52 protein-coding genes and 2 tRNA genes (2 of these 54 only partly in view) are annotated in these 56,544 nt (G+C 63.9%); 32 read left to right on the top strand and 22 right to left on the bottom strand.

The window, feature by feature from the left end; translation table 11 throughout:
* On the bottom strand, positions 1-131 hold the beginning of the coding sequence (locus JKG68_RS01090) for a GntR family transcriptional regulator (RefSeq protein ID WP_202055235.1). It extends 598 nt beyond the left edge of the window; the window shows 131 of its 729 coding nt (coding positions 1-131); its start codon is at positions 129-131; its stop codon lies beyond the left edge, outside the window.
* Between the two features lie 120 nt (positions 132-251).
* On the opposite strand from JKG68_RS01090, the gene uxaC reads away from it, so the two are divergent.
* The 6 genes from uxaC to JKG68_RS01060 are packed head-to-tail and all read left to right on the top strand — an operon-like array spanning position 252 to position 7,247.
* Positions 252-1,655, top strand: a complete 1,404-nt coding sequence (gene uxaC, locus JKG68_RS01085; RefSeq protein WP_202055234.1) for a glucuronate isomerase — start codon at positions 252-254, stop codon at positions 1,653-1,655.
* Positions 1,656-1,705: 50 nt separating this feature from the next.
* The gene (locus JKG68_RS01080; RefSeq protein ID WP_202055233.1) at positions 1,706-2,893 is read left to right on the top strand and encodes an ABC transporter substrate-binding protein; all 1,188 of its coding nucleotides are present in this window, start codon (positions 1,706-1,708) and stop codon (positions 2,891-2,893) included.
* 23 nt (positions 2,894-2,916) lie between these two features.
* Complete coding sequence (locus JKG68_RS01075; RefSeq protein WP_202055232.1) at positions 2,917-4,002, top strand: ABC transporter ATP-binding protein; 1,086 nt, start codon at positions 2,917-2,919, stop codon at positions 4,000-4,002.
* Positions 4,002-4,913 carry an ABC transporter permease gene (locus JKG68_RS01070; RefSeq protein WP_202055231.1) on the top strand — a complete coding sequence of 304 codons (912 nt, stop codon included), beginning with the start codon at positions 4,002-4,004 and terminating at the stop codon, positions 4,911-4,913. Before JKG68_RS01075 ends, JKG68_RS01070 begins: the two co-directional genes overlap by 1 nt.
* Before the next feature lie 5 nt (positions 4,914-4,918).
* Positions 4,919-5,761, top strand: a complete 843-nt coding sequence (locus JKG68_RS01065) for an ABC transporter permease (RefSeq protein WP_202055230.1) — start codon at positions 4,919-4,921, stop codon at positions 5,759-5,761.
* 7 nt (positions 5,762-5,768) lie between these two features.
* The gene (locus JKG68_RS01060) at positions 5,769-7,247 is read left to right on the top strand and encodes a mannitol dehydrogenase family protein (RefSeq protein ID WP_202055229.1); all 1,479 of its coding nucleotides are present in this window, start codon (positions 5,769-5,771) and stop codon (positions 7,245-7,247) included.
* Between the two features lie 369 nt (positions 7,248-7,616).
* Here JKG68_RS01060 and JKG68_RS01055 read toward each other — a convergent pair whose 3' ends face one another.
* Together JKG68_RS01055 and JKG68_RS01050 are read right to left on the bottom strand one after the other, a co-directional pair.
* Positions 7,617-8,048 (bottom strand): SET domain-containing protein, encoded by a 432-nt coding sequence (locus JKG68_RS01055; RefSeq protein WP_202055228.1) that lies wholly within the window; start codon positions 8,046-8,048, stop codon positions 7,617-7,619.
* Positions 8,049-8,184: 136 nt separating this feature from the next.
* Positions 8,185-8,850, bottom strand: coding sequence for a TetR/AcrR family transcriptional regulator (locus tag JKG68_RS01050; RefSeq protein ID WP_312890716.1), 666 nt, complete (start codon positions 8,848-8,850; stop codon positions 8,185-8,187).
* Between the two features lie 130 nt (positions 8,851-8,980).
* On the opposite strand from JKG68_RS01050, the gene JKG68_RS01045 reads away from it, so the two are divergent.
* On the top strand, positions 8,981-10,357 hold the full coding sequence (locus JKG68_RS01045; RefSeq protein WP_202055226.1) for a cytochrome P450: 1,377 nt from the start codon (positions 8,981-8,983) through the stop codon (positions 10,355-10,357).
* Positions 10,358-10,380: 23 nt separating this feature from the next.
* Here the strand turns inward: JKG68_RS01045 and JKG68_RS01040 are convergent, their stop codons facing one another.
* Positions 10,381-10,767, bottom strand: a complete 387-nt coding sequence (locus JKG68_RS01040) for a response regulator (RefSeq protein WP_202055225.1) — start codon at positions 10,765-10,767, stop codon at positions 10,381-10,383.
* 369 nt (positions 10,768-11,136) lie between these two features.
* Between JKG68_RS01040 and JKG68_RS01035 the strand changes: the two genes are divergently transcribed.
* Positions 11,137-12,300, top strand: a complete 1,164-nt coding sequence (locus JKG68_RS01035; RefSeq protein WP_202055224.1) for a zinc-binding metallopeptidase family protein — start codon at positions 11,137-11,139, stop codon at positions 12,298-12,300.
* 291 nt (positions 12,301-12,591) lie between these two features.
* Positions 12,592-13,125, top strand: a complete 534-nt coding sequence (locus JKG68_RS01030; RefSeq protein ID WP_312890715.1) for a cold-shock protein — start codon at positions 12,592-12,594, stop codon at positions 13,123-13,125.
* Positions 13,126-13,364: 239 nt separating this feature from the next.
* Here the strand turns inward: JKG68_RS01030 and JKG68_RS01025 are convergent, their stop codons facing one another.
* Positions 13,365-14,099 carry a PhoH family protein gene (locus JKG68_RS01025; protein ID WP_210346175.1) on the bottom strand — a complete coding sequence of 245 codons (735 nt, stop codon included), beginning with the start codon at positions 14,097-14,099 and terminating at the stop codon, positions 13,365-13,367.
* Positions 14,100-14,814: 715 nt separating this feature from the next.
* On the opposite strand from JKG68_RS01025, the gene JKG68_RS01020 reads away from it, so the two are divergent.
* Complete coding sequence (locus JKG68_RS01020) at positions 14,815-15,744, top strand: ribokinase (protein WP_202055222.1); 930 nt, start codon at positions 14,815-14,817, stop codon at positions 15,742-15,744.
* A gap of 89 nt (positions 15,745-15,833) precedes the next feature.
* On the opposite strand, the gene JKG68_RS01015 is transcribed toward JKG68_RS01020, so the two are convergent.
* From JKG68_RS01015 to xylB, 8 genes are all read right to left on the bottom strand, one after another.
* Entirely contained in the window at positions 15,834-17,090 is a 1,257-nt protein-coding gene (locus JKG68_RS01015) for an AGE family epimerase/isomerase (protein ID WP_202055221.1), read from the bottom strand.
* Between the two features lie 11 nt (positions 17,091-17,101).
* A complete protein-coding gene (locus JKG68_RS01010; RefSeq protein WP_202055220.1) occupies positions 17,102-18,052 on the bottom strand; it encodes a carbohydrate kinase family protein in 951 nt (316 codons plus the stop codon).
* A gap of 56 nt (positions 18,053-18,108) precedes the next feature.
* Positions 18,109-19,719: a ribulokinase gene (locus JKG68_RS01005; protein ID WP_202055219.1), complete on the bottom strand. Its 1,611-nt coding sequence runs from the start codon at positions 19,717-19,719 to the stop codon at positions 18,109-18,111.
* Positions 19,720-19,767: 48 nt separating this feature from the next.
* Positions 19,768-20,463 carry an L-ribulose-5-phosphate 4-epimerase gene (locus JKG68_RS01000; protein ID WP_281399047.1) on the bottom strand — a complete coding sequence of 232 codons (696 nt, stop codon included), beginning with the start codon at positions 20,461-20,463 and terminating at the stop codon, positions 19,768-19,770.
* Positions 20,464-20,541: 78 nt separating this feature from the next.
* Complete coding sequence (locus JKG68_RS00995) at positions 20,542-21,477, bottom strand: ABC transporter substrate-binding protein (protein WP_202055218.1); 936 nt, start codon at positions 21,475-21,477, stop codon at positions 20,542-20,544.
* Positions 21,478-21,593: 116 nt separating this feature from the next.
* Positions 21,594-22,625 (bottom strand): ABC transporter permease subunit, encoded by a 1,032-nt coding sequence (locus tag JKG68_RS00990; protein ID WP_210346174.1) that lies wholly within the window; start codon positions 22,623-22,625, stop codon positions 21,594-21,596.
* Positions 22,622-24,151 (bottom strand): sugar ABC transporter ATP-binding protein, encoded by a 1,530-nt coding sequence (locus tag JKG68_RS00985; RefSeq protein WP_202055217.1) that lies wholly within the window; start codon positions 24,149-24,151, stop codon positions 22,622-22,624. The genes JKG68_RS00990 and JKG68_RS00985 overlap by 4 nt, the downstream gene beginning before the upstream one ends.
* Before the next feature lie 889 nt (positions 24,152-25,040).
* Positions 25,041-26,510 (bottom strand): xylulokinase, encoded by a 1,470-nt coding sequence (gene xylB, locus JKG68_RS00980; protein ID WP_202055216.1) that lies wholly within the window; start codon positions 26,508-26,510, stop codon positions 25,041-25,043.
* 282 nt (positions 26,511-26,792) lie between these two features.
* Here xylB and JKG68_RS00975 point away from each other — a divergent pair, with 282 nt between their 5' ends.
* From JKG68_RS00975 to JKG68_RS00965, 3 genes are all read left to right on the top strand, one after another.
* On the top strand, positions 26,793-27,407 hold the full coding sequence (locus JKG68_RS00975; protein WP_246514992.1) for a sigma-70 family RNA polymerase sigma factor: 615 nt from the start codon (positions 26,793-26,795) through the stop codon (positions 27,405-27,407).
* Between the two features lie 170 nt (positions 27,408-27,577).
* Positions 27,578-28,339, top strand: coding sequence for a sulfite exporter TauE/SafE family protein (locus tag JKG68_RS00970; RefSeq protein WP_202055214.1), 762 nt, complete (start codon positions 27,578-27,580; stop codon positions 28,337-28,339).
* A 117-nt stretch (positions 28,340-28,456) separates the two neighbouring features.
* Positions 28,457-28,882, top strand: coding sequence for a hypothetical protein (locus JKG68_RS00965; protein ID WP_202055213.1), 426 nt, complete (start codon positions 28,457-28,459; stop codon positions 28,880-28,882).
* A gap of 18 nt (positions 28,883-28,900) precedes the next feature.
* On the opposite strand, the gene JKG68_RS00960 is transcribed toward JKG68_RS00965, so the two are convergent.
* Entirely contained in the window at positions 28,901-30,070 is a 1,170-nt protein-coding gene (locus tag JKG68_RS00960; protein WP_312890714.1) for an RtcB family protein, read from the bottom strand.
* Between the two features lie 15 nt (positions 30,071-30,085).
* Complete coding sequence (locus tag JKG68_RS00955) at positions 30,086-30,379, bottom strand: hypothetical protein (RefSeq protein WP_202055211.1); 294 nt, start codon at positions 30,377-30,379, stop codon at positions 30,086-30,088.
* A 189-nt stretch (positions 30,380-30,568) separates the two neighbouring features.
* Between JKG68_RS00955 and JKG68_RS00950 the strand changes: the two genes are divergently transcribed.
* Genes JKG68_RS00950 through JKG68_RS00940 form a run of 3 tightly spaced genes read left to right on the top strand, consistent with a single transcriptional unit; the run spans position 30,569 to position 33,428 of the window.
* On the top strand, positions 30,569-32,278 hold the full coding sequence (locus tag JKG68_RS00950; protein ID WP_202055210.1) for an ArnT family glycosyltransferase: 1,710 nt from the start codon (positions 30,569-30,571) through the stop codon (positions 32,276-32,278).
* A 47-nt stretch (positions 32,279-32,325) separates the two neighbouring features.
* A complete protein-coding gene (locus JKG68_RS00945) occupies positions 32,326-33,060 on the top strand; it encodes a glycosyltransferase family 2 protein (RefSeq protein ID WP_202055209.1) in 735 nt (244 codons plus the stop codon).
* Positions 33,060-33,428: a lipid-A-disaccharide synthase N-terminal domain-containing protein gene (locus JKG68_RS00940; RefSeq protein ID WP_202055208.1), complete on the top strand. Its 369-nt coding sequence runs from the start codon at positions 33,060-33,062 to the stop codon at positions 33,426-33,428. Before JKG68_RS00945 ends, JKG68_RS00940 begins: the two co-directional genes overlap by 1 nt.
* 25 nt (positions 33,429-33,453) lie before the next feature.
* Here the strand turns inward: JKG68_RS00940 and metC are convergent, their stop codons facing one another.
* On the bottom strand, positions 33,454-34,650 hold the full coding sequence (metC, locus tag JKG68_RS00935; protein ID WP_202055207.1) for a cystathionine beta-lyase: 1,197 nt from the start codon (positions 34,648-34,650) through the stop codon (positions 33,454-33,456).
* Positions 34,651-34,878: 228 nt separating this feature from the next.
* Between metC and JKG68_RS00930 the strand changes: the two genes are divergently transcribed.
* From JKG68_RS00930 to JKG68_RS00915, 4 genes are all read left to right on the top strand, one after another.
* On the top strand, positions 34,879-35,898 hold the full coding sequence (locus JKG68_RS00930; protein ID WP_202055206.1) for an amino acid ABC transporter substrate-binding protein: 1,020 nt from the start codon (positions 34,879-34,881) through the stop codon (positions 35,896-35,898).
* Between the two features lie 127 nt (positions 35,899-36,025).
* Positions 36,026-37,237, top strand: coding sequence for an amino acid ABC transporter permease (locus tag JKG68_RS00925; protein ID WP_202055205.1), 1,212 nt, complete (start codon positions 36,026-36,028; stop codon positions 37,235-37,237).
* Positions 37,238-37,245: 8 nt separating this feature from the next.
* Positions 37,246-38,565: an amino acid ABC transporter permease gene (locus tag JKG68_RS00920; protein ID WP_202055204.1), complete on the top strand. Its 1,320-nt coding sequence runs from the start codon at positions 37,246-37,248 to the stop codon at positions 38,563-38,565.
* Positions 38,566-38,643: 78 nt separating this feature from the next.
* Complete coding sequence (locus JKG68_RS00915; protein ID WP_376773103.1) at positions 38,644-39,360, top strand: amino acid ABC transporter ATP-binding protein; 717 nt, start codon at positions 38,644-38,646, stop codon at positions 39,358-39,360.
* Positions 39,361-39,438: 78 nt separating this feature from the next.
* Here the strand turns inward: JKG68_RS00915 and sseA are convergent, their stop codons facing one another.
* The 3 genes from sseA to JKG68_RS00900 all read right to left on the bottom strand — a co-directional run bounded on the left by sseA (position 39,439) and on the right by JKG68_RS00900 (position 41,525).
* Positions 39,439-40,293, bottom strand: a complete 855-nt coding sequence (sseA, locus tag JKG68_RS00910) for a 3-mercaptopyruvate sulfurtransferase (protein WP_202055202.1) — start codon at positions 40,291-40,293, stop codon at positions 39,439-39,441.
* A gap of 30 nt (positions 40,294-40,323) precedes the next feature.
* Positions 40,324-41,046 (bottom strand): alanyl-tRNA editing protein, encoded by a 723-nt coding sequence (locus tag JKG68_RS00905; RefSeq protein ID WP_202055201.1) that lies wholly within the window; start codon positions 41,044-41,046, stop codon positions 40,324-40,326.
* A gap of 404 nt (positions 41,047-41,450) precedes the next feature.
* Positions 41,451-41,525: transfer RNA gene (locus JKG68_RS00900), tRNA-Asn, on the bottom strand.
* A gap of 207 nt (positions 41,526-41,732) precedes the next feature.
* Between JKG68_RS00900 and JKG68_RS00895 the strand changes: the two genes are divergently transcribed.
* The 5 genes from JKG68_RS00895 (at position 41,733) to JKG68_RS00875 (ending at position 47,545) form a co-directional block, all read left to right on the top strand.
* A tRNA-Cys gene (locus JKG68_RS00895) sits at positions 41,733-41,806 on the top strand.
* Between the two features lie 23 nt (positions 41,807-41,829).
* Positions 41,830-42,492, top strand: coding sequence for a protein-L-isoaspartate O-methyltransferase family protein (locus JKG68_RS00890; RefSeq protein WP_202055200.1), 663 nt, complete (start codon positions 41,830-41,832; stop codon positions 42,490-42,492).
* Between the two features lie 132 nt (positions 42,493-42,624).
* A complete protein-coding gene (locus JKG68_RS00885) occupies positions 42,625-44,079 on the top strand; it encodes a TolC family outer membrane protein (protein ID WP_376773095.1) in 1,455 nt (484 codons plus the stop codon).
* Between the two features lie 120 nt (positions 44,080-44,199).
* Positions 44,200-44,745 (top strand): PopZ family protein, encoded by a 546-nt coding sequence (locus JKG68_RS00880; protein WP_376773094.1) that lies wholly within the window; start codon positions 44,200-44,202, stop codon positions 44,743-44,745.
* 91 nt (positions 44,746-44,836) lie between these two features.
* The gene (locus JKG68_RS00875; protein ID WP_202055198.1) at positions 44,837-47,545 is read left to right on the top strand and encodes a valine--tRNA ligase; all 2,709 of its coding nucleotides are present in this window, start codon (positions 44,837-44,839) and stop codon (positions 47,543-47,545) included.
* 52 nt (positions 47,546-47,597) lie between these two features.
* Here the strand turns inward: JKG68_RS00875 and JKG68_RS00870 are convergent, their stop codons facing one another.
* Entirely contained in the window at positions 47,598-48,035 is a 438-nt protein-coding gene (locus tag JKG68_RS00870; RefSeq protein ID WP_202055197.1) for an acetyltransferase, read from the bottom strand.
* A gap of 54 nt (positions 48,036-48,089) precedes the next feature.
* Positions 48,090-49,442, bottom strand: a complete 1,353-nt coding sequence (locus JKG68_RS00865; protein WP_202055196.1) for an Nramp family divalent metal transporter — start codon at positions 49,440-49,442, stop codon at positions 48,090-48,092.
* 228 nt (positions 49,443-49,670) lie between these two features.
* On the opposite strand from JKG68_RS00865, the gene JKG68_RS00860 reads away from it, so the two are divergent.
* The 6 genes from JKG68_RS00860 to JKG68_RS00835 all read left to right on the top strand — a co-directional run bounded on the left by JKG68_RS00860 (position 49,671) and on the right by JKG68_RS00835 (position 54,484).
* On the top strand, positions 49,671-51,647 hold the full coding sequence (locus JKG68_RS00860) for an acetyl/propionyl/methylcrotonyl-CoA carboxylase subunit alpha (protein ID WP_202055195.1): 1,977 nt from the start codon (positions 49,671-49,673) through the stop codon (positions 51,645-51,647).
* Positions 51,648-51,701: 54 nt separating this feature from the next.
* On the top strand, positions 51,702-52,139 hold the full coding sequence (locus tag JKG68_RS00855) for a DUF1489 family protein (protein WP_202055194.1): 438 nt from the start codon (positions 51,702-51,704) through the stop codon (positions 52,137-52,139).
* Between the two features lie 26 nt (positions 52,140-52,165).
* A complete protein-coding gene (locus JKG68_RS00850; RefSeq protein ID WP_202055193.1) occupies positions 52,166-52,426 on the top strand; it encodes a hypothetical protein in 261 nt (86 codons plus the stop codon).
* A 90-nt stretch (positions 52,427-52,516) separates the two neighbouring features.
* Positions 52,517-52,873, top strand: a complete 357-nt coding sequence (locus JKG68_RS00845) for a hypothetical protein (protein ID WP_202055192.1) — start codon at positions 52,517-52,519, stop codon at positions 52,871-52,873.
* Positions 52,874-52,981: 108 nt separating this feature from the next.
* Positions 52,982-53,689, top strand: a complete 708-nt coding sequence (locus JKG68_RS00840) for a glutathione S-transferase N-terminal domain-containing protein (protein WP_202055191.1) — start codon at positions 52,982-52,984, stop codon at positions 53,687-53,689.
* 84 nt (positions 53,690-53,773) lie between these two features.
* Complete coding sequence (locus JKG68_RS00835; RefSeq protein WP_202055190.1) at positions 53,774-54,484, top strand: DnaJ domain-containing protein; 711 nt, start codon at positions 53,774-53,776, stop codon at positions 54,482-54,484.
* A gap of 77 nt (positions 54,485-54,561) precedes the next feature.
* Here the strand turns inward: JKG68_RS00835 and JKG68_RS00830 are convergent, their stop codons facing one another.
* Entirely contained in the window at positions 54,562-56,151 is a 1,590-nt protein-coding gene (locus tag JKG68_RS00830) for an SPOR domain-containing protein (RefSeq protein WP_202055189.1), read from the bottom strand.
* 255 nt (positions 56,152-56,406) lie between these two features.
* Here JKG68_RS00830 and JKG68_RS00825 point away from each other — a divergent pair, with 255 nt between their 5' ends.
* Positions 56,407-56,544 carry the beginning of a phasin family protein gene (locus tag JKG68_RS00825; protein WP_202055188.1) on the top strand. 198 nt of this gene lie beyond the right edge of the window, so only the first 138 of its 336 coding nucleotides appear in the window; the start codon lies at positions 56,407-56,409; its stop codon lies off the right edge, out of view.

The following is a 56,544-nucleotide window of genomic DNA, read 5'->3' as shown; positions in this document are numbered from 1 at the left end:
TCCTGCTCGGACAGCATCTCCCCGGGAGAGATCTGCATGCTGACGATGGCCTGACGGAGCGCGCGCGTGACCTGCCGGGCCATGGGCTCACGGCCGGCGTCGAGCTTCGCAAGGGCTTTTCCATTAGTCATAAGTGGCACACTACCATACTAGTAGACCGTTGCAAAGGATCGACGTTCGTTTTAAGGTTCGTGGAAAGGGGCGTCCGAGACCAGCCGAGAGGGTGGGTGGCGGCGCCAAGGGAGAACGCCATGCTGATCCATCCGGACCGGCTGTTTCCGGTAGATCCTGCCGCCCGCGATGTGGCCCGCAGGCTCTATGCCGGAATTCAGGACCTGCCCATCATCTCGCCGCACGGTCATACGGATCCCCGCTGGTATGCGGAGAACGAGCCTTTCCCGGATCCTGCCACGCTCTTCGTCATCCCCGACCACTACATCTTCCGCATGCTCTACAGTCAGGGTGTGCGCCTCGAAGATCTCGGCATCCCGACGAAAAATGGAAGCGCCGTCGAGCGCGACCCGCGAGCGATCTGGCGCCGCTTCGCGGCCCACTACCACCTGTTTCGCGGCACCCCCACGCGGGCATGGCTCGACCACACCTTCGCAACCCTCTTCGGTTTCACCGAGCGGCTGTCGCCAGCCAACGCGGATGCCTATTACGACCGGATCGACGCGGCCCTGCGCACGCCCGAGTTCCGCCCGCGGGCCCTCTTCGAGCGTTTTCGCATCGAGGCCATCGCCACCACGGAAAGCCCGCTCGACCCGCTGAAACATCACGAGACCATCCGCCAGTCGGGCTGGAAGGGCCGGGTCGTCACCGCCTATCGCCCAGACCCGGTCGTCGATCCCGATTTCGAAGGCTTCCGGGGGAATCTCGCCCGCTTCGGCGAGATCACCGGCTGCGATACCCTGACCTGGAGCGGCTATCTCGAGGCGCACCGGAAGCGGCGCGCGTTCTTCCGCGAGTATGGGGCGACATCCACGGACCACGGCCATCCCACGGCCCGAACCGCCAACCTGTCCGGATCGGACGCGGAGGCCCTGTTCCGCCGCGTCTCGACAGGGGACGCCGGGCCTGAGGACGCGGAGCTGTTCCGGGCCCAGATGCTGACGGAGATGGCGGCCATGAGCGTCGAGGACGGCATGGTCATGCAGATCCATCCCGGCTCGTTCCGCAACCACAACGATGCGATCTTCAGCCGCTTCGGCCGCGACATGGGGGCCGACATCCCGTCGCAGACCGAATATGTGCGCGCCCTCAAGCCTCTTCTCGACCGCTTCGGCAACGAGCCGAATTTCACGCTCATTCTCTTCACCCTGGACGAGACGAGCTATTCGCGGGAGCTTGCGCCGCTCGCCGGGCACTATCCGGCGCTGAAGCTCGGGCCGGCTTGGTGGTTCTTCGATGCGCCCGAGGGCATGCGGCGTTTCCGCGAGCTCACGACGGAGACGGCCGGTTTCTACAACACGGTCGGCTTCAACGACGACACCCGCGCCTACCTGTCGATTCCGGCGCGGCACGACGTGGCCCGCCGCGTCGACTGCGCGTATCTCGCGGGCCTCGTGACCACGCATCGCCTCGATGAGGACGAGGCGCACGAGGTGGCCCACGACCTTGCTTATCGCCTCGCCAAAGAGGCCTACAAGCTGTGAAAGCTGGCATGGCTCACGAAGGCCATGCCGCACAGAACGGGAGGAAGACAATGACGAATTCAATCAGCAGACGGACTTTCGTCGGCGGTGTCGCCGGCGCTGCGGGCATCGCCGCATTCGGCGGGCCGAGCTTTGCCCAACTGGCGCTGCCAACAAGCCCGGTGACCCTCAACGTCATCGATGTGGCCGGCAATCTGGCGCTCACGCAGAAGGCCATCGAGAACTACCGCAAGGCGAAGCCGAACCTCGTCTCGCGCATCAGCTTCACCAAGGCGACCGCTCCTGAACTTGCCGGCAAGATCAAGGCGCAGCAGGATGCGGGCCGCGTCGACATCGACCTTGTGCTCACCGGCACGGACGCGCTCTCCGCCGGCATCGAGCAGAAGCTCTGGGTCGATCTCATCGGAAGCCATTCCAACGCGCTGCCGAAACTCGACGACATCTACCTTCCGGCGGCCGCCAAGATGCAGGGGCTCGCCAAGGGGCAGGGCGTGGTCGTCACCTATTATCCGTCGGGCCCGCTGCTCGAATACATGCCCGACAAGATCAAGCAGGTGCCCACCACGGCCGAAGAGCTTCTGGCCTGGGCGAAGGCCAATCCGGGACGCTTCATCTATGCCCGCCCGGCGAACTCGGGTCCTGGGCGCACCTTCATCATGGGCCTGCCCTACATCCTCGGCGACAGCACCCCGCAGGATCCGGCCAAGGGCTGGGACAAGACCTGGGCTTTCCTTAAGGAGCTGGGGCAAACGGTCGAGTACTACCCGTCCGGCACCGGCGCGGTAATGAAGGAACTCGGCGAAGGCTCCCGCGACATGACCGTGTCGACCACCGGCTGGGACATCAACCCGCGCGTTCTCGGCGTCGTGCCGAAGGAGGCCAAGGTCGCGGCCCTCAAGGGCTTCCACTGGGTGGCGGACGCTCATTACATGTGCGTGCCCAAGGGGCTGTCGAACGAGAAGATGGCCGTTCTCATCGACCTGATGAACCACCTGCTCACCAAGGAGCAGCAGGCCTACACCTACGACGAAGGTTATTTCTATCCGGGTCCCGCCGTGAAGGGCGTAACCCTCGACATGGCGCCGCCCGAGAGCCAGGCCGCCATCAAGGAATTCGGCCGTCCCGAATACGAGAAGTGGATCGCCGAGAACCCGATCGAACTGCCGCTCCAGCCCGAACAGATGGTCGTCGCCTTCCGCATGTGGGACGAGCAGGTCGGCGGACAGAAGCGCAAGTAAGAACCAAGAACCAAGGACCCGCGATGACCATTGCCCTTTCCCAGTTCGACGAAGTCCGGCTCGACCGTGTCAGCCGCGACTTCGGGGCGCTCAACGCCTTGCGCGACATCTCCCTCACGATCCGGCGGCGCGAGTTCATCGCGCTGCTCGGACCATCGGGATGCGGGAAGTCGACGACGTTGAACTGCATCGCGGGTCTTCTCCCCGTGACCGGCGGAGCGATCTGGCTCGACAAGAGCCGGGTCGACACCCTGCGTCCCGAGGAGCGCGGCTTCGGCATGGTGTTCCAGAACTATGCCCTCTTTCCTCACCTGAACGTGCGCCAGAACATCGGCTTCGGCCTGAAGATGCGCGGCACGCCGAAGGCCGAGATGGACCGCAAGGTGAACGAGGCGCTCGCCCTCGTGCGCCTCCAGGGCCAGGAGAACAAGCTGCCGGGCCAGCTCTCCGGCGGCCAGCAGCAGCGCGTGGCGATTGCCCGCGCCATCGTGATCGAGCCGCCGCTGGTGCTCATGGACGAGCCCTTGTCGAACCTCGACGCCAAGCTGCGCCTCGAAATGCGCGCGGAGATCCGGCGCATTCACAACGAGCTCGGCGCCACGACCATCTACGTGACACACGATCAGGACGAGGCCCTGTCGCTCGCCGACCGCATCGTCGTCCTGCGCGACGGCGTTGTGCGGCAGGTGGGCACGCCGAAGGAGCTTTATGAAGCCCCTGCCCATCTCGATGTGGCGGACTTCATGGGCTTCCGCAACAAGCTGAAAGGCAAGGTCGTCGCGGTCGAGAACGGCCGCGCCGTCCTCGACGTGGAAGGCGCGCGCATCAGCGGCGTCGCCCGCGAGAGGCTGTCGCCCGGCTCATCCGCTTATGCGGCCATCCGGCCGGACGATCTCGAGGTCGGCGAGGCCGGACCGAACGCCATCGCGGTCACCGTCGACACCATCGAGTATCGCGGCCGCGAGTTCGTCGGGACCGCGCATTCGGCAGGCGGGTTCGACTTCGTCTTCCGCTCCCACCAAGCTGTGGAGCCGGGATCGACGGTTTATCTGCGGGCGGACGACGGGCGCGTTCTCGTCTTCGCGGAGCCGACCCAGGGGAGGAACTGATGGACGCTCTTGCCCCGGCCACCACCATCGATCATGGACCCAGCCTGCGCCAGCGGCTGGCGGCGAACGGCTTCGATGCGGTCACCCTGCTCGTCGTCCCTGCGGCGATCCTCAGCCTCCTGCTGTTCATCTATCCCTTCGCCTTCGGCTTCGTCCTGTCCTTCGAGCCGAAGGCCGGCGGCGACTGGCTCGCCAACTACAGGCGCTTCTTCTCCGACGCCTTCCTCTATGAGACGATTGCCAAGACGCTGTGGCTCGCGGTCCCGGTCACGCTCCTGAACCTGCTGCTCGCGGTTCCGGTCGCCTTCCGGGTCCGCCTCATGCGGCGCCAGCGCCTTCTGACCACAATCCTCGTTCTCCCCATCACCTTGGGCACGGTTCTGGTAGCCGAGGGGCTGCTGAACTACCTTGGGCCCCAGGGCTGGTTCAACCGGACGCTGATGACGTTCGGCCTGATCTCGCAGCCCTTGAAGCTCGTTCACAACTACTGGGGCGTTTTCGCGTCCCTCCTGATCACGGGCTTCCCGTTCACGTTTCTTCTGACCCTGTCCTATGTCACCGGCATCGATCCCGCCCTCGAACAGGCGGCGGCGACCCTTGGCGCCAATGCGTGGCAGCGCTTCCGGCACGTCTACCTGCCGCTCTTGATGCCGGGCTTTGCCATCACCTTCTGCCTGTCCTTCGTGCAGGCCTTCTCGGTCTTTCCCTCGGCCGTGCTCCTCGGCGAGCCGGCGGGGCTGACCCGGGTGATCTCGATTGCGGCCGCGCAGGCGGCCTTCGAGGAATACGATTACTCCATGGGATCCGCCATCGCGATGATCATGGGCTTCGTCCAGCTCGGCATCGTCGTCGCGGTGCTCGCCTCGCGCGGGTTGTTCTATCGCGGCCCGGCCTCAGGCGCGAAAGGTTAAAGGCGATGATCCGCGACACGACACTTGGATCCAAGCTCTGGGCCGCAGCCGTCTGGGTGCTGGTGGGCTTCTTCATCCTCAACCTCCTGGCGATGATCGCCACCGTGGTGACGAGCTCCTTCGCCACCCGCTGGCTCGGCACCTGGCTGCCGGTCGGCTTCACCACCCGCTGGTACACATCCGCCTGGAGCGAGTTCCAGCTTTGGGACGTGCTGATCGTCACCTTCCAGGTGGTGGGGGCGGTCGTTCTCATCTCCGGCGCGCTGGGCGTCACCGCCGCCTATGCGCTGGCGCGCCGGGATTTTCCGGGCAAGAAGCTGCTCGTCCTGCTGTTCCTGCTGCCGCTTCTCATCCCGCCGATCACCTTCGGCATCCCGCTCGCCACGGTTCTGTACCAGACCGGGCTTGCCGGAACGTTCTGGGGCGTCGTCGCGGCCAATCTCGTGCCGACGGTTCCTTTCGTGATCCTGGTCATGATCCCGTTCATCGAGCAGATTGATCCCAAGATCGAGGCGGCCGCCCGCGTGTTCGGGGCTAACACCTTCAAGCTCTTCGTGCACGTGCTCCTGCCGCTGCTCCTGCCGGGCATCCTGGCGGCGCTGCTGCTGGTGCTGGTGCGCACCATCGCCATGTTCGAGCTGACCTTCCTGGTGGCAGGTCCCACCAGCCAGACGCTCGTGGTGTCGCTCTACTACGCCGTGTTCGCGGCGGGCGTTCGCTCCGTGCAATCCATCGACGCCATGGCGGTGATCTACATGGTCACGACGCTGGTGTGGCTCATCATCGCGCTGCGCTTCGTCAACCCGACCCAGATCGTCACCCGCGCGAAGCAGCAGCCGGCGCATTGAGGACCAGATGTCAGATCGTTTGAACGAGGCTTCGCTTGCGGGTCTGCCAGCCGGGATCCAGCAGCCCGGTTACGACCGGGGCGCGGTGACGACCGGAATCGTGCATCTCGGCGTCGGGGCCTTCCACCGGGCGCATCAGGCCGTCTACACCGACGACGTGCTGGCGCGCGATCCGAGCTGGGGCATCGTGGCGGCAAGCCTGCGCAGCCCGGATACCTACGACGCTCTTGCTCCGCAGGATGGGCTCTATACCGTCTCGGTGCGCTCTCAGGCCGGCGAGGCACTGCGGGTCGTCGGCGCAATCCGGCAGGTCATCGTCGCGCCCAGGGCCACCGAGGAGCTGCTTCACGCGATGGCCGACCCGCAGACGCGGATCGTCACCCTGACAGTGACCGAGAAGGGCTATTGCCACGACCCGGCAACCGGCGCCCTGAACGAGGCGCATCCCGACATCGTGCACGATCTGGAGTTTCTGAAAGAGCCCAAGTCCGCTCCGGGCTTCATCGTCGAGGCACTGCGCCGCCGCCGCATGGCGGGCGTTCCGCCCTTCACGGTGCTCACCTGCGACAACCTTCCGTCGAACGGACGCACGGTCAAGCGGGTGCTCACCCGTTTCGCCGAGCTGGTCGATCCCGAGCTCGGTCGGTTCGTGGAGGACGAGCTGTCCTGTCCCTCCACCATGGTCGACCGGATCGTGCCCGCCACCAGCGACGAGGACCGGCAGCGCATCGGCGAAGCCCTGGGCGCCGCCGACGCGTGGCCCGTTGTGACCGAGCCCTTCACCCAATGGGTAATCGAGGACCGGTTCCCGCAAGGCCGTCCCGCCTGGGAAATGGCCGGCGCCGAGTTCGTGGCCGATGTCGAGCCCTACGAGCACATGAAGCTCAGGCTGCTCAACGGAAGCCACTCGACCCTGGCCTATCTCGGCTATCTTGCCGGTTACGAGACCGTCGCGGACACCATGGCCGATCCTGCCTTCGTGCGCCTCATTCAGGGGCTCATGGACGAGGAGGTGACGCCGACCCTGCACATGCCGCCCGGAGCCGATCTCGCTTCCTACAAGCGCGCGCTTATCGAGCGGTTCAAGAACCCGGCCCTGAAGCACCGCACGTGGCAGATCGCCATGGACGGATCGCAGAAGCTGCCGCAACGGCTCCTGGGGACATTGCGCGACCGCCTGCGCGACGACGCCCCCATCGGGCGGCTCTCCCTCGGGGTTGCGGCCTGGATGCGCTATGTGACGGGCGTCGATGAGAAAGGCGCTGCCATCGACGTGCGCGATCCCATGGCGACGCGGCTGCGGGAACTGGCGGATCGGGCAGGGGGCTCGGCCGAGCGCCTGGCCGGAGAGCTGTTCGGCGTACGCGAAATCTTCGGCGACGACCTGCCCGCCGATCCTCGGTTCACCGGTGCGGTGACGGCGAACCTGGCTCGCCTGTACGAACATGGCTCCAAGCGCACCGCATCGGAATTCAGGGCCGATTAGAGTGTTTCCATTTACATGGAATCATCTCTCTTCTTGGCTGTGCCGCATTTTCAACGGTGAACCGGATCCACTTCACCTGAAAATGCTCTGGCGTACCGCGCCCTCCACGTCATCACCGGCCTTGTGCCGGTGATCCCGATTGATCGAGGCACTGTTCTCCTGCACGGGATGGCCGGACCGATCGTGGAAGCCATAACCGTTGGCAGCGCAGGCAAAGGCGCAACGCTTCTCGCTGTTTCTTGAAACGTGGTGTTTATGGATTCCTGGCTCTCGCTAGCGCTCGCCCCGGAATGACAGTGGGAGCGTGTCATCCCCAGCGCTTTACATGATCGAAGGGTTATCCATTCGCTCGCAGAACAAGCCTCGTTCTCAAACGCCGGCCTGCTCGGCCTGCTTGGCGCGCTTCTGCTCGCACGAACGGCACTTGCAGCCGATGGGCTTGATGAAGGTCTCGAAGTAGTTCTTGCCGTAATTGTAGGTGATCTCGTCGCCCGGCTTGATCCGCTTGATCGCCTTGATGCGGATCTTGCCGCGGGAGATCGTGGCCTGCGCGTTCGGACGGCAGGAGTGATTGATGTAGCGGGCGGTGTTCCAGCGCGGCGAGCCGTCGATGGTCCAGCGGCTGTTGATCTCGAACAGGTAGCGCGTGTTCCGGCGGCGCTCGACCTCTTCGATCGTGATCTTGGGGCCGACATACTCGATGATGAACGACCCCTTCTCGATCACGTCCGTCGCGAACAGGCCGAGCCCGGTTTCGGATTTCCCGATGCGAAAAGGGCCTTCTGACGGTTTGGCGCTCATGCGGACAAAGTGCTCCGGGCTCTCGGGTGTAGGTTCTGTGTTTCAGCGATGATGTCGCCCGAAGGGTCAAGGTAGGGGTCCGGGCAGGATCTTCGAGATCCTGCCGCGATATTTTGCGCACTCTCGGAAGCGTGCTCTACAGGAGCGCGTCCGGTTGCGTGCCGAGCCAGTCCCGCGCTGCCTTTGTGAGGTAGGGACGGAAGAGGCTTGCCACCTGCTTGAGGCCCCATTCGAGGTGGGACTTCTGCAAGGTTCCGACCCCCTCCTGCACGTCGAGATAGACCACCCAGTAGGTGGAGACGATCCACAGATTGGGGAGCAGCACGTCAAGCTCCTCATCCGACAAGTCCATCAGGCCCGCCATCCGCATATGGCCGATGAGATCCTTGATCGGCGTCCGTATCCGCTCGCTGATCGCGCGGATGCGGCGGCGAAGCTCGGGAGCGGTGGCCAGCAGGCTCATGAAGTCGCGGTAAAGGAAGCGGTAGGTCCAGACGATCTCGAACCACTCGCGCAGGAAAGCCACGTAAGCGGCCGGATCGGCATTCGCAGCGCGGCTCCCATCGAGAAGACGCTCCACCGCCGCTTCGAACTGATCGAAGATCGCCAGGATCAGCGCCTGCTTGGTCTTGAAATAATAGTACAGGTTGCCCTCGTTGACGCCTGCCGCCTCGGCGATCTGGGCCGTGGTCACGCGGTCGGGCCCGCGCTCGTTGAAAAGAGCAAGGGAGACGGCAATCAGCTTGTCGCGCGTGCTCACCGCCGGGCGGCTGCGCTTGGGGGCCGGTCCTGGTTCGCTCACCGGTGTTCCTTTATGTCGCACTTGCGCGTCTAAGGTATGCACCTTAGATCGATATCTTCTAAGGTGCATACCTTAAGGTAATCCCGTGCCGGGCATCAAGGTTGCAGGGCGCTGTTGAAGAGGAAATCGCATGAGCATCGACGCTCTTCCCAGGATCTCGGACAAGAGCCCCGGCGTGACCGTCAGCCGCCGTTCGCCGCTCTCGGTTCTGCCGGCCCTCGTACGCGATCCGCTTCAGGCGCTGCCGCCGGAGGTCTACCATCAGCCCCTGGTCTACTCGAAGATTGCGGGACGCGAGCGCATCCTCGTCACCGAGCCGTCGCTGATCCATGAGGCGCTCGTGCGCAACGCCGACGCCCTGTCCAAGGGCGAGGACGTTCGGCGGGCCCTCGGTCCTGCCCTGGGTCAGGGCCTGCTGACCGCCGATGGGGGGCACTGGCGCTGGCAGCGCCAGTCTGTGGCACCTGCGTTCCGGCACGAGAAGCTCTTAGGGTTGCTGCCGGCGATGATTTCCGCCGCCGAGCGCACCCGCGAGCGCTGGCTGGCATTCGGCTCCGGGGCCGCGATCAATATCGGCCGCGAGATGATGCACACGACCTTCGACATCATCGTCGAGACCATGATGTCCGGGGCCGGCAGCATCGATGTGGCGCGGGTCGAGCAGGGCATCACGGACTACCTCAAGCCGACCGGCTGGGTGTTCGCGCTGAGCATTCTCAATGCGCCCGACTGGCTGCCCTACCCGGGCCGCCGCAAGGCCATGGAGGCCGCCGCCTATCTTCGGTCGGCCATCATCCACATGATCGCGGAGCGCCGCCGCAGCGGAGAAGTCCGCGAGGATCTCGTGGGCCTGCTCCTTGCCGCGGCCGATCCCGAGAGCGGCCGCACCATGACCGACGAGGAGATTGCCGACAATCTCCTGACCTTCGTGACCGGCGGGCACGAGACGACGGCCCTCGGCCTCGCCTGGACCTTCCTCCTCCTGGCCCGTCAACCCGAGCACGAGGCGCGGGTGATCGCTGAAATCGACGAGGTCACCGGAGGCGAGGCGGTTCGGCCCGAGCATGTATCCAGGCTCGCCTACACCCGTCAGGTGTTCTCGGAGGCCATGCGGCTTTATCCGCCGGCGCCGATCATCACGAGAACGGCCGTTCAGCCCTTCCCGCTGAGCGGGCTCACGGTGCCGGAAGGCGCCGTCGTCATCGTGCCGATCCATGCGGTGCATCATCATGCCTCCATCTGGGAGAACCCCGAGCGGTTCGACCCGGAGCGCTTTGCGCCCGACCAGGCGAAGGCCCGCCACCGCTATGCCTACATGCCCTTCGGAGCAGGCCCGCGCATCTGCATCGGCAACGCGTTCGCGACCATGGAGGCCGTGTCCATCCTGGCCGTGCTGCTGCAGGCGGTGAGGCTTCGCAGCCCCTCGGGCGAGATGCCCAAGCCCAGGATGAAGGTGACGCTTAGGCCCAGGCAGGAACCTCGGATGCAGGTCGAGCCGCGCTCGTGAGACCTGTGGCCGGCGAGGTCTGTTCAGACCGCCTCGGAGGCGTTCGATGCGCTGGCTAGAGCCATCCGCAGGGTATCGGCGAAGTTCTCGTAGGAAAACGGCTTCGACAGGGTCGGGCAGCCGTGGAAGCGCTCGGGCAGGGCCCTGAAGTCGTACCCGGTCGAGAAGATGAAGGGAATGCCGCGGAAGCGCAGGACGTCGGCCACGGGGAACACGACCGATCCGTCCACGTTGATGTCGAGAAGGCCGATGTCGATGTCTTCCTGCAGGGCGAAGGTCAGGGCGCGATCCAGCCGTGCGGCCGGACCCACGATCTCGCAGCCGAAATCGAGAACCATATCCTCGATCAGCATCGAGATCATGGCCTCGTCCTCGACGATCAATACGCGCTTTCTCGGACCTTCAAACATAGCCCCTCCAAGTCGCACAGCATCTGCGAAGCGTCGTACGGACGTCGTTCAACGAATCAGTTGCTCCCAGTATAGCCTGGGCTCCGGTTCCGGCTCACTATCTTATGTTACAATGACTTAGCCCAACCGTCGCGTCGGTCTTTCGGTAGAGTAAACACCCAAGACCCAAGCCTGTCCATATGGCCTTTCCGCTCCCGCGTGATCAAATTGATGGCCCCGCGGCGAAAGCCCAAAATATGAGCAGCGGAAAGCCGGCGCGACGTCGAAACGGCCCGAACCAACCGGAATCTCAGCCGTTGCCGTGATGTCTATGCGAGGCCTGGCAAGCCGGCGGCAGGCAAAGCTACCAGCCGGATCGGATGCGGATCGATGAAGCTCTTCGAATGTCAGGCCTGCGGGCAGCCCCTTTATTTCGAGAACAGCCATTGCGAGAGCTGCGGGCGGCGGCTCGGCTGCCTGCCGTCGATCCAGGAGATCAGCGCGCTCGAGCCGGAGGAGGGCGGCTGGAAGGCCCTGGCGCAGCCGGAAGGGCGCTTTCGCTTCTGCGCCAATGCGGAGCACGATGCGTGCAACTGGCTGATCCCGGCCGACGAGCCGGACCCCTATTGCCGGGCTTGCCGGCACAATCGGACGGTGCCCGACCTCTCCAACGAGCGGAATCTCGTCCGCTGGCGCAGCCTGGAGGTCGCCAAGCGGCGTCTTTTCTATACCCTGCTGAGGCTCGGCCTGCCGCTCACGACGCGGGCCGAGGATCCCCAGGGGCTTGCCTTCGACTTCCTGTCCGACCCTTCCGAGAACTCGCCTCACGGCCCTTCCATCCTGACCGGGCACGACAACGGCCTGATCACCATCAACATCGCCGAGGCCGACGACGCGGAGCGGGAGCGGCGTCGCCACAGCATGGGCGAGCCCTATCGGACCCTGCTGGGCCACTTCCGGCATGAGATCGGCCACTATTTCTGGAACGTGCTGGTCCGCAACGATCCGAGCCTCGAGCAATTCCGCCTGATCTTCGGGGACGAGCGGCAGGATTACGGCGAGGCCCTGCAGGCGCACTACGCCAACGGCCCGAAGGAGAACTGGCAGGAAAGCTTCGTCAGCGCCTACGCCGCCTCGCATCCCTGGGAGGATTTCGCAGAGACCTGGGCGCACTACCTGCACATCGTCGACACCCTGGAAACGGCCAACGCCTTCGGCCTGAAGGTGCGGCCCAGGATCAGCCGGGGCCCGGAGCTTGCAACAGAGATCGATTTCGATCCGCACCGCGAGATCGATCTGAACCGCCTGATCACGGCCTGGCTGCCGTTGACGTTCGCGGTCAATTCCCTGAACCGCAGCATGGGGCAGCCCGATCTCTATCCCTTCGTGCTGCCGCCCGGGGTCATCGCCAAATTGAGCTTCATCCATGAGCGCGTTCACGCCTGGAGCGGGCGCCGGCAGGGGGACGAAGAGGATCGCAATATTTTGAAAGCGGTGATCGGAGGGCTGAATTCTCGCGTCGGCGCCCCACAATCCGCACAAGCTCCCCTCTAAGAACGACATGCTTCCCTCTAAGAACTCTTGCATGATGCGTTTAGGTATGAGTAGTAATCTTCTTGCCCTCAGCGGTTGGGGGCGTTACGCGTATAGCGTTTCGGAAACCAGAGACTTTAGAAGGCAGTCCTGATGGGCCGGGGAAATGATCACCGTGATCGCCGACGTCAATTTGGCGGTCAACCCGAAGATCACTGGGGCGATTTCGCCCCGCCAACATCTTTTGAACGGCCCACGCGGCAGCAGACGTCCTATTCGGCTTCGAGCTCGGGACCTGAGACCGAGGCGCGGGTGAAATGGTTCAATCCTGAAAAGGGCTTCGGCTTCGTCGAGATGACCGACGGCTCCGGCGAGGCCTTCCTGCATGTCAGGCAGGTCGAGGCCGCAGGCCATACGGCTCTTGAGTCCGGCACGACGCTGGTCATCAAGGTCGGCGCAGGCCAGAAGGGCCCGCAGGTTCAGGAAATCGTCAGCGTGGACACGAGCACGGCAGAGCCCGAGCCGCCGCGCGGAGCCCGCCCGAAGCCGCCGATGCGCTCGGGTGGACCGGGCCAGTCCGGCGGGTTCTCCCGTCCGGGCGGAGGCGGAGGTGCCGCCTCGCGGCCGGTCAGCGGTCCGCCAGACGTTCCGGCCACCGTGAAGTGGTTCGACAACGTCAAGGGCTACGGCTTCGTGTCCGTCGAGGGCGAGAGCAAGGACCTGTTCCTGCACATCTCCGTCGTGGAGCGGGCCGGCCTCAGCCAGCTCGACCAGGGACAGGCAGTGCGTGTTGCCATCGTCGAGGGTCGCAAGGGCCCCGAAGTGGGCGCCATCGAGCTCGCTTAAAGTTCCAGCCCATCGTGCGGACCTCCGGGTCCGCCGCCTGCGATGCGCTCGTCAAATCGTGAGCATCGGACCGGAAAGTGCAAATCCACTTGCCAGTCCGATGCTCTCTCGCTTTTCGGGCGAAGTGCATCCCGTTCGCCCTCAAGGATGCTGCCACCGGAAGACCGGAGCTGCCTCCAACGATATGGAAGCAACCCCGGATCCCCGGACCGACCATTCAGGGTCGGAAACCTGCTGCGTCAGCAGTGGATCTCTTCGAATGCGCGCACCCACATTTCGCAGACACCCGACCGCACGATGTCGTTGAGCGTGAACTCGACGATCGGAACCGGCAGCATCCGCGACTTGATCAGGTGTATGACCGTGCGCAGGCCGGACGTCTCGCGCAGGTCGCACTGACTCACATCCCCGTTGATCACCACGGTGCAATCCTCCCCGATGCGGGTGAGGAAGGTCTTCATCTCGGCCGGCGTGGCGTTCTGCGCCTCGTCGAGCAGGATGAAGGCGTCGCGCCAGGACCGTCCGCGCATCACCTCGAACGGGACCATCTCGATGTCGCCGTTCTTGACCGCGATCTCGAAAGCGGCCGCGCCGATCCGCTCCTTGATCGCCTCGATCACCGGAGCGGCCCAGGGGCCGAATTTTTCCTCCAGGCTGCCGGGAAAGAAGCCGAGGGAGCGGCCGCTCGGCACGTTGGGACGGGTGAGGATGATCTTGCGGATGCGCCGCTGGCGGAACAGGTCTGCCGCATGGGTGGCTGCGATCCAGGTCTTGCCTGTGCCGGCGGGACCGAGAACGACAACCTGGGGGCTGTTCCTTAAAGCGTCGAGATATTCATCCTGCGTTGCATTGAGTGCCTTGATCGGCGGAGGGCTGCGCTCGGCCTGGAACTTGGATCCGTTGAGGTCGAAGACCTGCGCTGTTTCATGGGAGCGGCGGGTCTTGCGTCTCTGCTTCTCATGATGCTTGCTCAATGACCAACTCCAGTTTTGAAACTGCGCAAGAGCATTTATCCAGGCGCCGCGCAGAGGCGTCTGGGGAAGAGAATTCCAAGAGGAAACGAAATGCGGGAGCGCGTTGCTGCGGGCGGTGGATTTCCGCGATCCGTGGAGTGAGGATCAGCCTGCCTGCCCATCAAAGCCCGTTCTTTTACCTGCGAGAGGTAAACTATCTTCGATTCTGATGACAGTTTACCGCTGCTACGCCTACCTGCGAGTCAAATGTTGGGGCACTCTGCTTGGTTCCAGGGCATACCGCCTCTGCGCCGCAGAGGGGGGAATTAGCTGTGGATGGCTCGAAAGCCCTTGAGCCGGAGGCGTTCCGCACCGGACGGTGACTCGATTTGGGCGATCCCTGCCGGCGGCCTCCGTGTCATTCCCGGCCGGATCGCAGCAGAGGAGAAGGGGATCCATGGCACTGAGGGTCGGGGTTGATCCCCTTCCCTCGCTCCGCTTGGCCTTAGTATGACAGCGTGGTGCTGACCGTGTGGCGCTTCCTTCAGTGTCATTCCCGGCCGGAGCGAAAGCGGAGGGGAAGGGAATCCATGGCGCTGAGGGCGTGAGTTGATCCCAGTCCCAGTCTGCGAGCATGACAGCAAGCGACAAAATCGATCAGGGCCAGCGCCGCCTTCCCTCGCCAAAGCGCCGGTCCGAATGCTATGGACGGCGCCTCGAAATAGGGCAGGGCGGCATGATCGTAATCTTCGGCTCCATCAATATGGACCTCGTCGCAAGGGTGCAGCGCATCGCGCGTCCGGGCGAGACCGTCCTGTCGCGCCGGGCCGAAAGCTTCTTCGGCGGCAAGGGAGCCAATCAGGCGGTTGCCGCCGCCCGCGTGGGCAGAGGCGGCCCGATCCGGGTCGCCATGGTGGCGGCCGTGGGGGACGACCCGTTCGGAAAAGCCTGCCTCGACAACCTGAGCCGAAACGGCGTCGATACGGGCACAATCCGGACCATCGAGGAACCGACCGGCTGCGCCTTCATCACCGTCGACGAAACCGGCGAGAACGCAATCACGGTGGCAAGCGGCGCCAATATGGCGGTGCGGGCGGCCGACCTGCCGGACAGCCTGCTGTCCGGGGCTTCCGTTGTGGTTCTCCAGATGGAGGTGCCCCTTGCCGAGAACCTGGAGGTCGCGGCCCGCGCAAGGCGGGCGGGCGTCAAGGTCGTCTGGAACTTCGCTCCGGTGCCCCAGGTGAGCGGCCGCGAGGCCATGGCCGAGCTCTTGAGCGCCACCGACGTGCTGGTGGTCAACGAGCACGAGGCGCTCTCCATCGCCGAGATCATCGGTGATGCGGCCGGGGACGATTACCTCGCGGCCGGAGCCGCTCTCGCCCGCTCCTTCGGTCCGGCCTGCATCGTCACGGCAGGCTCGCGCGGAGCCTTCGCCATCGCCCCCGACGGCACGCAGGCCCATGCCGCCGCCCGCCCCATCACGCCGGTGGACACCACCGGCGCCGGCGACACCTTTGTGGGCGTGCTCGCCAATGGCCTTGCGGAGGGGCTGGAGATCGGCGCCGCCATGGGCCGGGCCTGCGCCGCCGCGTCCATGTCCTGCCTGACGCCGGGCGCCCAGGCCGGCATGCCCGACAGGGACGCCCTGGAGCGGTATATCGCCTAGGGCCGTCTCAAGGATATGGAACCGACTGCAGTCTTTGCTTCGCCGCCGAAACAGGGGACGAGCCGGATCCACCTCGCCGCATAAAGGATCTAGGGCTGAGACGTATTCTGCGGGATGACCCCGGTCAGGCTGCCGGTGGCCGGGAAGAGCGGGATCAGGCAGGCCTGCAGGGCGTGGTAGAGATCGGGCTTGCCCTGGAACAGGGTGGTGTCCGGCCGCAGGTCTTCCGACAGCTCGGGGCGCCAGCCGCCGTGCCGGTGGTCGATCAGGTGGCGGTCGGCAAAGCCCCAGAGGGTGCGATACCACTCCTCGTGATAGTCGCCGGGGTTGTGCTCGATGAGGAACGCCGCAGCCCCGATGGCCTCGGCGCAGGGCCACCAGAGCTTATGGGGCAGCCTCGGCTTGTCGTCCCAGTCGAGGGCGTAGAAGAACCCGCCCCGCTCCTTGTCCCATCCCAGCTCTATGGATTGGCGGAACAGCTCGCGGGCGGCATCCGGCATCCAGGCATGGCGCTGGCCCCCGAGGGTCCAGAGCTGGAGGATGAGCCTCGCCCATTCGAGCCAGTGTCCGGGCGTGGTGCCGTAGGGCCGGAACACGTCATAGCCGCGGTAGTCCTTGTCGAGGCTCCAATCCGCGTGGAAGTGCTCGGCCACCCGGTAGCCAAGGGAGGCCGCATGGCGGCCGATGATGAGGCTGGCGATGCGCTCCGCCTTGTCGAGATAGGCCCTGTCGCCGGTGGCCTCGAAGGCGGCCATCAGGGACTCGGTCAGGTGCATGTTGGAGTTCTGGCCGCGATACTGGCTCAAGGGCTGCCAGTCGCGGGAGAATTCCTCGGTCACCGCCCCGTGCTGCTCCTCCCAGAAGCGCTGCTCCAGGACCTCCGTGATGTCTTCCAGGACGCGGTCCGCCAGCGGGTGCCCCACCACCTTCGCGCTGGAGGCCGCCAGCAGCACGAAGGCATGCCCATAGGCCTGCTTGGTGTCGTCCTTCGGGCCATCGTTGTCGAGGGACCAGACATAGCCGCCATGCTGGGCATCCCGGTGGCTGTTCCAGAGATAGTTCATCCCGTGGTCGACGATGGCGTCGCAGCCGGGCCGGCCGAGCAGGGTGCCGATGGCGAAGCAATGCACCATGCGGGTGGTGTTGTGGATCTGCCGGACGGGATTGGCGGTCTCGACGGGCTGCCCCGCATCGTCGAGATCGAAGAAGCCGCCGGCCGGATTGACGATGCGGTGCTGGAAAAAGTCGAACAGGTTGCCGGCCTGCTCGAACAGCCATTGGCGATGGAAACGGTTGGAGCGCCAGTTCGCACTGTTGGCGGGCAGGAGGGGCTGGGCGTTCGTCATGGGGGACTCCATCAGGCTCTTGCTGCCATGAACTGTTCGACTTCCGCCCATGAGGGCGGATTGGCGCCGCGGCGGGTGCAGACGATGGCGGCGGCGGCCGCCGCAAAATCCAGGGCCTCCGTGACCTGCGTCTCGTTCAGGCTTGCGATGGCCTGGGGCGTGAGCAGATGATTGACATCGAGCCAGGACAGAAGGCCCGCATGGAACGTGTCCCCGGCGCCCACCGTGTCCACCACCTCGATCTTGGGCGCGGGACGCTCCAGAACCCCTTCGCCGAACACCGCGAGCGGCCCCTTCTCGCCCCGGGTGACGATGACGAGCTTGGGGCCGCGCTGGAGCCAGGCCCGTGCGGCCGACGCGAGATCGCCGGTGGAGTAGAGAAGCTCGATGTCCTCGTCGCTGGCCTTCACGATGGTGGCGTAGGCCAGCAGGCTCTCGAAGCGCTCGCGGTAAGCGGCAAGATCGCCCACCACGCGCGGCCTCACGTTCGGATCGAGCGAGATCACGCGCGAGCCGGCTTCCCGGCGCAGCAGGGTCTCAATGGCGCTGGCGATGGGCTCGACCCCGAGGGCATAGGAGCCCGCCGCGATGGCGTTCACCTCGGGGGGCAGTTGGGCCGGGAGGGATTCGGGGCGAAGCGCCCGGTCGGCGGCGTTCGGGGCGTAGAAGGAGTATTGCGGCTGGCCCGAGGCATCGGTGGCCACCACGCTCAGCGTCGTGTAGTTCGGGCAGCGCTGCAGATAGGCAGGGCTCACGCCGGCTTGGCTGAGCTTGTCGGCCAGGAAGGAGCCGAACACGTCGTCCGACAAGGTGGACAGGAACGCGGCGGGGCGGCCGAGGCGTCCGATCCCGATCGCCACGTTGAACGGAGAGCCGCCCGCGATCGCCTCGGCGGGGAAGCCCGCCGAAGCGGGGGCGCCGATGAACAGGTCGATCAGGGCTTCGCCGGAAACGAGAATCATATGAAGGCTCCTGACAGGATCATCGCGGCACCCAAACCCGGTTGTCGATCCGGCCCTTAGACGGGCACGCGTTCTGCAACATCGGGCGGAACCGGCTCCAGGGGAAGAGCCGCGAACCGCTTGAGGTCGCGCAATACATGATCGAGCGAGACCGGTCCAGAAACGCCGCCGAAGCCGAAATACAGCGTCCTGTAATGGGCAAAGAGCTGCTCATAGACCGCGTGCGCCGCGGGATCGGGCTCGAAGGTGCGGAAGGGCAGGCAGATCGCTTCTTGAGCCCTGCTCAGATCCGGGTGCGATCCTGCGGCGAGGCTGGCGAAGATGCTTGAGCCGAGGCCCGTGGGAATGCCGGCCGGCACGAGCACGGGGCGCCCGAGCACGTTGGCGTAGACCTGGTTCAGCACCGCATTGTGCTGCGGGATGCCGCCCGCATTGATCACCCGCTCCACCGGCACGCCGCCCTCGGCCATGCGCTCCAGGATGATGCGGGTGTGGAAGGCCGTGCCCTCGATGGCGGCGAACAGCTCGTCCTGGGCCGTGTGCAGCAGGTTCCAGCCGAGCGTGATGCCGCCGAGATCGGCTTTGACGAGCACCGTGCGGTCGCCGTTGTCCCAGGTCAGGCGCAGGAGGCCGGTCTGCCCGGCGCGGTACCCCTCCAGGCCCTTCGAGAGTTCCTTGACGTTGGTGTTGGCGCGCCGGGCAATCGCCTCGAAGATGTCGCCGGTGGCCGAGAGCCCAGCCTCGATGCCCACGAGCCCCGGATCGACGCTGCCCGGCACCACGCCGCACACGCCCGGGATCAGGCTGGTGCCTTCCGCCATGGCGATGATGCAGGTGGAGGTGCCCACCACGTTCACCACGTCGCCCACGCGGCACCCGGCGCCGATGGCGTCCCAATGGGCGTCGAACGCTCCGACCGGAATCGGGATGCCGGCCTTCAATCCGAGCCGCTCCGCCCAATAAGGGGTAAGCTGGCCCGCCACCACGTCCGAGGTGGCGTATTCGCCCGCGAGCTTGTCGCGGATGCCGTCGAAGAGCGGATCGACCTTGGACAGGAAGTCCTGCGGGGGCAGGCCGCCCCAGCGCGGGTTCCACATCCATTTGTGGCCCATGGCGCAGACGCTGCGCTTCACCTTAGGCGCATCGGTGATGCCGGTGAGCGTCGCGGCCACCATGTCGCAATGCTCAAGAGCGGTCACCAGCCGGTCGCGCTTTTCCGGGTTGTGGCGCAGCCAGTGCAGCAGCTTGGAGAAGCCCCATTCATGGGAATACACGCCGCCGCACCACTCGATGGCCTCCAGGCCCTCCTGGTGCGCCAGCCGGGTGATCTCCTCGGCCTCCGATTTCGCGCGGTGGTCGCACCAGAGGTAGTATTCGTCGAGCGGCTCGAGGCCCTCGCCCACCATGACGACGCTGGAGCCCGTGGTGTCGACCGCAAGCGCCGCCACGTCCTCGGCCCTCACTCCGGCCGATGCGAGAGCCCCGCGCATGGCGCGCGCCAGGGCATCCATGTGATCCGCATGGGCTTGCGTCGCATGATCGGGATTGTCGCGCCTGCGATGCAGCGGGTATTCCGCCGTGGCGAGGCCGAGCGGCCCCTTGCGGTCGTCGACGAGGGTGACCCGAACGCTCAAGGTGCCGAAATCGACACCGGCTACAACGGCCATGTGAGTCTCCCGAAAAGGGGCATGTGCGAGGGGTAGGCGAAGAGGGAGCTAATTCTGCGACTGACCATAGGTCGCCGTCGCGCCGTGCTTGCGGAAATAGTGCCGGTCGAGAAGGGCCTGCGACACGCCTGGCGCATCGGGCCGCAAGGAGAAGGTATACATGGCCATGCGGGCCACCGCCTCCAGCACGACGGCGTTGTGCACGGCGTCGTCCGGTGTCCTGCCCCAGGCGAAGGGGCCGTGGCCTGCGACCAGCGCCGCCGGCACCTCCATGGCATCACGGTTGCCGAAGGCCTCCGTGATCGCGACCCCTGTTGCGCGCACATAATCGTCCCGAATCTCGTCGGGCGTCAGCTCGCGGGTGACCGGAACCGGACCGTAGAAATAGTCGGCGTGGGTCGTGCCGAGGGCCGGAATGGAACGGCCCGCCTGGGCCCAGGCGGTGGCATGCTCCGAGTGCGTATGCACCACCCCGCCGATCTCCGGAAAAGCCTTAAGGAGATGAAGATGGGTGTCGAGATCGGACGAGGGGCGTAGCTCGCCCCACACGATCCGGCCGTCCAGATCCGTCACCACGATGTCGTCGGCCTTCATGCGCTCGTAGGGCACGCCGCTCGGCTTGATCGCCACCAGGTTGTCCTCGCGGCTGATGCCGCTGACATTACCGAAGGTGTAGAGAACGAGCCCGCGGCGCACCACTTCGAGATTGGCTTCAAGAACCTGCTCGCGCAGCTGCTTCAGCATCGGGCTATCTCCTCATGCTCACGAATCGAAAAACGGCGGCCAAAGCTCGCGCCATGGCCGCCGCCCGTCAGACTTGGATCAGCGAACGGCCGTCCAGCCCTTGTAGTCCTTGATGTTGTCGGCGGTGATCAGCTTCGGCTCGAGCAGGATCACGTTCTTCTCGGGCTTCTTGCCGTTCACGATGCCCACCGCGAGCTCATAGGACTGGGCCGCCATGATGTACGGATCCTGCGAGGCCGAGGCCTTGATGAGGGAGTTGCCCGACTTCAGCTCGTTCTCGATGTCCGGGGCGCCGTCGACGGCCGTGATGATGAACTCGTTGCGGTTGAGCTGCTTGGCCGCGAGATTGATGCCGATGGCGGTCGGATCGTTGATCGCGAACACCGCATCGATCTTCGGGAAGCGGGTGAGCAGGCTCTGGCCCACCGCGAAGCCGCCCTCACGGGAGCCCTTGGCGTCCTGGTTGTCGGACAGGACCTTGATGTCCGGGTGCTTGGCGAACACGTTCTTGCAGCCCGTGACGCGGTCCACGATGGACGAGACCTGGGGGCCATTCACGATCAGCACGTCGCCCTTGCCCTTGAGCTGATCGGCGATGTACTGGCAGGCCAGCTCGCCGGCCTTGATGTTGTCCGTCATCACCGTCACGTCGGCGCCGGCCGCCGCCACGTCGAAGGCGGCAACAACCATGCCGGCTGCCTGAGCGCGCTTCACGGAAGGCTCGATGGCCTTCGGGTCGACCGCGTTGATCATGACGATGTCGGTGCCGGCCGCAGAGAAGTTGTCCATCTGCGTGAACTGCTTGTTCAGATCGTAATCCGCCGAAACGGACGTGATCTTGGCGGTCGGGGTGATTTCCTTCGCCTTCGCCTCGATGCCCTTGATGGTGGCGACGAAGAACGGGTTGCCGAGCAGGCCGACCGAGATGCCGACGTTCTTGACGTCCTTGGCATAGGCCGGAGCCGCCAGAAGGGCGGCAACCGCGACGCTGAGTGTGAGACGGGAAAGTGCCATGGAATCCTCCGAAGTCCTAATTGCAGGTATCTTTTTAGCCCCGCGATCCCCTTAAGCCGGTTCGGCTTCCGGGATCTCGCTTATACAAGCGCCCGGTCCGGACGCAGGTATTTGTGTCAGGTGCGCGCCGATCCCTGGAGACGGTAGCGGTCGAGCGCCACGGCCCCGATGATCACGAGCCCCTTGATGATGAACTGCCAGATGTCGGACACGCCTACGAGAATGAGCCCGTTCGTCAGGATGGCGATGATGAGCGCGCCGATGAGCGTGCCCCAGATCGACCCGATGCCGCCGACGAAGCTCGTGCCGCCCAGAATGACCGCCGCAATGGCGTCGAGCTCGTAGGATTGCCCGAGCTGCAGGCCGTTCGCGGCAAAGAGGCGTGCCGCCGACATGACGCCGCCGAGCCCTGCCGCGAGGCCCGAGAAGGCATAGACGAACAGCAGAACCGCCCAGACCTTGATGCCGGTGAGCCGCGCGGCATCGGGATTGCCGCCCACCGCATAGATGTGAACGCCCAGCACCGTGCGCCGCAGGATGAACCAGGAGATGATCACCACCGCAAACGCAATCCACACCAGCCATGGCAGGCCGAACAGGGTGCCGTTGCCGATGAAGGCGAAAGGCAGCTGCGGGTTGAACTGCGTCGTGTCGCCGCCGATCAGGCGCGCGATGCCGCGCACGGCGGTGAGCGACCCGAGGGTGACGATGAAGGGCGGCAGCTTGGCGAAGGCGATGAGTGCGCCGTTGAGGAGGCCGAACACAAGGCCGGCCAGCAAGGCGGCCGGAATGCCCAACATGCCCCATTCCGGGATCAGCGAACCGAGGATCGCCACCATGGCGGCTGCCGCCAGGATGGAGCCCACGGACAGGTCGATGCCGCCGGTGAGAATGACGAAGGTCATGCCTGCGGCGAGCACCGTGTTGATCGAGGCCTGCTGCATCACGATCGACAGGTTCTGGAAGCTCATGAACCGGCCGGACATGAGCTCGAACACGACACCCAGGATAATGAGCACCGGCAGCATGCCGATGGCCTGCAGGGTGGAGCGCCAGGCGAGGCGGCGCTGCTTCTCCTGAGAGGCCGCGTCGATGCCTGCCGCGCCGGACGTCTGGATGGATGCGCTGGTCTCATTCGGGGGTGTCATTCGGCAGCTTCCCTTACGCCTGTCGCAATGGTGATGATGTTTTCCTGGGTCACGGGCGGATGACCCGCTCCGCCGACTTCGCCTTCGATCCTGCCCTCGCGCATCACCAGCACGCGGTCGCAGATGCCAACGACCTCCGGGAGTTCGCTGGAGATGACGATGACGCCGACGCCCCGCTTCGCCAGTTCGTCGATGAGACGGTAGATCTCGGATTTCGCCCCGATATCGACGCCGCGGGTCGGCTCGTCGAGGATCAGCACCTTCGGCTTGGTTTCCAGCAGGCGCGAGAGGAGCACCTTCTGCTGGTTGCCGCCCGAAAGGCTGCCCACGAGCACGCCGTCGCCCGCCACCCGGATGGCGAGCGCCTTGATGGCCGCGGTCGCCCGCTCCTTGGCGGATTTCAGGTTGAGGACGCCGCCCATGCGCGCGTCCCGGCCCAGCACGCTCACGTTCACGTTCTCGCGCACGGTGAGATCGAGGAAAAGGCCGAGATGCTTGCGGTCCTCCGTCAGGTAGACGACGCCGGAATTGATCGCGTCTTCGGGGCGCTGAATCGAGAGATGCTTGCCCTGGAGAAAGACCTCGCCGCTGGTGCGCGGGTCGGCTCCATAGATGAGGCGCGCCAGCTCGGTTCGTCCCGCTCCGACGAGGCCCGCGATGCCGAGAACCTCCCCTTCATGGAGGTCGAACGAGCAGGGATGCACGCGCCGGCCGTCGCTCATGTTGCGAACCGCGAACATCACCGGCCCACGGCTCTGATGCGCGTCGTGCTCCTTTTTATAGAAGGACGACAGGTCGCGCCCCACCATCATCTGCACCAGGCGCTCGGCCGAGATTTCGTCGGCCACGAGGGTGCCCACATAGGAGCCGTCCCGCAGCACCGAGACGCGATCCGCGAGTTCGTAGATCTCCGCCATGCGGTGGCTGATATAGATGATCGCCAGCCCCTCGGACCGAAGCTGGCGCACGAGCGCGAACATCGCCTCCGTTTCCCGGGAGGAGAGGGAGGTGGTGGGCTCGTCCATGACGAGGATGCGCGAGTTGGCGATGAGCGCGCGGGCGATCTCCACGAGCTGCCGCTCGGCCATGGACAGCTCGTTGACCTTGGTGGTCGCCTTGAACCCGACCCCGAGGCGCTCGAGAACTGCGCGGCACGCCTTCTCCATGGAGCCGCGGTCGACCATCGGGCCGCTCTTGTGCTCGCGGCCGAGAAGCATGTTCTCGGCGACGGACAGGTTCGGAGCAAGCGACAGTTCCTGATAAATGATGGAAATGCCGTGGTGCCGGGCGGTCAACGGCCCGTCGATGGCGACGGGCTTACCGTTGATGCGGATCTCACCGCCCGCATCGGCCTGATAGGCCCCCGACAGGATCTTCATCAAGGTCGATTTTCCGGCGCCGTTCTCCCCCATGAGGGCGTGGATCTCGCCCGGATAGACCGTGAGGGAAACGTCCGTGAGCGCCTTCACACCGGGAAACGTCTTCGAGATGCCGTTCATCTCAAGGACCGGGGCTGAACCTGTCATCGGCTATTCCCTAGAGACACTTCGTTCAAGCGGCAGATGTCAGCCTGGTATTCCGTATAGTATATCATGCCAAGGGACCGGGTGGTCGGAATGAGCCTTTGCTTGCCGTAAATGCTTCATTCCAATCGGGTTTCAATCCCTCCTTTTGAACCTCGGCCGGTCATGCACAACTTTCATTTCTTCCGAAGGTGTTCTTTGTGTCTCGGGGGCTGGTCCTCTGAGTCCGGCTCATAATGCTTGGGCTCTTCGCTCCAGGGCGCAGACGTATATTCCCTCCGCCTCGGGGGAGGGATTCGGGCGGGGGTGAGCCGCTGGTCTCCCTCTTCCATGTGGGAGAGGGCCGGGGTGAGGGAAGGCCGCTGCCGGAGGAGGCGCTGAGATGTTCGTCTGCCGCGGAGACGAGAGCATTTTGCTGGTGAAGCGCCACACCCTCACCCCTGCCCCTCTCCCACATGGGAGAGGGGATGCTGTTGCTGCCCCGGCGCTAAATGGATCAAGCCCAGAGTTCCGACTTTGCGAACCCCACCCTCGATCCCTCCCCGCAAGGGGGACGGAAGAGGTGCCCCCTGTCATCTCCGGCGTTTGAAGTGCCGGAAGGGGATCCACCTATATACTCAGCGCTATGGATTCCCTTCCCCTCGGCTTTCGCTCCGGCCGGGAATGACACCGAGGGTGGTGCCGCTGTCATCCCCGGCGAGCGTCAGCGAGGGAAGGGGATCCACTCACAGCCTCAGCCCTATTGATTCCCTTCCCCTGCCATGGCTGTCGCCATCTCCGGTCCGGAATGACACCCTCCTGGGAACACCGAGCTTGCGGTGGGAAGGAGGTGCCAGCATTAGCCTGTGAAGGCCCGGTGCCGGCGCCCCAAAGCGGAGTTGCCCGATCTTGTCTACATGCGTGCAAACTCGGGCTTCAGAACCCGGTAGAGGCTGCGAAACGCCTCGACCCGGGGAGCATAAAGCTCCACGAGGCGCGGGTCCGGCTCGATGGTCTCGAGAATTTTCGGCGTCGTGCAGACCACATCGGGCGCTTCCCCCGTGCTTGCCAATCGCGCGAGCCGCGCGGCTCCGAAAGCGGGCCCCTTGTCGCTTCCCTCGTAGCGCATCAGGGGAACGTTCAGGACGCTGGCGAAGATCCTGGTCCAGAAGGTGCTGCGCGAGCCTCCGCCGATCATGCCTGCATGGGTGAGCTGCGTTCCTGCCTGCGCAAGACATTGCTTGGCGTCGGCAAAGCTGAAGGCGACGCCTTCGAGCACCGCCTGCACCAGATCTGTCTGCCTGGTTTCCGGGGACAGCCCGAAGAACACGCCGCGCGCATGAGGGTCGTTGTGCGGCGTCCGCTCGCCGGCGAGATAGGGGAGGAAGAGGAGACCCGACGGTGCCTGATAGGCCGCCTCGGTCTGGCGCAGGAGGTCGCCGATATCGGCTTTCAGAAGACCCGCCGCCCAGGCAAGGCAGCTTGCGCCGTTGAGCATTGCGGCCATCTGGAACCAGCGGCCCGGCACCGCATGGCAGAAGGAGTGCACCAGAGCCTCGGGCGCGGGGCTGAAGTCCCGGGTGGTGACGAAGAGCTGCCCTGACGTGCCGAGCGAGATGAAGGCCGACCCGTCCTCGATGGCGCCGAGGCCGACGGCGCCAGCCGCCGCGTCGCCCCCGCCGCCGGCAACGACCACATCGTCGCGCAGGCCCCATTGCCGGGCAACCTCAGGGCGCACGGTTCCGGAAGGCTGCGAACCTTCGACGAGATCGCCCATGTGATCGCGGGTGAGACCCGTTGCGGCGAGGGCCGCGTCCGACCAGTCGCGTGCCGCTTCGTCCAGCCACCAGGTGCCGGCGGCGTCCGACATTTCCGTCATGGCCGAACCGGTGAGCTTCAACCGGATGTAGTCCTTCGGCAGGAGCACCTTGCGAACGGCCCGGAACGTCTCGGGCTCGTGGCGCGCCAGCCAGAGAAGCTTCGGGGCCGTGAAGCCGGGCATCGGAATCACGCCCATGGCGTGCGAGAGCTCCGGGTGCTGGTGTCTGAGCTCCTCCGCCTCCCCGAAGGAGCGGCCGTCGTTCCAGAGAATGGCGGGGCGCAGAGGACGGCCCGCCTCGTCGAGCAGCACGGCGCCGTGCATCTGCCCCGACAGGCCGATGCCGCGAATATCGGCCAGAGCGGAAGGGTTTTGAGTTCGCAGTCCTTCGACTGCGGACTGCACCGCCTGCCACCACGCCTCCGGGTCCTGCTCCGACCACAGCTCCCGCGGACGGGAAACCTGCAGGGGCACATCGGCCTCCGCGACGGCGGCTTGCCGCTCGTCCACCAGAATCGCCTTCACCGCCGAGGTTCCGACATCGATACCGAGATAGTGAGGCACGCCTGATGCTCCTGATGCGTTTTGGCCGGTGGTCCGGCCGCCGTGAGACGACCATATAGCTCAGCGCCCGTGCTTGGGCATAGCGGCCCCGAAATCCAGAGGCGTCGCCATGAAAAAATCTCATGGTCGAAATGTCGCCCGGATATTTAAATGCGAACGGCATGCCCCAAATAGTTCCGCATGCCACAGAATCTCAAAAACCAGTCTGAATGGACCCGTCCGGATGCCTCTTCGTCGGCGGCAGCGCTGAGCGCTTCCGTTCGGTTGCATCTGGGAAAGCAGTTGCGTGCCCTCTACGGCGACCCGGCCGAGGACAAGCTCCCGCGCGACCTGGCACGGCTTGCCGACCGGGTGGCTCAGGTCATCCGCGCGCATACGGAGCCGGTGGATCAGGCCTTCGTGAGCGGCGTCATGGATGCGCTGCCGAACCTGCGCGCCTTCGCCCTGTCGCTGACCGGCAAGGTCGATCAGGCGGAGGACCTGGTGCAGGATACGGTGCTCAAGGCCCTCACCAAGCAGGACACCTTCGAGGCCGGCACCAACCTGCAGGCCTGGCTCTTCACCATCCTGCGCAACGGCTTCTACTCCACGCACCGCAAGACCAGCCGTGAGGTCGAGGACGGGGACGGGACCCATGCGGCGAGCATGATCGCGATCCCTGACCAGGAGGACAAGCTCGCGCTTCAGGACCTCTCCACCGCCCTGGAGAAGCTGCCCCAGGAGCAGCGCGAGGCCATCATCCTCATCGGCGCCGAAGGCATGTCGTACGAGGATGCGGCCGAGGCCCTCGGCGTCAAGGTCGGCACCATCAAGAGCCGGGTGAACCGCGCTCGCAACCGTCTGGCGGAGCTGCTGGGCACCAGCAGGGCCGATCACGACCACGCCGCCAGCGCCTGACAAACCCCTTCGACCCGTGCTATGCGTCCGCTCCATCGCAACGAGCAGACGCGTAGCATGTCCCATCCGGAGCCTTGCTGCTGCTCCCTGGCAGGGGCTTGCGGGCTGTGCGGGGCTATGACCACATTAAGCCTGCTGGCCGGCTGACTGCCTGAAGGATTGGCCCCGGCATGTCGCCTGTCGAACTGATCGGATTTCTGGCGCTCACCGGAGTGGCCGCCTACACGCAGACCATCACGGGCTTTGCGTTCGGCCTCATCACCATGGGCGGGGTCGGCCTCACGGGGCTGCTGTCGCTTCCCGACGCCGCCATGATCGTGAGCGTGCTCACCTTCGTCAATGCCACCCAGATGCTCCTGAAAGGCTGGCGTGACGTGGCATGGCGGGAGTTCCGGCTCGTCATGCTCACCAGCATCCCCATGCTCTTCGTCGGCTACTGGCTGCTGGAATGGCTCGCCGGAACCCGCGCCGATCTTCTCCGCCTCATCCTTGGCCTCGTCATCATCGTCTCGAGCCTCCAGCTTGCGCGGAAGCCCGAGCCGCTCGCCAGGCGGTCCGGCGATGGCTCGTTTCTGTTCTTCGGCAGCATCGCCGGTTTGATGGGCGGCCTGTTCTCGACCGCGGGGCCGCCCCTCGTCTACCACCTCTACCGGCAGCCCATGCCGCTCGTGACCGTCCGTGAAACCCTGGTGACGGTGTTCGCCCTGAATGCCGTCTTCCGGACCGGACTGGTAACTCTTTCCGGAGATCTTCCATCCGTTTCCACGCTCACCGGTCTTCTCGCCATTCCGGTGGTCATGGGCGCAACCCATGCGGCCCGCCGCTGGCCGCCGCCGCTGTCGCCGGCCGCCACGCGCTGGATCGTGTTCATCCTGCTGTTCCTGTCCGGCGTATCGCTCGGCGCGCCCGCCGTCCTTCACCTGTTGGCCTGAACCCTGCCCGAAAGATCAGGGCCGGCGGGCCGTTCCCAGCCGAACTTTTCGCCAGTCTTCAAGGTTGAACCTATAGCTGGTGGGTGCCCGATACGCTCTTCTGCCAAGGAGGGGAGCATGGAACACAGGCCTCTGTCCGAACTGAGTACCGTCGCCGACGTCAAGATCCCGAAGCAAGCTCCTGCACTGCCGAAACGCGAGCGCCTCGACCGTTGGGCCGAGCTCCTCGAGCGGGATCCCAACCACGTGCTGAGAACCCTCGACGAGATCGAGTGGAAGCCCAAGGCCGAGCGGCTTGCCATGCGGGCGGACAATTCCGCCCTGACCGTTGCCTATTCCGATCCGGTGCTGCGCTCCGAGGGGCTCCTCAGCGACAGGTTCGGGGATGCGGTCAGGTTCTTCGAGATCTCGGAACACGATGCGCACGTCGTCCTCTGCTCGTGCCATGGCGGCGAGGCCATGCTGGCCGAGGAGGCGGCCCGCAGGGTGCGCGGCATCAGGTCTCCGAGCCTCTGGGGGCTGTATTTCGGCTGGTTTCGGTAGGGATCAGCGGGACTCGGCCTAATCCTTGTAGGGATCGAACTCGCCGGGGCCAGCCATCGCGACCGCGAAGGGGCGCAGCGTGTGCTCAATGTGGATCGTGTTCTTGTGGAAGGCCAGCACCTCCTCCAGGCGCCGGTAGACCATGGGGCTCTCATCTACGTCGCCGCCTCTCAGGAGGATGCCCTTCTCGCGCAGCCACGCGTCCATCTGCTCGCGGGTGAAGCGGGGAGGGCGAATCCATTCGCCTGCCTTGTTCTTCTTGCCTTTCGCATCCATCCGCCCAAAGAGGCGGCCTGCGCCATGCACCGTCGAATAAAGGCTGTCGGCGCTCTCCGGGCTGTCGACCCCATGAAGAATGACCGCATCGTCTCCCATGGAGCCGCCGACGAAGCCCCTCTGCCCGGGAAAGGCGGGTGTTGCGCCCTTGCGCACGACCCAGTGCTCGCGTCCGTCGTGGGTCTCCCGCCAGACGAAGTTGTGGTGGTTGTGGACGGAGTCCGTGATCTGCCCGCCAATGATCCGGCGCACGCGCTCGACCACCCATTCGCGCCCGGCATAAGCGTAAAGCCCACCGAGCTTCACCCCGGCGATGTAGCTTCGCCCGACCTCGCTGTCCTGGTGGACGAGGGCGGGTTCCACCTCCATGCCGTCCTTGGCTCCGACGAGGGCGAGGTGCTTGGTGGTGATCTTGTGGCCTAAACCCCGGGAGCCGAAATGCACCCCGATCCAGACGAAGCCCTCCTCGTCCTCGAAGAGGTCCACATAGTGATTGCCGGAGCCGACGGTTCCCAGCTGCTCGGATGCCATCTTCTTCAGCTCCCGGGCCCCGGCTTCGTCCCACAAGGGCGAATCGAACAGCTCATGATCAACCTTGACGGCGTTCTTCTGGCCGATTCCGAAGCTGATAGCCTTGCCGATATCGGCAAGGATGCGGCCCGCCTGCCCAGCGATGTCTTCGTAGCGGATGTCGAGCCGAACCGCCATGTTTCCACAGGCGATGTCGAAGCCGACGCCGCTGATCGAAATGTGCTCCTCATAGGCCACGACCCCGCCGATGGGGTGGGCGTAGCCGAGATGCCCATCGGCGCAGAGCACGCCCTTCACGGCGCTGCCGGCCTGCATGCAGCGGTCCAGCTGCTTTATGGTTTTCTCGTCATGCTCGCCATAGATCCGGGTGTTCGTCGGCACCTTCATGCTCCTCTGCTATGGTCTGTTGTTGTAGCGCTCGCGCAGGCGCTCCATCTCGCGCTGGAGGGCATCGAGCCCTCTTGCGATGTCGCGCCCCATGCCCTCGACAGCCCCGGTATTGGCCGGCACGTCCGGGCAATCCAGGGTTCCGTCGCGGCGATGCCTGGGCGAGATGCCACCCTGAGGGGTGAGCAGATAGGCGCAGCCCGTATCCTCGTCCCGCCAGACCACCGGCTGCTCGAGAGCGGCTATCGGGCAAACCTGCAGCACCAGGAAAACCATGCCCGCCCCGAGGGCAGACTTGTTCATGGCCAAGCCTCCAGCCTTTCACTGAACTTTTAGGGAAAGCCGGTGTAATCGCCCATGTTCCTTGCAAACCGTCCGCTACCCTCCGTCAATTTGACTTCCCGCCGGGATTGGAGGACATCAGCCGGTTTGATGAACCCGCGCTCAGGGGATGACCCTTCGGCGCGAAAGCCCACCCCTCCGGAGTGATTGATGGACGGTTCTGTCCCCCAGCAACGGATGCTTCTGCGCCGCTTCTCCGTGGCCCAGTTGACGAGCACCATCGAGCGGAGCCATGCCCGGCTCTGCGCCGTTCTTGTGCTGCTCTCGCTCGTCTGCTTCCTGCCGGGCTTCGTGTCGCTTCAGCCGATGGACCGGGATGAGCCGCGCTATGCGCAAGCTTCGAAACAGATGCTGGAGACGGGAGATTTCGTCGACATCCGGTTCCAGGACGAGGCTCGGCACAAGAAGCCCGTCGGCATCTACTGGATGCAGAGCGCCAGCGTCGCCATCGGCCAAGCCCTCGGTGTGCCGGAGGCGCGAACCACCGTCGCGCTTTACCGTATCCCTTCGCTGCTCGGAGCCTTGGCTACCGTTCTTCTGGCCTATTGGGCCGCCTTGGCTTTCTTCGGGAGGCGAGGGGCCTTCCTGACCGCCGCCCTGATGGCGACCTGCGTCATCCTCATGGTCGAGGCGCGACTTGCGAAAACCGATGCCATGCTCGCTGCCTGCTCGGTTGCCGTGATGGGAGGCCTTGCCCGCGCCTATCTCAGCCGAGGCGCCGGCGTTCTGCCCCGGCGGGCTCTGCTGATCTTCTGGACCGGCTTTGCCCTGGGTGTTCTGATCAAGGGGCCCTTGATCCTGATGTTTGCGGGCCTTGCGGCTGCCGTTCTGTCCTATAAGGAGCGTTCCGCCCGCTGGCTTCTCACCTTGAGGCCATGGCTCGGGATCGCCTTTACCCTAGCGGTCGTGCTGCCCTGGTTCGTCGCCATCGCGATCAAGAGCGGTGGGGCCTTCTTCGCCGCGTCGGTCGGTCAGGATATGCTGGGGAAGGTCGGGACGGCGCAGAAGTACCACTGGGCACCGCCCGGCTTCTATCTGGTATCATTCTTCGCCACCTTCTGGCCTGGGGCGATCCTGGCTGCCATCGCCGTGCCTTTCGCATGGATCCACCGCCGCGAGGAACCGGTGGCCTTTGCGCTCGCCTGGATCGTGCCGTCCTGGATCGTATTCGAGATCGTGCCGACGAAGTTGCCGCACTATACGCTGCCGCTTCTGCCTGCGGTGGCGATCGTGACCGTCATGGCAATCTCCCGGCATTTTGTCGGGCCTCATCGGCCGGCGGCGAAACCGGCCTCCGTTCTCATCCCGTTCATTCCCGTGGGGCTCACCATCGGCCTCTCGGCCGTCGGTTGGTCTTTTGACGGAGCCCTGCCCTACAGGGCACTGCCAGTCCTCGTAGCCTCATCGCTTCTCGCCCTCTGGGCCTGGTGGCTTTTCCTGAAGAACCGGATGGTCCCGAGCCTCTGGGCCAGTTTCATTTCGGCCGCCTGCCTCTCCGTTGGCGTCTTCGGCTTCGCTCAGCTCGACCTGCGATCCCTCAAGCTGTCGGATCGGCTCGCCGAGGTGGCGCGCAACGTGCCTTGCGAAAACCCGCAGGTCGCGAGCCTCGGCTATCGGGAGCCCAGCCTGGTGTTTCTCACCGGAACCGGGCTCGATATGATTGATTCGGGCGTCCAGGCGTCGGACTTCCTGCGAAAGGGCGGGTGTCGGGTCGTGTTCGTGGAAAAGCGGCACGAGGGCGAGTTCAGGGCGCAGAACGAGCGCTTTGGGCAGCAGCCGGTCCTCTCGGCCCGCATCCAAGGATTCAACATCAACAGCGGGCGACGGCTCGAAATAGCAGCTTATGCAACCGGCTTCTGAAGCTTGGATCGCATTTTCAAGAGGTGGCCGGAAATGGCCCTGGACGGATGACTGACCTTTTTACCGGCCCGCGTATCAGCGTCGTGGTGCCCGTCAAGAACGAGGCGCTCAACATTCTCCCCCTGGTGGAGGAGATTGAGCAGGCCTGCGCCTCCTTGTCCCCCTTCGAGGTGGTTTATGTGGATGACGGCTCCACTGACGCGACGGTGGAGCAGGTTCTGGCCGCCCGCGCGACCCGGCCGTGGCTGCGCCTTGTCCGCCATGAGGCGAGCTGTGGCCAGAGCGCTGCCGTGCGCACCGGGGTTCTTGCGGCCCAAGCCCCCCTCATCGTCACCCTGGATGGCGATGGGCAGAACGATCCTGCCTTTATTCCTCAGCTGGTGGCGGCCCTCGACGATCCGGCGACGGCTCTTGCTGCCGGCCAGCGGGTGGGGCGCAAGGACGGTACCTATAAGAAGTGGCAATCCCGCATCGCCAACGGAGTCCGCGGCCGGATCCTGAACGACGGAACGCGGGACACGGGCTGCGGCTTGAAGGCCTTCCGCCGGGAGGTTTATCTGCGCCTGCCCTACTTCGATGCTCTGCACCGCTTCATGCCGGCCCTGGTCAAGCGTGAGGGCTACAGGATCGCCCATGTGGACGTGGTCGACCGGCCTCGCCATGCGGGACGGTCCAATTATGGTATGTTCGACCGGCTTTGGGTCGGCATCCTTGATTTAGCCGGAGTCTGGTGGTTGATCCGGCGCCGCCGTCGCGTGCCCACTGCTCAGGAAATCGTCTGATGTTGATGCGTCTCTCTCACGACCTAGGACTCTATTTCTACGATCTGGTCGTGGCCCGATTCGATCTGTGGGCCGCTTTCGGCGTTCTGGCCCAGCTTGTCTTCGGCGCCCGCTTCATCGTGCAGTGGATTGCCAGCGAGAAGGCGGAAAAGAGCGTCATTCCCGTGGGCTTCTGGCTGCTGTCGATCTCCGGCGGGCTGATGACGCTGGTCTATGGCTTCGCCCGCAGCGATATCGTCATTATCGTGGGCCAGGCCTTCTCGATCTTCATCTATGTTCGCAACCTGATGCTGATCGCAAAAGAATCGAAGAAGAAAGCCGGGGTCGACGTCATGTCCGGAACCGAGGTCGAGGCTTCGGCAGGGTAAGGCACTGCCGAAGCCCGTGGAGCCCTCAGGCTGCCCTGGCATCCGTCGCCTTGAGCCGCGCGAATCCGGCATCGAGGTCTCGCTTCAGGTCATCCAGGTCTTCCAATCCGATATGGAACCGCAGGGCATGACCGCCGGGCTCCCACCGGGTTGCCGTCCGGTAGGTTGCGCAGTCGAAGGGGATGACAAGGCTTTCGAATCCGCCCCAGGAATAGCCCATGCCAAAGAGTGCCAGTCCATCGAGCATGGCGGCCAAGGCCTCGTCGGAGCAGGGCTTCAGGATGATCGAGAACAGGCCGGACGAGCCCTTGAAGTCACGCTTCCAGATCTCGTGGCCGGGATAGGACTCCAAGGCAGGGTGCAGGACCTCCGCCACCTCTAGGCGTCCGGCGAGCCATTGGGCCATGTCGAGCGCCTGCTTTTCATGCTCCCGCAGGCGGAGGGCCATGGTGCGCAGGCCCCTCAAGCCCAGGAACACATCCTCCGGACCCGGGCACATGGCGAAGGAATCGTATGCATCCCGTAGCGCCTTGAAGCAGCGCTCGTTCGCCGAGACCATGCCGAGGAGCAGGTCCGACCCGCCGCTGAGATATTTGGTGCCGGCTTCGATGGCGATGTCCACGCCGCGCTCATGGGGCGGGAAGAGCAGGGGGGTCGCCCAGGTGTTGTCCATGAGAACCACGGCCCCATGCCGGTGCGCCACCTCGGCAATGGCGGGGATATCCTGCATCTCGAACGACTGGGAGCCCGGCGCTTCCGTGAAGACCGCCGCAGTGTTCGGGCGCATAAGGGCTTCGATTCCGGGGCCTATCTTCGGGTCGTAATAGGTTGTTTCCACACCAAATTTCTTGAGGACGCCGTTACAGAAATGCCGTGTGGGAAGGTAGACCGAATCCGTGACCAGAAGGTGGTCGCCGGCCTTCAGGCAGGACATGAGCGCAACCGTGACCGCTGCCAGCCCAGATGGGGCAAGAACGGTCCCGGCCGCGCCGGCCAGTTCGGTCCAGGCGATTTCAAGGGAATTCGTGGTGGGAGTCCCTTTGGTTCCATAGGAATACCGCCCACGCCTGTGCAGCAGGTCATCGGTGGTAGGATACAGGACGGTGGAGCCGCGATAGATCGGCGTATTCACGAATCCGTGCTGCTCGAATGGCTCCCGTCCGGCATGAACGAGGCGGGTGCGTTCTGAGACATCTGTTGGTTTTGGGGGGAGTTTTGACATCGCTTCAAGGGCTTGCTGCGGGGGCTGCGATCTGAAACCGGGCAGCCTTTGACGTCAAGTCAGGCACGAATTGCCTTCCATCAAGACTTGACCAGTGATCAATCATAGAATGTGATGGATCCCGATGCCGTCTCGACCGAGGCGGCGCGGAACGGTCTAATCAGGCTCGGTTGGGGGATGATATCAAAATCTGCCGGGCCAAGTAGAACTATTGGGAGAACAACCAGCATGAAAAAGGCTCTCGTAACGATTGCCTTCGGTCTGACGGCCAGCCTCTTCGCAACGGCCGCCTCGGCCCAGGCGACGCTCAACAGCGTCAAGCAGAAGGGCTTCCTCACCTGCGGCTCGAACACGGGTCTCGCCGGCTTCGGCCAGCCGGACGCTCAGGGCAACTGGACCGGCCTCGACGTCGATCTGTGCCGCGCCATCGCAGCCGCCATCTTCGACGACCCGACCAAGGTGCGCTTCATCCCGCTCGCCGCCAAGGACCGCTTCACGGCTCTCCAGTCGGGCGAGGTGGATGTCCTGTCCCGCAACTCGACCAAGACCATGTCGCGCGATACGCAACTCGGTCTCGACTTCCCGGCCATCAACTACTTCGACGGCCAGGGCTTCATGGTCCGCAAGAAGCTCGGCGTTGCCTCCGCCAAGGAGCTGAACGGCGCCTCGATCTGCACCCAGCAGGGCACGACGACCGAGCTGAACCTCGCCGACTACTTCCGTGCCAACAACATGAAGTATGAAGTGGTGGCCTTCGCGACCTCGGACGAGACGTTCAAGGCTTACGATGCCGGCCGCTGCGACGCCTTCACGACGGACGCCTCGGGCCTCTACGCCGAGCGCCTGCGCGCCTCGGCTCCGGACGATCATATCGTTCTGCCGGAGATCATCTCCAAGGAGCCCCTTGGCCCGGCAGTCCGCCACGGCGACAACCAGTGGGGCGATATCGTCCGCTGGACCCATAACGCCATGCTGAACGCTGAGGAGCTTGGCGTCACGAAGGCCAATGTCGACCAGATGAAGACCTCCGAGAACCCGGAGATCAAGCGTCTGCTCGGCACCGAGGGCAAGTTCGGCGAGGCCGTCGGCCTGACCAACGACTGGGCTGTCCGGGTCATCAAGCACGTGGGCAACTACGGCGAGTCCTTCGAGAAGAACGTCGGCGAAGGCTCGCGCCTGAAGATCAAGCGCGGCCAGAACGCGCTTTGGACGAAGGGCGGCCTCCAGTACGGCATCCCGGTCCGCTAAGCAGATCGACAAAGAGGCGCCCGGATCTTCCGGGCGCCTTTCAAGAACAAGAATGCCGCCGGTTCATGTAAGCCCCATACGGCCATGAACACGGGAGGACGGCCCGGTAAAAGTCAGCCGTCAGAGGATGAACTCAGTGCAGACCGTTGTCAGTCAGACATCGCCCCCCAAGAAATCGTTTTTGTACGATCCGAAGGTTCGTGGAGTTTTCTATCAGGTCGTTCTCGTTGCAGCGGTCATCTTCCTTTTCTATGTGGCTGCAACGAACGCCATCGAGAACCTGCAGCGCGCAAAGATCGCCTCCGGTTTCGGCTTTCTCAACAATACCGCCGGTTTCGACGTCAGCCAGGCCCTGATACCGTTCAGCGCGGCCGGTTCGACCTATGGCGACGCCTTCATCGTGGGCCTTCTGAACACGCTGATCGTTTCCGCGATCGGCATCTTCTTCACGACCATCCTGGGCTTTGTCATCGGCATCGCGCGACTGTCCAAGAACTGGGTGGTCGCCAAGGTTGCCATGGTCTACGTCGAGGTCCTGCGCAACATTCCGCTGCTGGTGCAGCTGCTGTTCTGGTACATCGCCGTTCTGGGATCCCTGCCGCAGCCCCGCAATTCCCTTGAGATGGGCGCCGGGTTCTACCTGAATGCCCGCGGGCTCTTCATGGCTCGCCCCATCTACGCGTCCAACATGTGGATCCTCGTCGCCGCGCTCTTGATCGGACTGGTCGGCACGTTCCTCTACCGCCGCTGGGCCAAGCAGCAGCAGGAGCAGACCGGCCGGCAATATCCCGTCGGTAAGGTGACCCTGGGGCTCGTCCTTGGCCTGCCGCTCCTCACCTGGGTCGTTCTTGCCCTGGCAGGCGTCAACCCAATCAGCTTCGAGCTGCCGCGCAAGGGCACCTTCAATCTCACGGGCGGCATGCAGATCCTGCCGGAATTCGTGGCGCTCCTTCTGGGACTCGTCACCTATACGGCCGCCTTCATCGCCGAGGTGGTCCGTGCCGGTATTTTGGCCGTGTCGAAAGGCCAGACGGAGGCTGCGGGCTCCCTCGGCCTCAAGCCGGGCCAGACCCTGCGTCTCGTGGTGATCCCCCAGGCCATGCGCGTCATCGTTCCGCCGCTGACGAGCCAATACCTGAACCTGACCAAAAACTCCTCCCTGGCGGTGGCCATCGGCTACCCCGATCTCGTGCAGGTGTTCATGGGCACGGTTCTGAACCAGACCGGCCAGGCCATCGAAGTCGTCGTCATCACCATGGGCGTTTATCTGACGATCAGCCTCATCACGTCGTTCATCATGAACATCTACAATCGCCGCGTGGCGATCGTCGAACGGTAGGAGATTCCATGAGCACCGCCGTCGACATGCCCCATTTCGTCCGCGCCAAGCAGGTGGAGGCGCTGCCCCCGCCCAACCTGGCTCGCGGTCCGATCGCCTGGATCCGGGAGAACCTCTTTTCCGGACCCTTCAATACGCTGCTGACGCTCGTCGTTCTCTATCTGCTCTATGTCAGCGTTCCGCCGCTCCTGAGGTTCCTCGTCATTGATGCGGTCTGGACCGGCACCGACCGCGCTGCCTGCCGCGCCGACACGGGCGGCAGCGAGAGCGGCGCCTGCTGGGCCTTCATCTGGGACAAGATCAACTATTTCATCTACGGCTCCTACACGATCTCCGAGCGCTGGCGGGTGAACATCTTCTTCATTCTGCTCGGCATCGGGGTCGTATGGCTCCTGTGGCTCAGAGCGCCGCGCCGGGATCTGGGCGCGGTCTATTTCTTCTGGCTGTTCCCAGTCTTCTCCTATGTTCTTCTGACGGGAGGGAACGAGAGTTTCAGCGCCCGCTTTTGGCTCGGCTTCGCAATCTTCGGCTCCCTGGTCATGGCTCTGTTCGCCTTCGTGGCGGCGGTGCTGAAAACCGCACTCCGTCCGGCGCTGATCCTCGGCGGCGGCATCGTTGCCTTCGTCGGCCTGACCCTGGCTGTGGTCGATTTCGACTTCGGGCTGACGCATGTGCCCACATCCTTGTGGGGCGGCATTCTCGTCACCCTGCTGGTGGCGACGGTGGGCATCGTGGTTTCGCTTCCTTTCGGAATCGTACTGGCTCTCGGGCGGCGCTCGAAGCTTCCCATCGTGCGCATGGCCTCCGTGATCTTCATCGAGTTTGTCCGCGGCGTGCCGCTGATCACGGTGCTGATCATGGCCAACACTATGCTGCCGCTCTTCCTCCCGGGAGACATGACGGTGGACCGCCTGCTGCGGCCTCTCATCGGCACAGCGCTCTTCGCCTCTGCCTACATGGCCGAGGTGGTGCGTGGTGGCCTCCAGGCCATGCCGAAGGGCCAGTATGAAGGCGCGATGTCCCTAGGCCTGAACTATCCGCAAATGATGACCCTCATTGTCCTGCCCCAGGCTCTGAGGATCGTCATTCCAGGCATCGTGAACACCTTCATCGGGCTTTTCAAGGATACGTCGCTTGTAGCGATCGTCGGCATTTTCGATCTTGTGAAAACAATCGAAGCCTCGCGCATCGACCCTAACTGGGCAGCGCCGACGATTGGCATCACAGGCTATGCCTTCGCAGCTCTCTTTTATTTCGTGTTTTGCTTCGGCATGTCGCGCTACTCTCTTGGGGTCGAGCGGCGCCTTGCGTCAGGTCAGAATCGGTAAACATCCATGGCGACCACAATGTCATCTCAACAGATCCGCTCCGTCGATATCGACCCTAAAGCCGAGTCCGCCGTGCAAATGATCGACGTACATAAATGGTACGGCGAGTTCCACGTACTGAGGGACATCAACCTGAATGTGCGCCGTGGCGAGCGCATCGTGATCTGCGGCCCCTCAGGCTCAGGCAAATCCACAATGATCCGCTGCATCAACCGGTTGGAAGAGCACCAGAAGGGCCGCATCATCGTCGACGGCGTCGAGCTGCTGGACGATCTCAAGCGCATCGACGAGGTGCGCCGCGATGTCGGCATGGTGTTCCAGCACTTCAACCTCTTCCCTCATCTCACGATCCTCGAGAACTGCACGCTCGCCCCGATCTGGGTGAAGAAGATGCCCCGGAAGGAGGCCGAAGAGGTTGCCATGCACTACTTGACCCGGGTCAAGATCCCGGAGCAGGCGAACAAGTACCCAGGTCAGCTCTCGGGCGGCCAGCAGCAGCGCGTGGCGATTGCCCGCTCCCTTTGCATGAGCCCGAAGATCATGCTGTTCGACGAGCCGACCTCGGCCCTCGACCCGGAAATGGTCAAGGAAGTGCTCGATACCATGGTCGGCTTGGCAGACGAGGGCATGACCATGCTCTGCGTGACCCACGAGATGGGCTTCGCCCGTCAGGTGGCTGACCGGGTGATCTTCATGGATTATGGGCAGATTGTGGAGATGAACACGCCGGACGAGTTCTTCAAGAACCCGCAGCACGAGCGCACCAGGCTCTTCTTGTCTCAGATCCTGCACTGATCGAGCCCCACCCTATGCAAAAGGCCCCGACAAAGTTCGGGGCCTTTTTCGTTTCCGGCTATTCCTGGGTGTGACGGCTCAAGATTTCTTCGCAGGTCCCGTCTCGATGGGCAGATCGTCCTGCGCACCCCATTCAGCCCAGGATCCGTCGTATATTGCCTTGATCGGATGACCCACGGTCTCAAGGGCGAGGCCAAGAATCGCGGCCGATACGCCCGACCCGCAACTGGTGATCATCGGTCGGCTGGGGTCGATGCCCGAAGCGGCGAGGGCCTGCTCGATTCCTGCCTTGTCCTTCAGGCGCCCGTTCTCGACAATCTGGCCGAAGGGGAGGTTGAGGCTTCCCGGGATGTGGCCTGCCCGCAGACCCGGACGGGGTTCGGGCGCCTCACCCCTGAAACGCTCGGCAGGCCGCGCGTCGACCACCTGCGCCGCCCCCGACCGCAGCGCCTCCTGGACGGCTGAGGCATCCGCCACGACGGATGGATTGAAGGTAGGGTTGAAGGTTCGAGGAGCGCGCGGCTTCTCAGGGCCCGTCTCGACCGGTCTTCCTTCCGCCTTCCAGGCCGGAAAGCCACCCTCCAGCAGTGACACGTTGCGCGCGCCGAACACCTGAAAGGTCCAGCGGACGCGTGGCGCCGAAAAGAGCCCGGCACCGTCATAGACCACGATGGTCATATCTTCGCTGATCCCCATTGCTCCCGCAGCCTTCGCGAACTCTTCCGACGAGGGAAGCATGTGAGGCAGGGAGGACGACACATCCTTGACCGTATCGATGTCGAACCGCACGGCGCCGGGGATGTGTCCGGTAAGATACTCGGCTTGGGGATCGCGGTTCTGGGTTGGCAGATACCATGAGCCGTCCACGACCACGAGATTCGGATCGTTCAGTCTCTCCTGCAGCCAAGCGGTCGAAACGAAAGGCTGAGACATCGTAATCTCCTGATGAGGCGCTAATTCAGCTTAGTCCGCGAGCGACATGCGGACACGCCGGTTCTGTTTACCCTTCTTCTCGATGTCGGTGACCACGACCGTGCCGATCTCGCCTGTGCGGCGCACATGGGTGCCGCCGCAGGGCTGCAGGTCGATTCCCTCGATCTCGACCAAGCGAACACGACCGGATCCGCGGGGAGGCTTCACCGACATGGTCTTCACGAGACCGGGATTGGCGTCGAGCTCCTCGTCCGTGATCCAGCGTTCAGTCACCGGCGCGTCGCGTCCGATGAGGGCATTCAGTTTTTCCGTTATTTCCGCCTTGTCGAGACCCGCATCCGGAATGTCGAAGTCGAGCCGCCCGTCGCCGTCGCCGATAGCACCGCCCGTGACGGGGTAGGGCAGGACGACGCTTAGAAGATGAAGGGCTGTGTGGACGCGCATGCGCTTGAAGCGCTTGGCCCAATCGAGCTGCAGCTCGACAGTCTCACCCGTTTCGAACCGGGCTGCCGCCTCAGCCCTGACCTGGTGCGCCACCTGGGAGCGATCCGCTCCATAGACGGTGTTCGTCACCTCAACTGTTTCGCCGTTTGCCCGCAGAATCGCTCCCGAGTCCCCGGGCTGACCGCCACCCTGGGCATAGAAGATCGTGCGGTCGAGAATTACGCCGCCCTCTGGAGTGACCGCGATAACTTTCGCCTGACAGGAGGCAGCATAGGCGTCGTCGCGGAAAAGAAGCGTGGTGGCGGTCATGATCATCTCAGAAGTGGGGCAGGGGATTCCTGCCATTGCAAAACGAGCGCCGATGCTGACCGCAAGCGGCTTGGTCGGTCAAGGCATCTGCTTCAAAGGATGTCGCGAGGCAGCGTCCGGCAGCGATATATGAAAGGCTTCAAGCCTGTATACCCGAGTCGTGCGGTCGGCGGCCGCGGTCGACCTCCTGTCGGATCCTATCGAATCCTGGAAGCATAGAACCTGCGACCCTGTTGCGGCAGGCTATGGAGCAGGAAAGATAGGCTGCGAGGCAGCGATCATCGCAAGAACGGATAGGGCCGGAGGGGGTGAGCCGTTGCTCATCAGCGAAAATACAGCCACGCTTCAAACCTGCGATGGCAAGCATTAAGCCGATTGTCATGGATAAGAGGTTAGGGAAAGGTTGGCTCCGGCGGTAGGATTCGAACCTACGACCAACGGATTAACAGTCCGCTGCGCTACCGCTGCGCCACGCCGGAATAAGCCATACCTTTCAAGGAGGCTTTTGCCTCCTGAACGCCGCGGCAGCCCTGAAGGGCGGTTCCGCTGGCGAGGTGGGAGGCATATAGCATGGGTTTTGGCGGTTGCAAGTGCCTTATTGGCGCACGAGAGTTTAAAAGGGGCTGTTGCTCTTTGGGGGGACGCTTGCTATGGAGCAGCCGTCGCGTTCGCGACACGCCCCGGATGGCCTCGTGGCGGAGTGGTTACGCAGAGGACTGCAAATCCTTGCACCCCGGTTCGATTCCGGGCGAGGCCTCCAACAAATTTCTGAAGGCAATGTCCATGATCGATTTCACGCAAGCGCGCCGGATTATGGTTGATGGCCAGCTGCGCACTTTCGACGTGAACGATCTGCCTCTTCTGGACGCCATGGACACGGTTCCCAGGGAGCTCTTTGTCCTCCCCGGCCGTGAAGACCTTGCCTATATGGATCAGGACATTCTCGTGAGCGACGGCTCCGAGCGCCGCTTCATGCTTTCGCCGATGATCTTGGGCCGCATGATTCAGGCACTTGGCATCGACGCAGGGGAGAAGGTGCTCGACGTAGCCTGTGGCCGCGGATATGCCTCGGCTGTGTTTCACCGGCTCGGCGCCCAAGTGACCGCCCTCGAAGCGGACGAGGCTCTGGCTGCAACAGCGAAGCAGAGTCTTGCTGCGGCCGGCGCCGGCGCGGTTGCCGTCGTCACGGGTGCTCTTGACCAGGGCTTTCCTGGGAACGCCCCCTATGATGCAATTCTGATCAACGGTGCCGTCGAGGTTCGCCCCGAAGGCCTCCTTCAGCAGCTGGCCGAGGGCGGCCGTCTCGTCTGCGTGAAGGGCCGGGGACGGGCTGCGCGGGCGACGCTCTATGTTCGCTCGGGCGATGCGATCGGTGAGCGCAGCCTGTTCGAGGCTGCGGCCCCTCTGCTCGGCCCGTTCGTCCAGGTTCCTGGATTCACGTTCTAATTCCTTCTAAATCCTTAATTTCTCAGGTTAATGGTGTCGCTTTTTTGCGCCACTCCCGCGCTAAAATCGTTTTGGTTGCAGCGCGTTGTTGCCGACTCCGCTCCCATAGGTATTGTTGCGCTTTGAGTCGTGATGGTTTCTGAAGTTGGCGTCGATGACGGTATGCCGTTTTGGATCGCTAGGCAGGTGCGCGTGAACGAGAAGCATTCCAAGAAGAAGTTTCATCTGCTCTTTGGGGCGATGACCTCGGTGTTCGTGCTGTTGGCTCCTGGCGGGGTTTCGGCCGAGACCTTGGAAAGCGCTCTGGCTCGCGCCTACGGCAACAATCCGGATCTGAACGCCCAGCGCGCCGGGGTTCGCGTCGTCGACGAAGACGTCGCCCGGGCCAAGTCAGGGTACCGTCCGACGATTACCGGAAACGCCGATATCGGCAGGACCTATTCGGAAACCCCCCGAACCTTGTTCGGCGGTGGAGGCAGCCGCCTGACTCCTCGCGGCTTCGGCGTGGAAATCAATCAGTCGATCTTCGATGGGTACCGGACCAGCAACAGCGTCCGGGCTGCTGAATCCAGCGTTCTCGGCTCTCGGGAGCAGCTGAACAGCACCGAGCAGAGCATCCTGCTCGATGCTGCAACCGCCTATATGGACGTCCTTCGCGACACGGCCATTCTCGACCTGCAGCGCAACAATGTCGAGGTGATCGACGAGCAGCTCCGCCAAACGCAAGACCGCTTCAATGTCGGCGAGGTGACCCGTACCGACGTCGCCCAGGCGGAGGCCCGCATTGCCGCTGCCAGGTCCGAGGCCAGCCTTGCCGAGGCTACCCTGCGCAACAGCATCGCGGTCTACCGCCAGGTCGTCGGCGTGGAGCCGCAGCAGCTGGCGCCTGGGCGCCCGCTGGACCGCCTGACGCCCCGCAACGTCGCTGCGGCTCTCAAGATTGCTCTGAATGAGCATCCGGCCATCAAGGCCCGTCAGCACGCCGTCGACACCGCCGAACTGCAGGTGAAGGTCGCGCAAGGCGCATTGGCGCCGCAGTTGGGCGTGGCCGGTTCCGTGGACCAGCGTTATGACCGGCAATCGGAGGGGGACAGGGCCTTCTCGGCTTCCGTTGTCGCTCGCCTGACAGTGCCGATCTACGAAGGCGGTGAGGTCTATGCGGCAACCCGCCAGGCCAAGGAGACGGCCGGCCAGCGCCGCCTCGAGGCCGATTCCGTGCGCGATCAGGTTCGCGCTGCGGTAAGCTCGTCTTGGGGTCGCTTGGAAGCCGCTCGCGCTCAGATCCAGGCGGCTCAGGCGCAGATCGACGCCGCCGAAACCGCCCTCAGCGGTGTGCGCGAAGAGGCCCGGGTCGGGCAGCGCACGACCCTGGATGTTCTGAATGCCCAGCAGGAACTGCTCAACGCCCGTGTGAACCTCATTACGGCTCAGCGTGATCGGGTGGTTGCCTCCTACAGCCTCGTCAACGCCATGGGGCGCCTCAACTCGCGGGCTCTTGGCCTCGCCGTCAATCACTACAGTCCGAAGATTCATTACGATCAGGTCAAAGACCAATGGATCGGTCTGACGACGCCTGACGGTCGTTGATAAGTTTCGGGGCCAGAGCTTTTTAGTTCTGGCCCCGCTTGTTTTCTGTCATTCTACGTAAAATACTTTACGAACATTCATAAGAATGTGATTCTTAGCGTCTTTGATTTGGGCACTGCTATGGGTTCGGCGAGTTTGAAGGCCAATGAGCCATCGATGGAAGACATTTTAGCTTCCATCCGGCGTATCATCGCTGACGATCAGGAGACGCTCCAGCCGCCAGAGCCAGAGGTTCCGCCCCCATCGCCTTTGAGGAATGTGCTCGACCTCGCAGAGCTTCATGTCTCCCCGCTGCTCAGCCAGAAGCCTCTCTCGCAGCTTGGCAGTGCGTGGGATCGGAATGAACTTCCTGAGGAGACCTCACTGGGGAGCGACCTCGCAGCCGATATCCTGAGAAGCCACAGGGCAGAGCGGCCGGATCCGGTGCCTGCCATGGCGGACGAGACGGGCGAAGCTCTTCTGTCGACCGAGGCGAGCGCCTCAGTCACGCAAGCTTTCGAGCAGCTGGGAGCATCCCTGCGGCCAAGCCAGCCGTTGACCGTTGAGGATCTCATGCGGGAGATGCTGCGGCCCATGCTGAAGGCATGGCTCGACGACAATCTTCCTTCCCTCGTCGAGCGTCTCGTCCGGGCTGAAATCGAGCGTGTGGCCCGCTGCCGAGGCTAAGATTGCCGCACCTCGGTTGACTTCGACCGATCCGTCCGGTTTGTAGCCGTCTTGCTTGCGCGTTGTTCGCGCCAACAGGCCGGTACTGATCATGATGGACAAAACGTTCGATCCTTCTGCTGTCGAAGCACGCATTTCCAACCGCTGGGAAGAGGCGGAGGCCTTCAAGGCCGGTCGCGAGGATCGCAAGGACGCGGTACCCTACACCATCGTCATCCCCCCGCCGAACGTGACCGGCTCGCTCCACATGGGGCACGCCCTCAACAACACGATCCAGGACATCCTCTGCCGCTTCGAGCGCATGCGGGGCAAGGATGTGCTGTGGCAGCCGGGCATGGACCATGCCGGCATTGCCACCCAGATGGTGGTGGAGCGCAAGCTCGCCGAGCGCCAGATCCAGCGCCGCGACCTCGGGCGCGAGGAGTTCGTCAGCCGCGTCTGGGAGTGGAAGGAAGAGTCTGGCGGCAAGATTAAGAGCCAGCTCCAGCGCCTCGGCGCCTCCTGCGACTGGTCGCGCGAGCGCTTCACCATGGACGAGGGCCTGTCCCAAGCCGTGCTCAAGGTGTTCGTGGATCTCTACAAGCAGGGCCTGATCTACAAGGACAAGCGTCTCGTAAACTGGGACCCCAAGTTCCAGACGGCGATTTCAGACCTCGAAGTCATGCAGGTCGAGGTAAAGGGCAACCTCTGGCACATCCGCTATGCCATCGAGGGGAGTCCCGACCGCTCGATCACGGTCGCAACCACCCGACCCGAGACGATGCTGGGCGATGTGGCCGTGGCCGTTCATCCGGAGGATGAGCGCTACAAGGACCTGATCGGCAAATTCGCGGTTCTGCCCCTGGTTGGCCGCCGCATCCCCATTGTGGCCGACGAGTATTCCGATCCCGAAAAGGGTACCGGCGCGGTGAAGATCACACCTGCGCACGACTTCAACGATTTCGACGTCGGCCGGCGGCACAAGCTGGCTGTGATCAACATCTTCGGCACGGAGGCGCAGCTTGCGCTCGCCGGTAACGATGCTTTCCTCGAAGGTCTTGAACAGACGGACGATCTCAAGGCCGTGCTCGCCCTCGATGGTCTCGACCGCTTCGAGGCCCGCAAGCGCATCGTCGCGATGCTGGAGGAGCTCGAGATCCTCGTCCAGATCGAGCCGCATGCTCACACAGTTCCCCACGGCGACCGTTCGAACGTGGTCATCGAGCCTTACCTCACGGACCAGTGGTACGTGAATGTGAAGCCGCTCGCCGATCGTGCGCTCGACGTCGTGCGCAAGGGCCAGACCAAGTTCGTGCCCGAGAATTGGGAGAAGACCTACTTCCAATGGCTCGAAAACATCGAGCCCTGGTGCGTCTCGCGCCAGCTCTGGTGGGGGCACCAGATCCCGGCCTGGTACGACGACCAGGGCAATGTCTTCGTGACCATGAACGAGGACGAGGCCAAGGCCGAGGCGCGTGCCAAGCACGGACGCGACGTGCCTCTCAAGCGCGACGAGGACGTGCTCGACACCTGGTTCTCCTCGGCGCTGTGGCCCTTCTCGACGTTGGGCTGGCCCGACGATGCTCCGGAGCTGAAGCGCTACTATCCGACCAATACTCTGGTGACGGGCTTCGACATCATCTTCTTCTGGGTCGCTCGGATGATGATGATGGGTCTGCACTTCATGGACGAGGTGCCCTTCGACACGGTTTACATCCACGCCCTCGTCCGTGACGAGAAGGGCGCAAAGATGTCGAAATCGAAAGGCAACGTCATCGACCCTCTCGACGTGGTCGATCAGTACGGCGCCGATGCCCTGCGCATGACACTCACCTCCATGGCGGCGCAGGGGCGCGACATCAAGCTCTCCGTCCAGCGGGTGGAGAACTACCGCAACTTTGCGACCAAGATCTGGAACGCGGCACGCTTCGCCGAGATGAACGAGTGCAGGCGCGTCGAGGGCTTCGACCCTACGGCCGTGAAAGAGACGCTCAACAAGTGGGCGCTCAGCGAATGCGCGAAGGCGATCAACGACGTCGCTGCAGGCATCCAGGCCTATAAGTTCAACGAGGCGGCAGGCGCAGCCTACCGTTTCGTGTGGAACGTGTTCTGCGACTGGACGCTGGAACTCGCCAAGCCTGTCATCCAGGGCCCCGATTCCGCCGCCAAGGATGAAACCCGCGCTACCATCGCGTTCATCCTCGACGAAATCTGCAAGCTGCTGCACCCGATCATGCCCTTCCTCACGGAAGAGCTGTGGGCGATCAAGGGCGAGGATGGCCCGAAGCGCGAGATGATCCTGGCGCTCACCCCCTGGTCAAACCTCGACCATCTGATCGACCAGCAGGCCGAAGCCGAGATCGGCTGGGTGGTGGACCTCGTGAACGAAATCCGCTCCGCAAGGTCGGAGACGAACGTGCCTGCGGGCGCCCAGATCCCGCTTGCCCTCGTCGCATCGTCCGCCGACGTTCAGGCCCGCGCGGGACGCTGGGGCGATATCGTGAAGCGCCTCGCGCGCATCTCCGACATCTCCTTCGCGGAGGCGGCTCCGAAAAGCTCGATCCAGCTCCTCATCCGTGGCGAAACGGCGGCCTTGCCGCTGGAGGGCGTAATCGACCTCGACGCCGAGCGCGCGCGACTTGCCAAGGAGATCCAGAAGCTCGATGCGGAGGTGGCTAAGATCGACGCGAAGCTCGGGAACGCGGACTTCATCAAGCGCGCGCCGGAAGAGGTGGTCGAGGAGCAGCGCGAGCGGCGCGACGAGGCCCTGACGCGCAGGGCAAAGATGGAAGAGGCGCTCGGGCGATTGAAGGACGCGTGAGACATCAAGGGCCGCTTTTTAGCGGCCCTTTTCTTTTGCGGGCTTTCTGTCCCTAGGGGCGTGCCAGATGCAGGATCGGGAAGGGCCGTCCGGAATCGTCGAGTTCCGAGCGGCCCACCTGATGGAAACCGAGCTTCCTGTAGAAAGCACAAGCCCCTTCATTCTGCTCGTTCACGTCAACCGTCAGGCCATCTGAGTGCGAAGCCGCATGATCGACCAATGCTCGCCCGACGCCCTGGCCGTGATGAGCCGGATCGATGAACAGCGCATCGATCTTGGAGCCTGTCATTCCTAGGAAGCCTCTCGGCTGATCATCAGCCCCTACTGCGACGTGGAAAGAGCAGGATGGCAGGTACGTGTCGCGAACCTGCTCCGCATAGAAGGCGATGTCCTGTTCGGTCAGAAAAGTATGTGTCGCCCGAACGGCTGCATGCCAGATGTCGAACAAAATGGGCAGGTCGGATGGGCTCGAGAATCGGATCGTAGTCATCAAACCCGATATAGGGGAACGATGAGGGAGCTGCACCCTGTCATGGGTGAGGGACTAGCCCCCACCCGTGACGAAATCCATAAGCAGCTTCACGTTCAGCACCACGATGACCACGGCAATCACCCCGGCAATGGCCGTAAGCCAACGGGGTGTAACAAGCGCGCCCATCTTGTCCTTGGAGGCCGTCATGGTCACCAGCGGGATGATCGCGAAGGGGAGCTGAAGGCTCAGGATCACCTGGCTCAGGATCAGGAGTTTCGCCGTGCCGCTCTCGCCGTAGGCGATGGTCACGGCGGCAGCGGGCACGATGGCGATGCCGCGGGTGATGAGGCGGCGCATCCAAGGCGCCATCTTGAAGTTGATGAAGCCCTCCATGACGATCTGTCCCGCCATGGTGGCGGTCACCGTTGAGTTCAGGCCGCAGCAGAGGAGGGACAGACCGAAGAGGGTGGGCGCGATGGCGCTGCCCAGCAGCGGCTCGAGCAGTGTGTGAGCCTCGCCGATCTCGGCGATTTCCGTGCGCCCGGTGTGGTGGAAGGCGGCGGCTGCCAGGATGAGCAGGGACGCGTTGATGGTGAGCGCGAACATCAGTGCGATGGTTGAATCGAGCGTGGCAAAACGCAGCGCCTCGCGCCGCTCCGGCAGCGTATTGCCATAGGCGCGGGTCTGCACGATGCCCGAGTGCAGGTAGAGGTTATGCGGCATCACCGTTGCGCCCAAGATGCCAAGCGCGAGGTAGAGCATGTCCGGGTTGGTGACGATCTCCGTCGTCGGTGCAAAGCCGGTGATGACGCCGGACCAATCCGGATCGGCCATGGCGATCTGGATGCCGAAGCAGACGGCGATCACGCCGAGCAGGGTGATGATGAAGGCTTCGACCCACCGGAAGCCAAGATTCTGCAGGTAGAGGATGAGGAAGACGTCCAGCGCCGTGATGATGACGCCGATCTCCAGCGGGATGCCGAACAGCAGGTTCAGACCGATGGCCGTACCGATGACCTCCGCAAGGTCGGTTGCGCAAATTGCGAGTTCGGCCAGGAGCCATAAGCCCCAGGCGACGGGCCTCGGATAAGCATCCCGGCAAGCCTGGGCGAGATCGCGGCCGGTGGCCACCGCAAGGCGTGCGCACAGGGACTGCAGGATGATCGCCATGATGTTGGAGATCAGCGCCACCGAGAGCAGGGCGTAGCCGTATTTCGAGCCGCCGGCGAGCGACGTCGCCCAGTTGCCAGGGTCCATATAGCCCACAGCCACCAGATAGCCCGGTCCCATGAAGGCCGCGGCCCGCCGCCAGACTGAGCCCTGCCGCACGGCAATCGAGCGGTTGACCTCCGGTAAAGAGGGCAGGTCCCGTGAATGCCGCCAGGCGGCCTTTTGGACGAGGGAGACAGGAGCCGATTGATCCATGACACTTTCTGCAGTTGCAAATTATTTGCAATAAGAGGCTAGCGTTGATCAAACGCTCCGGCAAGAGGAGAGTTGCACAAAGTTGCAGGAAGAATGCTCGACTTTGGTCTGCCGGGTGAAGCAGCCTGTTGGAGCCGTGCCCCAACCGGCTGTTCGGGCGTGACAAGTCACCTAGGTTTTGCTCTAGCTTCTGTCAAAACTGTACGGAACATCGGACAAGGGATGGAAATGCTCGAGAGTGTCCTGATCGCCAACCGCGGCGAGATCGCCTGCCGCATCATCCGTACCGCCCAGCGGCTGGGAATGCGCACGGTCGCGGTTTATTCGGAAGCCGACGCAGGGGCGCTCTTCGTTCAAATGGCGGACGAGGCGCACCCTATCGGTCCGCCGCCCGCCCGCGAGAGCTATCTTCAGATCGACAGGATCATCGAGGTCGCCAAGCGGACGAAGGCGGCCTCCATCCATCCCGGCTACGGATTCCTCTCGGAGCGGGCCGAGTTCGCAGAGGCCTGTGCCAAGAACGGCATCGTCTTCGTCGGCCCGCCGGCTTCCGCCATCAAGGCCATGGGCTTGAAGGACGCCGCCAAGGCCCTGGTTCAGCAGGCTCAGGTGCCGGTCGTCCCAGGATACCACGGGTCCAAGCAGGAGCCGGACTTCCTGCGTCAGAAAGCCTATGAGATCGGCTATCCGGTTCTCATCAAAGCCGTTGCGGGCGGCGGCGGCAAGGGCATGAGGCGGGTCGAGAAGGCTGCGGACTTCGATGCCGCCCTGGAGAGCGCCCAGCGCGAGGCGCAGAATTCCTTCGGCGACCCGCGCGTGCTGGTGGAGAAATACATTCTCTCGCCGCGTCATATCGAGATCCAGGTTTTTGCGGATGGTCACGGCAACGTGGTGCACTTGTTCGAGCGCGATTGCTCGCTGCAGCGCCGCCACCAGAAGGTGATCGAGGAGGCGCCCGCGCCAGGCATGACCCCCGAGATGCGCCAGGGGATGGGACAGGCGGCCGTCGAGGCCGCCCGTGCCGTCGGTTATGTCGGCGCGGGCACGGTCGAGTTCATCGCCGACGGCCGCGAGGGCCTGCGCCCCGACCGGTTCTATTTCATGGAAATGAATACCCGCTTGCAGGTGGAGCATCCCGTCACGGAGGCGATCACCGGGCTCGATCTCGTGGAGTTGCAGTTCCGCGTGGCGTCCGGTGAAAAGCTGCCGTTTTCGCAGGATGATCTCGCGATCAACGGCCATGCAGTTGAAGCCCGCCTTTACGCGGAAGACCCGGAAAAGGAGTTTCTGCCATCCACCGGCAAGCTCTGGGCACTGGAGTTTCCGGAAGGCGAGGGGATCCGCATCGACACGGGCGTCGAGGCGGGAGCCGAGGTGACGCCTTTTTACGATCCGATGATCGCAAAGGTCATCGCGCATGGCGCAACGCGCGACGAGGCCTTGACGATGCTCGCGGACGCGCTTGGCGAGACAGTTGTTGCGGGCCCCAGAACCAATGCCGCGTTCCTGAAGAAGCTGTGCGAGGCCGAAGGTTTCAGGGCGGGGCAGTTCGACACCGGCTTCATCGACCGCAATCTCGAAAGCCTTGGAGCAGGCCCACAGCCTGCTGACGATGTCGCCGTATCGTTCGGTGCGGCTGCCCTTATCTCGCGCGAGATCGACCGCTTGCGCATGTCCGAGCTTCAGAAAAGCGATGAGCCCTCGTCTCCGTGGTCGGCACCTGACGGTTTCCAGCTTCTTGGAGTGCGCAGCGTTGGAGTGCCGCTCCTCGTCGATGGGGAACGTGCCGAGGCCCGCGAGGTGTTCAGCACCGAGCACCAGGGAGCCAGCACCGTCGCTTTCGGGAGCAGCGACCCCTGGGCCGACGAGCAGGTCGACCGTGAAATCGACGCTCCTCACGGGGTGTACGTTCTCAGGAACGGTCGTCAAACCCTTGTGCAGCCTTACGATCCCTTCGATGTCGATCTCGAACACATGGACGAGGGCGGCTCCGTGAAGGCGCCGATGCACGGCAAGCTCATTGCCGTGTTCGTGCTGCCAGGCGAACGGGTGGAAAAGGGACAGCGCCTTGCCATTGTCGAAGCGATGAAGATGGAGCACGTGCTCGTGGCGCCCTCCAACGCCGAGATCGCTGAAATCGCGGCCGAGCCGGGTGCTCAGGTTGCGGAAGGGGCACGCTTGATCGTGCTGAAAACGGAGGAGTAGCCTGCGGCGCATCGCCGGGTTTCGCATCCAGCGCGCGCATGGTTGAACACGGATATGGCACTTCACCTGATCAAACTCTGCGTCGGCTGCGACTCGATCACCGATCTCGAGGGATGGATCGAGGAAAACCGTTCGCTCCATCGGCGTCTCGGACGCGCTTACGAGCAGACGCACACCACCCGCATGGTGCCAAAGCGCGTGGATGAGCTGCTGGACGACGGCTCGCTCTTTTGGGTTATCAAGGGGCAGGTCGCGGCTCGCCAGAAGCTTCTCGAAGTCCGTCCCTTCACGGATGGCGATGGAATCGGCCGCTGCCATCTGGTTTTGGAGCCCAAGGTCGTTGCCGTTGAACCGCGCCCCTACAGACCTTTTCAGGGCTGGCGCTATCTTGTCGCCAAGGACGCTCCGCGCGATATCGACCTCAAGGCCGGTGACCTCGCCAAAATGCCCGAGGACATGCGCCGAGAGCTTGCGGAGCTTGGTCTCCTGTAACTTATGTGAATCCCCGGAGGCGCCCTATGAAGCTCCTGACCGGCCTTTCCGTTTTCCTGCTTGCAGCCGGCGGCTCCGCCGTTGCGAAAGAGTGCCGCATGCCTGACATCCCGCCAGGTGTCCAGGTGCAGTTGCCGCCGGGATGCGACAACGCGGTCCGTACCGGACGTCCCGACAGCGATAAGCTGAATGATGCCAAGGGCAACCAGGGTTTCATCGATCTGGGAAACGGCACCCGGATCCGTGTCAATGGGCGCGTTCGGGCGGAATACGGGGTTCGCCGCTAGCCTTTTTTGCTGGGGATCTCCGGGGATCTTCTTGGAACCGCGCTGCCTCGAATAGCATTGGCTCAGCAGTTCAGTTGAGTGGAGGTTCCGATGCTCCTGTCCGCATCCGAAGGCCGGCACTGGCGTTATGAAGTCTGTGAGCATGAGGACGGCTATCTGGTCCAAATGCGTGATTTGACGACGGGCGATTTGGACGAGGAATTCTCCACCATCTTCCGCACCCTCCCTGTCGCTTTTGCGTATGCCGAGATGTCGGCAGCCTATGAGCGTTATGCGGCCTCCGAACTCGAGCACGTGGAGGATGATCAGATTGAGATCGATGTCGAGGCAACTGAGCGCCACTTCATCGACCTGAGCGACCGGCTGCACGACTCGGGCATTAACGGCATCGTCGTGCAGGCTTGGGAGCGGGAGAGCCAGCGCAGCCCGGCACGACTGCTCCACTAAAAACCGCAAGCCGTGGCTTCAACCGGCCGGCCACCGATTCGCGGTTGCGCGGCAACTGGGGAACTCTAGCATCGCTCCATCGCGACTCATGCCGATGATGGAGTTCCCATGACCGATCTCTCCGCCTTCCCGATCGCAACCCGCTGGCCGGCCCAGCATCCCGACAGGATCCAGCTTTATTCCACCCCCACCCCCAACGGGGTGAAGGTCTCCATCCTGCTGGAGGAGCTTGGGCTGCCTTACGAGCCCCATTTCATCGACATCGGCAAGAACGAGACCTGGACCCCTGAATTCCTGTCCTTGAATCCGAACGGGAAGATTCCGGCGATCATCGATCCCGACGGCCCCGCAGGCCGGCCGCTCGCCCTGTTCGAATCCGGCGCCATCCTCCTTTATCTGGCCGAGAAGACCGGCCGGTTCCTGCCGTCCGAACCCGCTTTGCGTTATGAGACGATCCAGTGGGTCTTCTTCCAGATGGCGGCGGTCGGACCTATGTTCGGGCAACTCGGCTTCTTCCACAAATTTGCCGGCCGGGAGATCGAGGACAAGCGTCCGCTCGAACGGTACCGCAATGAATCCAAGCGCTTGCTGGGCGTTCTCGAAACCCGCCTCGAAGGGCGCAACTGGGTCATGGGCGACGATTACACCGTTGCCGACATCTCCCTTCTTGGCTGGGTGCGCAATCTGGTTGGCTTCTACGGGGCAGGCGAACTGGTCGAGTTCGGAAGCCTCACCCATGTTCCGGCTTGGCTTGAGCGGGGCTTGGCGCGTCCGGCGGTCCAGCGCGGCCTCGACAGCCCCAAGCGGCCGGCATAGCCGTTCTGCCGCGCCCCATTCGACGAGGGGGGCAATTTACATCCGCTCCATCCCGGCCCACATGTTGGGTAGGGAAGAAAACAGATGATGCTGCTTTATGGAATCGCGGCGGTTGCCGCCGTCTGGTGGCTCGCCAAGACGTTCACGCGCACCGACTCGGCCGCCTTGGCGAAAAGCCTCAAGGTTGTCGCAGGGGTGGCCGCCCTTGGGGCGGCCGTCCTCCTCGGCATCAGGGGGCGCTTCGACATGGCGCTTCTGCTCGGAGGCTTCGGCGCCTGGTCTCTGGGATGGAGCGGCCTGAACATTCCGGGACCTTGGCGCAAGTTCCAGCAGGCCCCGGGGCGGTTCTCGCGGATCCGGTCCGCCATGATCGAGATGGAAATCGATCACGCGACCGGGGGCGTCGAGGGCAGCATTCTCGTTGGCGCCTTTGCGGGCCGGCGTCTGTCGAGCCTAGACCCGCAGAGCCTGCGCCGCCTCTATGACGAGTGCAGCGCTCACGATCCCCAGGGTGTTCCCCTCCTAGAGGCTTATCTTGATCGCCGGTTTTCCGGCTGGCGTGAAAACGCTCAGGGAGATCGTGACACGCGGACGCGCACCCATGCGCAGTCGGGCATAATGACGAAAGAAGAAGCCTATCAGATCCTGGGGCTTCAGCCGGGTGCGAGCCTCGATGAGATCCGAAAAGCGCATCGGACGCTGATGAAGAAGCTCCATCCCGACCAGGGAGGGACGGCGTATCTCGCTGCTCGCGTGAACGAGGCGAGAGAAGTCTTGCTGAGCCGACATCGCTGATACTCCACGCGCGATCCGGTGATGTGAGCTGCGACGGCACAAACACACGTGCCGTCGCAAGGTTCGTCAGGTCCTGATCAGCCGCGGGATGCGAAGCAGTTCACGCCGCCCTTCTTCAGCTGCTTGCAGGCTTTGGCGGCATCGTCGGATTCGGAGAAGCCGGAGAAGCGGGCGCGGTAGAGGGTGCTGCCGTCAACGGTCACCTTCTCCGTGAAGGGCGAGGCCTTGCCAAGGACCTTGCCGAAGCGGCCACGGGCCGTATCGAGCATGGCCTTTGCCTTGGTCTCGTCATCCGTCGCGCCGAGCTGGATGACCCAACCCGTAACAGTCGGACGCTCGACCTTCTTCTCAGCCGGTTCGGTCTTGGACGTATCAACCTTGATGGCGGCGGCTTTGGTCGCCTGGGGTGTCGCCGGAGCAGGCTCTGCGGCCTTGGGTTCGATCTTGGCCTGCAGTGCAGCCCTCTGGGCCGGCGGAATGACGGCGGGGGCTGCCTGAGCCGGCAGGGCGGCATAAGCCTGAGCGTTCAGGGGCAGGGGCTCCTGACCCTTCTGCCAACGGACAGAGGAGGGTGTCGTCGTGGAGCTGGCGCCGGTTGCGGAGGCAACGACCGGGCGCAGGGTGTTCAGGTCGAGCGGCTTGCGCTCAGGAGCGGGCTGGGGAGCCGGAACCTGCGGGGTGGCGGAGGCGACCTTCACGGGGGCCAGGACGGGAGATGGCTCGACTACCCGCTGGACCGGAGCTTCGGCCACCATGGCCGGCTGCTGCGAGTTCTCGAGGACGGGAGGCGCGACCCGGGAGCCCGCGTAGGCCCGCGGCAGATGGTTGTCGATCAAGCCCGCCATCTTCACATCGCGCGAGGCCCCGGAGCGGCCGCCGAGCACGACGGCGACGATGCTGCGGGTGTCCGTGTTGACCGAGGTCAGCAGGTTGAAGCCGGACAGACGGGTGTAGCCGGTCTTGATGCCGTCGACGCCTTCGACCTTGCCGAGGAGGCGGTTGTGGCCGCGAATGGTGCGCTGGCCGTATTGGAACGAGCGCGTCTGGAAATAGGCGAAATATTTTGGGAAGCGGTCCTGGATGGCGCGCCCGAGCACCGACAGGTCGCGGGCCGTCGTGATGTTGGGCGGGGAATGGGGCAGGCCGTGCGGATTGTAGAAGGCGGTCGAGCTCATGCCAAGCTCCCGAGCCTTGCGGGTCATCATCTGCGCGAACGCTTCTTCAGAGCCGGCAACGTTTTCGGCTACCACCACGGACACGTCGTTCGCCGAGAGGGTGACCATGGCCTTGATCGCGTCGTCAACCTCGATGGTCGAACCCGGGCGCAGGCCTAGCTTGGTCGGGGGCTGGCTGGCCGCGTAGGCCGAGACCGCCAGCGGCGTGTTCAGGCTCATGCGCCCGCGCTCAAGCTGCTCGAACAGCAGGTAGAGGCTCATCACCTTGGTGATGGAGGCGGGAATGCGAGGCTCGTCGATGTTCTCGCCCTGCAGGATCTTGCCGGTCTTGGCATCGACGACGATGGAGGCCGACAGGGGGGCATAGCCGCCGCCCATGGCTCTGACCTTGCGACGGGCCGCCTCGGCGGGGGCAGTGAAGGCTACGGCAACAGACGCGACGATACCAACAAGAGCCCATGTCTTTCGGCGTCCAATCCAAACCGAATTCATGTTGCAAAAATCCCTGTTTCGTTTGGTTTTAGGCCCGTGCGCCCAGCCCTCCTAAAGGGGACCGTTGCCGGCGCAACACATCCTCTGACGGTAAGGGGATGCGGTTACGGGGGGGTTAACAGGGATGGTTAAGAAGAAGCGGCTGTTGTGCAGTGCACAATAGAACTTGACATATATTTGTGCAGTGCACATAGTGTCTCCGTCAGCCGCCCAGCGGCGTCACAAATTCTTAACGCCTTATTTTCGAGGTTCACAATGCTTCAGCCGTTCGCCCAAATCCAGAAGTTCGGCCAGGACAACCTGGATGCCACCATGAAGGCCCTTGGCGCTTTCTCCAGCAACAGCCAGGCCATCGCGACCGAGACGACGGAATTTGCCCGCAAGTCCTTCGAG

It is taken from the genome of Microvirga aerilata (assembly GCF_016743775.1).
Classification (GTDB): Bacteria; Pseudomonadota; Alphaproteobacteria; order Rhizobiales; family Beijerinckiaceae; genus Microvirga; species Microvirga aerilata.
Note: the sequence above shows the minus strand (reverse complement) of the source record. Positions and strands in the feature narration are given on the sequence as shown.

Coding starts and splice junctions, on each gene's coding strand:
- uxaC (WP_202055234.1), top strand. CDS start 252: ATGCTGATCCATCCGGACCGGCTGTTTCCGGTAGATCCTGCCGCCCGC.
- JKG68_RS01080 (WP_202055233.1), top strand. CDS start 1,706: ATGACGAATTCAATCAGCAGACGGACTTTCGTCGGCGGTGTCGCCGGC.
- JKG68_RS01075 (WP_202055232.1), top strand. CDS start 2,917: ATGACCATTGCCCTTTCCCAGTTCGACGAAGTCCGGCTCGACCGTGTC.
- JKG68_RS01070 (WP_202055231.1), top strand. CDS start 4,002: ATGGACGCTCTTGCCCCGGCCACCACCATCGATCATGGACCCAGCCTG.
- JKG68_RS01065 (WP_202055230.1), top strand. CDS start 4,919: ATGATCCGCGACACGACACTTGGATCCAAGCTCTGGGCCGCAGCCGTC.
- JKG68_RS01060 (WP_202055229.1), top strand. CDS start 5,769: ATGTCAGATCGTTTGAACGAGGCTTCGCTTGCGGGTCTGCCAGCCGGG.
- JKG68_RS01055 (WP_202055228.1), bottom strand. CDS start 8,048: ATGAGCGCCAAACCGTCAGAAGGCCCTTTTCGCATCGGGAAATCCGAA.
- JKG68_RS01045 (WP_202055226.1), top strand. CDS start 8,981: ATGAGCATCGACGCTCTTCCCAGGATCTCGGACAAGAGCCCCGGCGTG.
- JKG68_RS01040 (WP_202055225.1), bottom strand. CDS start 10,767: ATGTTTGAAGGTCCGAGAAAGCGCGTATTGATCGTCGAGGACGAGGCC.
- JKG68_RS01035 (WP_202055224.1), top strand. CDS start 11,137: ATGAAGCTCTTCGAATGTCAGGCCTGCGGGCAGCCCCTTTATTTCGAG.
- JKG68_RS01020 (WP_202055222.1), top strand. CDS start 14,815: ATGATCGTAATCTTCGGCTCCATCAATATGGACCTCGTCGCAAGGGTG.
- JKG68_RS01015 (WP_202055221.1), bottom strand. CDS start 17,090: ATGACGAACGCCCAGCCCCTCCTGCCCGCCAACAGTGCGAACTGGCGC.
- JKG68_RS01010 (WP_202055220.1), bottom strand. CDS start 18,052: ATGATTCTCGTTTCCGGCGAAGCCCTGATCGACCTGTTCATCGGCGCC.
- JKG68_RS01005 (WP_202055219.1), bottom strand. CDS start 19,719: ATGGCCGTTGTAGCCGGTGTCGATTTCGGCACCTTGAGCGTTCGGGTC.
- JKG68_RS01000 (WP_281399047.1), bottom strand. CDS start 20,463: ATGCTGAAGCAGCTGCGCGAGCAGGTTCTTGAAGCCAATCTCGAAGTG.
- JKG68_RS00995 (WP_202055218.1), bottom strand. CDS start 21,477: ATGGCACTTTCCCGTCTCACACTCAGCGTCGCGGTTGCCGCCCTTCTG.
- JKG68_RS00990 (WP_210346174.1), bottom strand. CDS start 22,625: ATGACACCCCCGAATGAGACCAGCGCATCCATCCAGACGTCCGGCGCG.
- JKG68_RS00985 (WP_202055217.1), bottom strand. CDS start 24,151: ATGACAGGTTCAGCCCCGGTCCTTGAGATGAACGGCATCTCGAAGACG.
- JKG68_RS00970 (WP_202055214.1), top strand. CDS start 27,578: ATGTCGCCTGTCGAACTGATCGGATTTCTGGCGCTCACCGGAGTGGCC.
- JKG68_RS00965 (WP_202055213.1), top strand. CDS start 28,457: ATGGAACACAGGCCTCTGTCCGAACTGAGTACCGTCGCCGACGTCAAG.
- JKG68_RS00955 (WP_202055211.1), bottom strand. CDS start 30,379: ATGAACAAGTCTGCCCTCGGGGCGGGCATGGTTTTCCTGGTGCTGCAG.
- JKG68_RS00950 (WP_202055210.1), top strand. CDS start 30,569: ATGGACGGTTCTGTCCCCCAGCAACGGATGCTTCTGCGCCGCTTCTCC.
- JKG68_RS00945 (WP_202055209.1), top strand. CDS start 32,326: ATGACTGACCTTTTTACCGGCCCGCGTATCAGCGTCGTGGTGCCCGTC.
- JKG68_RS00940 (WP_202055208.1), top strand. CDS start 33,060: ATGTTGATGCGTCTCTCTCACGACCTAGGACTCTATTTCTACGATCTG.
- metC (WP_202055207.1), bottom strand. CDS start 34,650: ATGTCAAAACTCCCCCCAAAACCAACAGATGTCTCAGAACGCACCCGC.
- JKG68_RS00930 (WP_202055206.1), top strand. CDS start 34,879: ATGAAAAAGGCTCTCGTAACGATTGCCTTCGGTCTGACGGCCAGCCTC.
- JKG68_RS00925 (WP_202055205.1), top strand. CDS start 36,026: ATGAACTCAGTGCAGACCGTTGTCAGTCAGACATCGCCCCCCAAGAAA.
- JKG68_RS00920 (WP_202055204.1), top strand. CDS start 37,246: ATGAGCACCGCCGTCGACATGCCCCATTTCGTCCGCGCCAAGCAGGTG.
- JKG68_RS00915 (WP_376773103.1), top strand. CDS start 38,644: ATGATCGACGTACATAAATGGTACGGCGAGTTCCACGTACTGAGGGAC.
- sseA (WP_202055202.1), bottom strand. CDS start 40,293: ATGTCTCAGCCTTTCGTTTCGACCGCTTGGCTGCAGGAGAGACTGAAC.
- JKG68_RS00905 (WP_202055201.1), bottom strand. CDS start 41,046: ATGACCGCCACCACGCTTCTTTTCCGCGACGACGCCTATGCTGCCTCC.
- JKG68_RS00890 (WP_202055200.1), top strand. CDS start 41,830: ATGATCGATTTCACGCAAGCGCGCCGGATTATGGTTGATGGCCAGCTG.
- JKG68_RS00885 (WP_376773095.1), top strand. CDS start 42,625: ATGGTTTCTGAAGTTGGCGTCGATGACGGTATGCCGTTTTGGATCGCT.
- JKG68_RS00880 (WP_376773094.1), top strand. CDS start 44,200: ATGGGTTCGGCGAGTTTGAAGGCCAATGAGCCATCGATGGAAGACATT.
- JKG68_RS00875 (WP_202055198.1), top strand. CDS start 44,837: ATGATGGACAAAACGTTCGATCCTTCTGCTGTCGAAGCACGCATTTCC.
- JKG68_RS00870 (WP_202055197.1), bottom strand. CDS start 48,035: ATGACTACGATCCGATTCTCGAGCCCATCCGACCTGCCCATTTTGTTC.
- JKG68_RS00865 (WP_202055196.1), bottom strand. CDS start 49,442: ATGGATCAATCGGCTCCTGTCTCCCTCGTCCAAAAGGCCGCCTGGCGG.
- JKG68_RS00860 (WP_202055195.1), top strand. CDS start 49,671: ATGCTCGAGAGTGTCCTGATCGCCAACCGCGGCGAGATCGCCTGCCGC.
- JKG68_RS00855 (WP_202055194.1), top strand. CDS start 51,702: ATGGCACTTCACCTGATCAAACTCTGCGTCGGCTGCGACTCGATCACC.
- JKG68_RS00850 (WP_202055193.1), top strand. CDS start 52,166: ATGAAGCTCCTGACCGGCCTTTCCGTTTTCCTGCTTGCAGCCGGCGGC.
- JKG68_RS00845 (WP_202055192.1), top strand. CDS start 52,517: ATGCTCCTGTCCGCATCCGAAGGCCGGCACTGGCGTTATGAAGTCTGT.
- JKG68_RS00840 (WP_202055191.1), top strand. CDS start 52,982: ATGACCGATCTCTCCGCCTTCCCGATCGCAACCCGCTGGCCGGCCCAG.
- JKG68_RS00835 (WP_202055190.1), top strand. CDS start 53,774: ATGATGCTGCTTTATGGAATCGCGGCGGTTGCCGCCGTCTGGTGGCTC.
- JKG68_RS00830 (WP_202055189.1), bottom strand. CDS start 56,151: ATGAATTCGGTTTGGATTGGACGCCGAAAGACATGGGCTCTTGTTGGT.